We start from the raw sequence: 57,671 nt of genomic DNA on the forward strand, positions 1-57,671 counted from the left end.
TGGGGAGAATGGCATATATTCAAATAACCGGAAAAGCGAACGGCGAAGTGCTTGCGACAAAAGCGACAGAGCAGCATGAAAAGAAACGGACCATCGAAGCGAGCCGCGGCTCGATTTTAGACCGAAAAGGAAAAGTCATTGCAGAGGACACAGCGACGTATAAACTGATTGCGATTCTCGATAAAAAAATGACCACTGATGTCAAGCATCCTCAGCATGTTGTAAACAAAGAAAAAACGGCAGAAGCATTGTCTAAAGTGATAAACTTGGACAAGGCCGACATCCTTGATATCTTAAATAAAGATGCAAAACAAGTCGAGTTTGGCTCAGCTGGCCGGGATATTACGTATTCGCAAAAGCAAAAAATCGAAAAGCTGAAACTCCCGGGCATTTCATTTTTGCGGGATACAAAACGCTACTATCCAAATGGTATTTTCGCATCCAATTTAATCGGCTATGCCGAGGTTGATCAAGACACAAATGAAATTTCCGGCGCGATGGGGTTAGAAAAAGTGCTGGATAAGTATTTGAAGGAGCGCGACGGATATGTGACATATGAAAGCGACAAATCCGGCTGGGAGCTTCCGAACAGCAAAAATAAAATTAAAGCGCCAAAAAATGGTGACAATGTATATTTAACCATTGACCAGAAAATTCAAACCTTTTTGGAAGACAGCATGACAAAAGTAGCGCAAAAGTATAATCCGAAAAAAATCATGGCCGCAGTTGTCGATCCGAAAACGGGCAAAGTCCTTGCTATGGGACAGCGCCCAAGCTTTGATCCGAACAAGCGCGATGTGACAAACTACTATAATGATTTGATTTCATATGCGTATGAACCCGGATCAACGATGAAGATTTTCACACTCGCTGCTGCAATGCAGGAAAATGTGTTTAATGCGAACGAACAATATAAATCAGGAACATTTGAAGTTGGCGGAGCACCTGTTAAGGATCACAATAACGGTGTAGGCTGGGGTCCGACAACATATCATGACGGCGTCCTAAGGTCGTCGAATGTCGCTTTTGCGAAACTGGCGAAAGAAAAGCTGGGATATGACCGCCTCAATCAATATTTGCACAAATTCAATTTTTACCAGAAAACAGGTATTGATTTACCAGGAGAAGTCTCCAGTAAAATCAACTTTAAATATGAATTTGATAAGGCGTCAACTGCATACGGCCAAGCGTCTGCGGTCACACCAATTCAGCAGCTTCAGGCTGCGACGGCAATTGCGAATGACGGTAAAATGATGAAACCTTATGTGATTGACCATATCGTTGACCCAGATAAAGATAAAACTATATATCAAAATAAGCCGGAATCAGCCGGAACTCCGATTTCTGCAAGCACTGCGAAAAAGGTGCGGGATATATTGGGAGAAGTCGTTACATCGAAGATCGGAACAGGGCAAGCTTATAAAATCGAAGGTTTTGATGTTGCTGGGAAAACAGGTACTGCGCAAATAGCCGGTAAAGGCGGATATTTAGACGGCACAGATAACTATATCTTTTCGTTTATGGGTATGGCACCAAAAGATGATCCTGAGCTTTTAATTTATGTTGCTGTACAGCAGCCGCAGTTAAAAGCAGGACAGAGCAGTTCAGAACCAGTATCTGAAATCTTCAACCCAACAATGAAAAACAGCCTGCACTACCTAAACATTGAACCAACTGAAAAATCTGACTCAGATAAGGAAGAAACAAAAGCACAGACAATGCCTGATTTAACAGATCAAACGGTAGCTGCTGCTCAAAAGAAAGCAAAAGAGGAGAATCTCACACCAATTGTCATCGGCAGTGAAGTCGCTGTAAAAGAACAGTATCCGAAAGCGGATGAGGAAGTTCTCACCAATCAAAAGGTCTTCCTGAAAACGGGCGGCAAAATCAAAATGCCTGATATGACAGGGTGGTCGAGAAGAGAGGTTCTGCAGTACGGCGAGCTCGCGGGAATTCATATTGAAGTAAACGGGCAAGGCTACGCTGTCAGCCAAAGTGTTAAGAAAGACAAAGAAATCAAAGACAAAACCGTAATCAAGGTTAAGTTTAAAAATCCTGATTAAAAAGAAAGCTTGCGTTATGCAGGCTTTCTTTTTTTATGCCTTCAGAGGAGCGTCGTTCTACCTGTCCAATTTCAGGCATAAAATGAAACAAGCCTAAATAAGGAGTGAACGGTCTCTTGCGCGTCTCGAATGTAACGGTTAGAAAACGTTTATTATTTGTTTTGCTTTTTGGCGTGATCGTGTTTCTGATCATTGATACAAGGCTGGGGTATGTTCAGTTTGTGATGGGCGAAAAACTGACTTCGCTGGCGAAAGATTCCTGGAGCCGGAACTTGCCGTTTGAGCCGGAGAGAGGCGAGATTCTGGATCGGAATGGTGTGAAGCTCGCAACAAATAAAAGTGCGCCGACCGTATTCGTCGTGCCGCGCCAAGTTCAGAATCCGATGAAAACGAGCAAGCAGCTTGCGGCGGTGCTCAACATGTCAGAAGAAAAAGTATATAAACATGTGACTAAAAAAGCGTCAATCGAAAAGATCACTCCTGAAGGGAGAAAAATTTCAAATGAGAAGGCGAAGGAAATCAAAGCGCTTGATTTAAAAGGTGTGTATGTTGCGGAGGACAGTATCCGTCATTACCCGTTCGGCAGCTTTTTATCTCATGTGCTTGGATTTGCAGGAATTGACAACCAAGGACTCCTTGGACTGGAAGCCTATTACGACGATGATTTAAAAGGGGAAAAAGGTTCTGTTAAGTTTTATACAGATGCCAAGGGGAAGAAGATGCCTGATGAAGCGGATGACTATACGCCGCCTAAGGATGGGCTTGATATGAAGCTGACGGTTGATTCAAAGGTCCAGACGATAATGGAAAGAGAGCTTGATAACGCTGAGGCCAAATATCATCCGGACGGCATGATTGCCGTAGCCATGAATCCGAAAAACGGAGAAATCTTGGGGATGTCTAGCAGGCCTGACTTCGACCCTGCTGATTACCAATCTGTTGATCCGTCCGTCTACAATCGAAATCTGCCAGTATGGAGCACGTATGAACCGGGATCTACCTTTAAAATTATTACACTTGCAGCAGCCCTTGAAGAGCAAAAAGTAAATTTGAAACGGGATCAATTTTATGATAAAGGGCATGCGGAAGTGGACGGAGCGAGACTGCGCTGCTGGAAAAGAGGCGGGCACGGGCTGCAGACGTATCTGGAAGTTGTGCAGAACTCCTGCAACCCGGGGTTTGTTGAATTAGGCGAGCGCTTAGGAAAGGAAAAGCTTTTCAAATATATCAAAGACTTTGGTTTTGGACAAAAAACGGGGATTGATCTCCAAGGCGAGGGAACAGGCATCTTATTCCCGCTTGAGAGAGTGGGCCCTGTGGAGCAAGCAACTACGGCTTTCGGACAGGGAGTATCCGTCACACCGATTCAGCAGGTTTCAGCAGTATCCGCCGCTGTAAACGGAGGAACGCTCTACACACCTTATATTGCAAAGGAATGGATCGATCCTGTTACGAAGAAAACGGTCAAAAAACAATCACCAATCGCAAAGAAACAAGTCATTTCTGAGGAAACATCCAAACAAATCCGCTATGCTCTAGAAAGCGTCGTCGCAGAAGGCACCGGCCGCAATGCATTTGTAGAAGGATATCGTGTCGGAGGAAAAACGGGAACTGCACAAAAGGTTAAAGATGGAAAATACCTTGAGAACAACCATATTGTATCATTTATCGGTTTCGCGCCAGCTGATGATCCGAGTCTAGTCGTCTACGTTGCGGTGGATAACCCGAAAGGCACGATTCAGTTTGGCGGAACGGTTGCAGCGCCTATTGTCGGAAATATTATGAGAGACAGTCTGCCGGAACTTGGTGTGAAGCCCCGGAAAAATCAAATCGAGAAAAAATACCAATGGAACGACACAAAAACAATAGAAGTTCCGAATGTTGTAGGGATGTCTGTCTCAGATCTTGAGTCACTATTGGTGAATCTCAATGTGGATGCTTCCGGGAAAGGGAGCAAAATCGTTAAACAATCGCCAGCTGCCGGAACGAAAGTAAAAGAAGGCTCAAAGATACGCGTGTATTTGACTGAAGAAGATGAAAAGGAGGCAGCCGATTGATTCGGGCTGCCTATTCTTTTATTGCAGAAAAAATGCTGATATCTTTCAAGATTAGCTGGATGTATCCTTTTATTTACGCTAAAATATGAACTGTATGCTTAAAATCATTACCACATCATTTGATGTGACTTCAATGATAAAAAGAACGAATTAGAATGTTGAGAGGTTTGATACGATGAAACTTACAAAGCTGCTTACATACTTAACAACCGAACCTTCTGTAAACGACTCACAAGACCCTGAAATAACTTCAATTGAGATGGACTCCAGAGAAGTAAAGAAAGGGAGTCTTTTTGTATGTGTAAAAGGGTATACGGTGGATGGCCACGATTTTGCGCAAAAAGCAGTAGAAAACGGCGCAGCGGCTATTGTGGCAGAAAGAGAGGTCGATGTGAATGTTCCTGTTATTATTGTCCGGCAGTCACTTCGCGCGCTCAGCGTTTTGTCTGATGCGTTTTACGGACAGCCGACGAAGAAGCTTCAGCTGATTGGGATAACAGGGACAAACGGCAAAACATCAACGACCCACATGGTCGATGAGATTCTGAAAAAAGCGGGAAAACGCACAGGCTTGATCGGTACAATGTACATGAAAATCGGAGACGAAACACTTCCTGTTAAAAACACGACTCCGGAAAGCGTCACGCTGCAGAAAACGTTTAAGAAAATGAATGACAAGCACGTTGACACTGCTATCATGGAGGTTTCTTCCCACGCTTTGTCTTTAGGGCGCGTCCATGGCTGTGATTATGATATTGCCGTGTTTACGAATTTAACACAGGACCATCTGGACTATCATAAAACGATGGATGAGTACCGGCATGCAAAAAGCTTGCTCTTTTCCCAGCTTGGCGGGGCTTTCAACCATGAACATCCAAAGCGTGCCGTCCTGAATGCTGACGATGAGGCGAGCGCTTATTTTGAAAAGGTAACAGCTGCGCATATCTCTACATACGGAATTAAAAACGATGCTGATGTGATGGCGAAGAACATCAGTATCACTGCACAGGGCACAAGCTTTGATCTCGTGACAAACAAAGGCACGAAGCACATCACGATGTCTCTCGTCGGACAATTTAATGTGTATAACGTGCTGGCCGCTGTTGCGACATGTATTGCAGCAGGCATACCGTTTGAAATCATCACTGAGGCTGTTGAAGAATTGCATGGTGTAAGAGGACGTTTTGAATTGGTCAATCAGCAGCAGGAGTTTCCTGTCATTGTAGACTACGCGCACACACCGGACAGCCTTGAAAATGTGCTGGAGACATGCAGAGATATGACGGAAGGAAAGCTATTTGTCGTTGTCGGCTGCGGAGGAGACAGAGATAAGACGAAGCGCCCGAAAATGGCTAAAATTGCTGTGAAGCTGGCTGACGAGCCGATTTTCACGTCAGATAACCCGAGAAGCGAAGATCCCCGCGCGATTTTAAGAGATATGGAAGCCGGAGTAGAGAACGCATACTATCACAGTATTGCAAACCGCGAGCAGGCGATCTTTTTCGCAATTGCCAATGCCAAAAAAGGCGACGTTGTCCTCATTGCCGGAAAAGGACATGAAACCTATCAGCAGATCGGAAATGAAACTTTCGATTTTGATGATGCTGAAGTAGCGGCGAGAGCCATTGTTGAACTCAATAAGAATAAGACGAATTCATAGGAAAGAGATGTTACTGAATAATGGAGCTTGAAAAGATTTTTCATATGGAAAAAAATCATGAATATGATAACTACGTATGTCGTTTGAAAGAAACAGGAGGAGAAAAGGACAATGCTTGAGCAAGTCATTCTGTTTACAATTTTAATGGGGTTTTTAATTAGTGTTCTGCTCTCTCCGATTCTTATTCCGTTTTTAAGAAGATTAAAATTCGGCCAGAGTATTAGAGAAGAAGGACCGAAATCACATCAGAAAAAATCAGGGACACCGACAATGGGCGGGGTCATGATCATACTTTCTATCATAGTGACAACAATTGTTATGACACAGAAGTTTTCAGAAATAAGCCCCGAAATGGTGCTGCTTCTGTTTGTTACGCTAGGCTACGGTTTGCTTGGCTTTTTAGATGATTACATCAAGGTTGTCATGAAGCGCAATCTTGGATTGACATCAAAGCAAAAGCTGATCGGACAAATTATTATTGCAGTTGTATTCTACGCCGTGTATCATTACTACAATTTTGCGACGGATATTCGCATTCCTGGAACTGACTTATCATTTGATCTTGGCTGGGCTTACTTTATCCTTGTGCTCTTTATGCTAGTCGGCGGATCAAACGCAGTTAACCTGACTGACGGCCTCGACGGGTTATTATCCGGTACTGCGGCGATTGCCTTTGGCGCCTTTGCCATTCTGGCATGGAATCAGTCTCAATATGACGTAGCGATTTTCTCAGTTGCCGTTGTCGGTGCAGTTCTGGGCTTCCTTGTATTTAATGCTCATCCGGCCAAAGTTTTTATGGGAGATACGGGATCGCTTGCATTGGGAGGAGCCATCGTTACCATTGCCATTTTAACGAAATTAGAGATCCTGCTGGTTATCATCGGCGGTGTATTCGTTATCGAGACATTATCTGTTATTTTGCAGGTCATCAGCTTTAAAACGACAGGTAAACGAATCTTTAAAATGAGTCCGCTTCATCACCATTATGAGCTTGTCGGCTGGTCTGAATGGAGAGTAGTCGTGACGTTTTGGGCTGCGGGACTTTTGCTTGCCGTTTTAGGAATTTACATCGAGGTGTGGTTATAAGTGGAAAATGATCAATTTTTACAGAAACAGCATTTTTTAATCCTTGGGCTTGCGAAAAGCGGATATGCGGCGGCCTCCATTCTTCATGAAAAAGGCATTTATGTTGCAGTCAATGATCAAAAGCCTTTTGAAGAAAATGAACCGGCACAAAAGCTTTCTGAAAAAGGAATCGAAGTTGTTTGCGGAGAGCATCCAGTTTCTCTGTTCGATCAGCATCAAATCACGATTCTGATCAAAAACCCGGGAATTCCTTATGAAAATATTATGGTTCAGGAAGCGGAGAAACGAGGCATTCCGGTTTGGACGGAAATTGAGCTCGCTTACTACCTGACCAGCGCCAAGTTTATCGGGATTACCGGATCGAACGGTAAAACGACCACGACAACGCTAATTTACGAAATGCTCAAAGCTGACTCGCAAAAAGCACTGATTGCCGGAAACATCGGCACAGTCGCAAGTGAGGTTGCCTATCATGCTGATGGAGATGAATGGATCGTTACTGAACTGTCTTCGTTTCAGCTGATGGGAACACACGCTTTCAGACCGGAAATCAGCCTGATTTTAAATGTATTTGACGCCCATCTGGATTATCACCATACGCGCGAAAACTATGAAAAAGCGAAACAGAAAGTATACCTTCATCAGACTGCTTCAGATAAAGCTATTGTCAACCAGGATGATGAAACCGTCGTGCGTCTTGCTGAAGCCGGAAAAGCCGAAATCGTCCCGTTTTCAGTCAGCAAAACGCTTGAACAGGGCGCATATGTAAAAGACAGTATGATTATGTTTAACGGCGAAGCCATTCTTCCTCTGGAAGAGGTTGTGCTGCCCGGTGCTCATAACCTGGAGAACATTTTAGCAGCTATTGCAGTTGTGAAAACGGCAGGAGCATCCAATGAGGCGGTTAAAAAGGTGCTGACAAGCTTTACTGGTGTGAAACACCGCCTCCAATATGTCACAACTGTGAATGGCCGCAAATTTTATAACGACAGTAAAGCAACAAACATTCTGGCGACAAGCAAGGCGCTTTCAGCTTTTGATAAGCCGGTCATTCTGCTTGCGGGCGGACTGGATCGCGGAAATGGTTTTGATGACTTGAAACCTTATATGAAGCATGTCAAAGCAGTGCTTACATTTGGCCAGACGGCGCCAAAACTCGAGAAACTCGGCAATGAACTGGGAATACAACATGTCAAACGTGTCGATAATGTTGAACAAGCAGTATCTGCGGCGTTTGCGATCTCAAATGAAGGAGATGTCATCCTGCTGTCACCCGCGTGTGCGAGCTGGGATCAATTCAAAACATTTGAAGAACGCGGTGACATGTTTATAGATGCCGTGCATATGCTTAAGTAAGGGCTTGTCTTGAAGTAAATCGGCAGCCCTAATGACTTTAAGCTTGGGGTGTCGATTGCTTTGACTACTAAAAAAACATCGCCTGATTTGTTATTGGTCATCATTACGTTATTATTATTAACAATCGGATTAATTATGGTGTACAGTGCGAGTGCGGTATGGGCGGATTATAAATTTGACGACTCATTCTTTTTCGCGAAACGGCAGCTTTTGTTTGCGGGAATCGGTGTCATTGCTATGTTTTTTATCATGAATGTTGATTATTGGACTTGGAGGACATGGTCCAAATTGCTGATGGTTATCTGCTTTTTCCTTCTGGTGCTTGTTTTGATACCGGGCGTCGGAATGGTGCGGAATGGTTCAAGAAGCTGGATCGGAGTCGGAGCATTCAGCATACAGCCTTCAGAGTTTATGAAGCTTGCGATGATTGCATTCCTTGCTAAATTTCTCTCTGAAAAACAAAAAAACATCACATCGTTCAGACGGGGGTTCGTCCCTGCACTTGGCATCGTGTTTTCAGCATTTTTGATTATCATGTGCCAGCCTGACCTCGGAACGGGGACAGTTATGGTCGGAACTTGTATTGTCATGATTTTTGTAGCCGGCGCGCGGATCGCCCATTTCGTCTTTCTCGGGCTGATCGGCCTCAGCGGATTTGTCGGGCTCGTGTTATCGGCTCCATATCGAATTAAGCGGATTACCTCATACTTAAATCCATGGGAAGACCCGCTCGGAAGCGGATTTCAGATCATTCAATCGCTTTATGCAGTGGGGCCCGGCGGGTTGTTCGGAATGGGGCTCGGACAAAGCAGACAGAAGTTCTTTTATCTGCCTGAGCCGCAAACAGACTTTATTTTCGCCATCTTGTCAGAGGAGCTGGGCTTTATCGGGGGAACACTTATTTTGCTCCTCTTTAGCGTCCTGCTGTGGAGAGGAATCAGAATTGCGCTTGGTGCCCCTGATCTGTACGGAAGCTTTGTCGCAGTCGGCATTATTTCAATGATTGCCATTCAAGTCATGATAAATATCGGCGTAGTCACGGGCCTGATTCCTGTAACAGGCATCACGCTCCCGTTTTTGAGCTACGGAGGCTCTTCATTGACTCTAATGCTGATGGCAGTCGGTGTGCTGCTGAATGTAAGCCGCTACTCGAGGTATTAACGAATGTATTTCTAAGCTTCCTGTCTAACATGAAGCTTGGAAACAATTGATGGAATAACCCTGTCCAACAAAACAGGGTTATCGTTATGTTATAGAGAAACTTAGACTGGGGGAAAAGAAATGCGAATTGCAATAAGCGGAGGCGGTACAGGGGGACATATTTATCCTGCGCTTGCTTTTATTAAAGAAGTGCAAAGACGTCATCCTAATGTGGAATTTTTATATATTGGAACAGAAAACGGGCTGGAGAAAAAAATTGTTGAGCGGGAGAATATACCGTTTCGTTCAATTGAAATTACAGGATTTAAAAGAAAATTGTCATTTGAAAATGTCAAGACTGTGATGCGTTTTCTGAAGGGCGTCAAAAAGAGTAAATCGTATTTAGCGGAATTTAAGCCCGATGCCGTAATTGGAACGGGCGGTTATGTATGCGGGCCGGTTGTCTATGCCGCTGCGAAAATGGGAATTCCGACTATTGTCCATGAACAAAACAGCCTGCCGGGCATCACGAATAAGTTTCTTTCAAAATATGTTAATAAAGTAGCGATTTGTTTTGAAGAAGCGAAATCACATTTTCCTAGCGAGAAAGTTGTATTTACGGGAAACCCGAGAGCCTCTGAAGTCGTCTCAATAAAGACGGGACGATCAATGGCTGAATTTGGGCTTTCTGAAGACAAAAAAACGGTCTTAATTTTCGGCGGTAGCCGAGGCGCTGCACCGATTAACCGCGCTGTCATTGACATGCAGGATGCGCTGAAAACAAGAGACTATCAAGTGCTGTATATCACCGGTGAAGTTCACTATGAAAAAGTAATGAATGAGCTGAAAAGCAAGGGTGCCGCTGATAATATGGTCACAAAACCGTTTCTTCATCAAATGCCTGAGTATTTAAAGGCCATTGATGTCATTGTGGCCAGAGCCGGTGCGACAACGATTGCCGAAATTACTGCTCTCGGAATTCCAAGTGTTCTGATCCCGAGTCCATATGTGACAGCGAATCACCAGGAGGTCAATGCGAGATCTCTCGGCCAGCATGATGCGGCGATTGTACTGAAAGAAACAGAGCTCAGCGGGGAGAAGCTGATTGAAGCGCTAGACCGGATTGTACTGAATGAGCAAACGTTAAAGGAAATGAGCGAACGAACAAAGTCACTCGGTGTTCCTGACGCGGCTGCCCGTTTATACAGCGTACTCGAGGAATTAAAAAAATAATAGAAAAGCAAATGGAATGCGGAGGTTTACGATGGAGAAAGTGATACAGGAATTAAAAGAACGCGAAGTCGGCAAGGTTCTTGCAAATGAACCGCTCGCGAATCATACAACGATGAAAATCGGCGGACCTGCGGATGTATTGGTCATTCCAAGCAGTGTAGATGCTGTTAAAGACATCATGGACGTGATTAAAAAATATGATGTGAAGTGGACAGTCATCGGTCGCGGATCAAATCTTCTTGTTTTAGATGAAGGAATTAGAGGCGTAGTAATCAAGCTGGGTGCGGGTCTTGACCACTTGGAGCTTGAAGGGGAGCAAGTAACAGTCGGAGGCGGTTATTCAGTGGTCCGCCTTGCTACATCATTGAGCAAAAAAGGCCTGTCCGGTTTGGAATTTGCTGCCGGCATTCCAGGATCAGTCGGCGGAGCGGTTTATATGAATGCCGGCGCTCACGGTTCTGATATGAGCGAGATCCTCGTCAAAGCCCATATTTTATTTGAAGACGGAACGATTGAGTGGCTGACAAATGAGCAGATGGATTTCAGCTACAGGACATCTGTACTGCAAAAGAAACGCCCGGGCGTTTGCCTTGAAGCTGTTTTGCAGCTGGAGCAGAAGGATAAGGAATCAATCGTTCAGCAAATGCAAAGCAATAAAGACTATAGAAAAAATACACAGCCGTATTCAAGCCCTTGTGCGGGAAGCATATTCAGAAATCCGCTTCCGAATCATGCCGGGAACCTTGTAGAAAAAGCAGGCTTGAAAGGATATCAAATCGGCGGTGCAAAGATATCGGAGATGCACGGAAACTTCATCGTCAATGCGGGGGGAGCATCAGCAAAAGATGTGCTTGATCTCATTGACCATGTGAAAAAGACAATCCGTGAAAAATACGAGATTGATATGCACACAGAGGTTGAAATCATCGGCGGAAATCGCTGATTCAAGTTCTGACTGAAGCTGTTCATATGATATACTGTAAGCAAACGACAAACGGCATCATAGTATGCCGTTTGTTTTGGAATAGACAGACTTTTAACAGCTGTTTCATTTGAATGAGGTGAACAGGCAATGAACCCGGGTCAAGACCGAGAAAAAATCGTTAACATTGAAGAGCGGATCCCTAAAATTAAAGAGCAGAGGAAACAAAAGGCAAACCGCCGTCTCATTTCATTTATTATGCTCTTTTTTATTATGGTGCTGATCATTGTGTACCTGCAAACACCAATCAGTAAAGTATCAACAATCTCTGTTACAGGGAATGAAAATGTATCAAAAAAGGAAATTATCGACCTTTCCGATATTAACAGCGGAGATACTGAGTTTTGGAGTTTGGACAAGCAAAAAACAGAAAAGAAGATTCAGCAAAATAAATTAGTGAAAAAAGCGGAGATCAGCAAATCGCTTCCTAATAAAATCAACATTGCAATCGAAGAATATAAAGCGATTGCTTATTTAGAAAAAGACGATGTGTACTATGAAGTGCTTGAAAACGGCTCAGTTCTGCCAAACGAAGTAACGCCGGATGATGCCGGACCGATTTTAGTGAATTGGACAAACGCGAAGAAGCGGTCTCAAATGGCCAAGCAGCTCGATGTGTTGTCAAATTCGTTAAAACAGTCGATTTCAGAGATTTATTATACGCCTGTAAAAATGGATGAAAACCGTATTAAGTTGTACATGAACGACGGTTATGTTGTCACTGCATCTATTAAAACGTTTGCAGACCGAATGAAGACGTATCCTTCTATCATTTCTCAGCTAAGCAGCAATAAAAAAGGAATCATTCATTTAGAAGTTGCCACCTATTTTGAAGAGTTTGGGAAAAACGATAAAGCTGCTAAAAAGGAAGATGAAAATTGAGGGGCAAATCAGCAGTCCTTCTTTCCTTGATTATGCTTATCGCAGGCTTTTTGATTTCATTTTCTTTTCAAATGACAAAAGAAAACAACAAAAGCGCGGCTGAGACGGAAGAGTGGAAAAAAGAATATGCGCTGAGAGATGAACTTCTGAAACAAGAGAAAGAAAATAAGAAGCTTGAAAAAGAATTATATCAAAAGCAAAACAAAGTCCGCCAGGCGGAAAATAAGCTGAAGAAAGAGAAGTCGGAATACTATAATGTCCTCGAAGATACAGAAAAATACAGGATGTATATTGGGGAAGTCGGTGTGCAGGGAGAAGGCGTTGAGGTGACATTGGAAGATGCGTCATACATACCGGAAGGGGAGAATGTGAATAGTTACATCGTTCACGAAAGCCATATCTTCCAAGTAGTAAACGAACTGTATATCTCAGGAGCGGCAGCTGTCGCCGTTAATGGACAGCGTTTGACGCATGATTCGTATATCAAATGCAATGGTCCTGTGGTAACAGTAGACGGGGTGCAGCATCCCGCTCCGTTTACGGTATCCGCTATTGGAGATCCAGATGTCCTGCTGCCCTCGTTAAATATCGCAGGAGGCCTAATTGGTCAGCTGTCAATGGATCATATTTCTGTGTCGGCAGAAAAAGAGAAAAACGTACAAATGAAACCGATTCTGAAAACGAAGGAATGACTGAAAAAGCGGGTGAAATAGATTGAAAATAAAGCGTTCCTTCATAAGCATCAGTGTGCTTATGGTCATCTTCGGCCTGATGATATCTGTTCAGTTTAATTCGTTAAAGCACCCCAAAGTCCGGGATACAAGAGATATGTGGGATATTAGGGAAGAGCTGACATCAGAGCAGAAGAAGCAGGAAAAGCTGCTGGCTGAAATAAACAAATATGACAAACTGCTGAATAGCTATTCGCAAACGAAAGAAATGACAAAAGAAACCGCGCTACATAATACCTTGCAATCCTTAAAAAAAACAGCCGGCATGACCGATATAACAGGTAGCGGAATTGTCATTACGATTTCCCCGCTTTTTTCTGAAAGCTTAACAGGAGAGCCGATCGAAAATCCGCCTCCGGATTTGCTGAAAAAGCTGATTAATGAACTCAACTCCTACGGTGCAGAGCATATCTCGATTAACGAGCGAAGAGTTGTGAATCATACAGTCATCAGAGATATAAACGGCACTACAAAAATAGACGGATACGCCCTTGACGATTATCCTTTAACAGTAAAAGTGCTTGCCAAAGATCCGGACATGTTACACAGCAGAGTGAAGGGGTCAGGCCTTGAGGATCTTTTTGCATCTGAAAATTTAGCATTAAAAGCCGGTAAATCTGAAAGCAAACTAACATTAAAAGCATATGACAGACCACTGGACGTACAACAGCTGAAACTGCTTAAAGACTGAAAAGGAGGAGAATTGTCATGTGGCTGCCCGTGTTGGGACTGGTGCTCGGAATAGCGATTGGACTAATGACAAACTTAACGATACCGAGTGAATACTCAAACTATTTATCGCTTGCGGTGCTTGCCGCACTTGATACATTAATCGGCGGAATCAGGGCGCATTTACAAGGTACATATGATGAAATGGTATTTGTTTCCGGTTTCTTTTTTAATATTATATTGGCAATAAGTTTAGCTTTTCTGGGAGTCCATCTTGGTGTAGACTTGTATTTAGCAGGTATATTCGCATTTGGAGTCAGATTATTTCAGAATATAGCCGTTATCAGAAGAAATCTACTAACAAAGTGGACTCTTTCTAAAAAAAATAAAAAAAATGTGATATAAAAGAGGATATACATAGGATATAACGAATATTTTCAATAAACATAAAATGCGAAAAGCACATAAAAATATTCTGTTGTTATTTTTTGTTACACACTTGTAAAGCCACATTCATTGTATTGTTGTTCCGCAAATAATAGAATAGAAATGATCGAAATGTGAGGAGGTGCCATAGAATGAACAACAATGAACTTTACGTCAGTCTTGACATCGGTACGTCCAATACAAAAGTGATCGTCGGAGAAATGACAGATGATTCCCTTAATATTATCGGTGTGGGAAATGTACCGTCTGAAGGGTTGAAAAAAGGCTCAATCGTTGATATAGATGAGACCGTTCATTCTATAAGAAAAGCGTTTGACCAAGCTGAAAGAATGGTAGGTTTTCCGCTTAGAAAAGCTATTGTCGGCGTTAATGGAAATTATATCAATATTCAAGATACAAACGGTGTTGTAGCAGTTTCCAGTGAAAATAAAGAAATTCAGGTTGAAGATGTACGCCGTGTCATGGAGGCGGCACAGGTTGTTTCCGTACCGCATGAACAGCTGATTGTTGACGTCATTCCTAAACAGTTTATCGTAGATGGAAGAGATGAAATCACCGACCCGAAAAAAATGCTGGGTGTGCGTTTAGAAGTAGAGGGCACCTTGATCACCGGTTCAAAAACAATCTTACATAACTTACTCCGCTGCGTTGAAAGAGCTGGTATTGAAATAACTGATATATGCCTTCAGCCGCTGGCAGCCGGTTCTGCTGCATTATCAAAGGACGAGAAAAACCTTGGTGTGGCTCTCATTGATATAGGGGGAGGGTCAACAACCATTGCCGTATTCCAGAACGGACATCTCACTTCTACCCGTGTCATTCCTCTCGGAGGCGAAAATATCACCAAAGATATCTCCATCGGATTGAGAACGTCAACAGAAGAAGCAGAACGCGTGAAAAAGCAATTTGGACATGCCTACTATGACGAAGCCTCGGAAGATGAAATATTTGAGGTAACCGTTATAGGCACCAATCAAAAACAAACATTTACACAGCAAGAAGCAGCGAATATCATTGAAGCGAGAGTAGAAGAAATTCTTGAAATTGTTTCAGAAGAGCTTCGCAGTATGGGAATTACCGATCTGCCGGGAGGCTTCGTGCTGACAGGAGGACAAGCAGCTATGCCGGGTGTCATGTCTTTGGCACAGGATGTGCTGCAAAACAATGTCAGAGTGGCAAGCCCGAATTATATCGGTGTAAGAGATCCTCAATATATGACGGGAGTGGGCCTGATCCAATTCGCCTGCCGGAATGCAAGAATCCAAGGCAGAAAAATAGGCTTTAAGATGCCTGAAGAAGCGATACAGGAAATCGCAGTCTCATCATCTGAGGAACAAGAGCAGCATCATCACCAAAATGAGGTGCAGCAGCGGCCAAAAGGAAAACAAAAAACACAAGCCGAACATAATAAACAGAGCAAAATGAAAAAACTATTAAGCATGTTTTGGGAATAGATAGATAGTCATTCGGCAGATTAGGAGGATTTAGCATGTTGGAGTTCGAAACAAACATAGACGGCTTAGCATCAATTAAAGTAATCGGAGTAGGAGGCGGCGGTAACAACGCCGTTAACCGAATGATTGAAAATGAAGTGCAAGGAGTAGAGTATATCGCGGTAAACACGGACGCTCAAGCTCTTAACCTGTCAAAAGCAGAAGTGAAAATGCAAATCGGCGCAAAGCTGACTAGAGGATTGGGAGCAGGTGCGAATCCGGAAGTCGGGAAAAAAGCCGCTGAAGAAAGCAAAGAGCAGATTGAAGAAGCACTTAAAGGCGCTGACATGGTATTCGTGACAGCTGGTATGGGCGGCGGAACAGGAACAGGTGCCGCACCGGTTATCGCACAAATCGCGAAAGACTTAGGCGCATTAACAGTCGGCGTTGTGACAAGACCGTTTACCTTCGAAGGACGCAAAAGACAGCTTCAGGCTGCAGGCGGAATCTCGGCAATGAAAGAAGCGGTGGATACACTGATCGTGATCCCGAACGACCGTATCCTTGAAATTGTTGATAAAAACACACCGATGCTTGAAGCATTCCGTGAAGCGGATAACGTACTTCGCCAAGGGGTTCAAGGTATTTCTGACTTGATTGCTACACCTGGTCTTATCAACCTTGACTTTGCTGATGTGAAAACAATCATGTCAAACAAAGGATCTGCTTTGATGGGTATCGGTATTGCTACTGGGGAAAATCGCGCGGCAGAGGCAGCAAAAAAAGCAATTTCCAGCCCACTTCTTGAAGCGGCCATTGACGGTGCGCAAGGCGTCCTCATGAACATCACTGGAGGAACAAACCTCAGCCTATATGAGGTTCAGGAAGCAGCAGACATTGTCGCTTCGGCGTCTGATCAAGACGTAAACATGATTTTCGGTTCTGTTATTAATGAAAATCTAAAAGATGAGATTGTGGTGACAGTGATTGCAACCGGCTTTATCGAACAAGAGAAGGACGTGACGAAGCCTCAGCGTCCAAGCTTAAATCAAAGCATCAAAACACACAATCAAAGTGTTCCGAAGCGTGAGCAAAAACGTGAGGAGCCTCAGCAGCAGAACACAGTAAGCCGTCATACTTCACAGCCGGCTGATGATACGCTTGACATCCCGACATTCTTAAGAAACCGTAATAAACGCGGCTAATGTAAAGGACAAAATCGTTTTCGATTTTGTCCTTTTTTGTTTTTCTCTTCACACTTTCCTTCTTATAAAGTCTTTTTCCCTATTGCTTCCTTCGCTTAGTAACAAAACAGATAATTAGACCTATTTATTTTTGTGACATTTTTATCATTTTCGTATATATGGAAATTGAATGACATGAAACGACAATATCTGTAATTCAGATTGTCTACAGTTAATATACAGCGATGTTCTGACAAACCATTCATTATTAAAAGGAGGGACGACACTTTTTTTAAAAAGCATGTTGAAAAAGGGGGATGAAAATGAAGAAAAAAACGAAAAACAGACTCATCAGCTCTGTTTTAAGTACAGTTGTCATCAGTTCACTGCTTTTTCCGGGAGCAGCCGGGGCAAGCAGTAAAGTCACCTCACCTTCTGTTAAAAAGGAGCTTCAATCTGCGGAATCCATTCAAAACAAGATTTCGAATTCATTAAAGAAAAGCTTTAAAAAGAAAGAAAAAACGACTTTTCTGATTAAATTTAAAGATCAGGCTAACACAGAAAAAGCAGCAAAAGCGGCTGTTAAAAAAGCGAGATCGAAGAAGCTGTCTGCCGCTAAGACGGAATATCAAAAGCGTTCTGCTGTTGTGTCATCTTTAAAAGTCACAGCCGATGAATCCCAGCAAGATGTCCTAAAATACTTGAACACCCAGAAAGATAAAGGAAATGCAGACCAAATTCATTCTTATTATGTGGTGAACGGGATTGCTGTTCATGCCTCAAAAGAGGTTATGGAAAAAGTGGCGCAGTTTCCCGAAGTGGAAAAGGTGCTTCCTAATGAGAAACGGCAGCTTTTTAAGTCATCCTCCCCATTTAATATGAAAAAAGCACAGAAAGCTGTTAAAGCAACTGACGGTGTGGAATGGAATGTAGACCAAATCGATGCCCCAAAAGCTTGGGCACTTGGATATGATGGAACTGGCACGGTTGTTGCGTCCATTGATACAGGTGTGGAATGGAATCATCCGGCATTAAAAGAGAAATATCGCGGATATAATCCGGAAAATCCTAATGAGCCTGAAAATGAAATGAACTGGTATGATGCCGTAGCAGGCGAGGCAAGTCCTTATGATGATTTGGCTCATGGAACCCATGTGACAGGCACGATGGTGGGCTCTGAACCTGATGGAACAAATCAAATCGGTGTAGCGCCTGGCGCAAAATGGATTGCTGTTAAAGCGTTCTCTGAAGATGGCGGCACTGATGCTGACATTTTGGAAGCTGGTGAATGGGTTTTAGCACCAAAGGACGCGGAAGGAAATCCCCACCCGGAAATGGCTCCTGATGTTGTCAATAACTCATGGGGAGGGGGCTCTGGACTTGATGAATGGTACAGAGACATGGTCAATGCCTGGCGTGCGGCCGATATTTTCCCTGAGTTTTCAGCGGGGAATACGGATCTCTTTATTCCCGGCGGGCCTGGTTCTATCGCAAATCCGGCAAACTATCCGGAATCGTTTGCAACTGGAGCGACTGATATCAATAAAAAGCTCGCTGACTTTTCTCTTCAAGGGCCATCTCCATACGATGAAATAAAGCCGGAAATATCTGCACCGGGTGTTAATATTCGTTCATCCGTTCCCGGTCAGACATATGAGGATGGATGGGACGGCACATCAATGGCAGGGCCGCATGTATCCGCTGTTGCTGTACTGCTGAAACAGGCGAATGCCTCACTTTCTGTTGATGAGATGGAGGATATATTAACCAGCACGGCTGAACCGCTCACGGATTCAACATTTCCTGATTCACCGAATAACGGATATGGCCATGGTCTGGTGAATGCTTTTGATGCTGTATCCGCTGTTACAGATGGTTTAGGGAAAGCGGAAGGACAAGTTTCTGTAGAGGGGGATGACCAAGAGCCTCCTGTCTATCAGCATGAGAAAGTAACTGAAGCTTATGAAGGTGGCAGCCTGCCATTGACTTTGACAGCTGAAGACAATGTGAGTGTGACATCTGTAAAGCTGTCCTACAAGCTTGATCAAGGTGAATGGACAGAAATAACGGCTAAACGAATCAGCGGTGATCATCTAAAAGGAACGTATCAGGCAGAGATCCCAGACATAAAAGGAACTAAACTAAGCTATAAGTGGATGATTCACGATTTTGGCGGTCATGTCGTTTCGTCTGACGTATACGATGTAACAGTGAAACCAAGCATCACGGTGGGATATAAGCAGGACTTTGAAACTGCACCCGGCGGCTGGGTTGCGAGCGGAACAAATAATAACTGGGAATGGGGAGTTCCGTCAACTGGCCCAAATACAGCAGCATCCGGAGAAAAAGTATATGGAACGAATTTGACAGGAAATTATGCCAACTCAGCAAACATGAACCTTGTTATGCCTCCTGTTAAAGTACCAGATTCAGGAAGTCTGTTCCTTCAATTTAAAAGCTGGCACAATTTAGAGGATGATTTTGATTACGGCTACGTTTTTGTTTTGCCTGAGGGTGAAAAGAATTGGGAGCAGGCTGGTGTCTATAATGGAAAGACATCAAGCTGGACGGACGAAGAAATTGATTTATCGGCTTATAAAGGTCAAAACATTCAAGTGATGTTTAACCTTCAATCAGATGAAAGTATTAACAAAGAGGGCTGGTACATTGATGATGTAGTGCTTTCTGACAAATCAGCCGGAAAAACAGTCAAAAAGAATAAGCTAGGCGTCGAAAAGCCGTCTGGAAAGCAAAAGAAAAAGCCAGTGAATCCGAAAAAAGCTAAGCCATCTCTAAATACAGCTGTAAAAATGGAGAGTAAAGATATACAGCCTCAAGTTTTGCCGCTCAGGGCACAAGTCAGTGTAGTGGAAACAGGAAAATCAACATATTCAGATCAATCCACAGGGCAGTACACGCTGAAGCACAAAGCGGGAGACTATACGCTTATGGCAGAAGCATATGGTTATCAGTCGAAAACACAAAAAGTATCTTTAAAGACGGATCAGACGACACAAGCTAATTTTACGTTAGAAGAGATGAAGAAGGGCACATTAAAAGGCACGGTCATCAATAAAACGACAGGAGAGCCGGTAAAAGGCGCTTCCGTTTATGTTGTAGAGGATGCTGCGGTGGAACCGGCTATGACAAACGACAAAGGTGAATATACGCTGGAGGCCTATGAAGGCGCTTATACGATTAAAGTCGCTGCACCGGGTTATTACAGTGATGAATTTTCCGTTGAGTTAAAAGGTGATGTGACAAAAGAAACTGTACTGAAGCCTTTCGTCGGTTATCCGGGTGAAATTGCATATGATGACGGAACGGCGGAGAATGCCAATTCCTATTTTGCTGCCGGTAACGGATGGGCGGTCAAAATGACGCTCGCTGACGGCAAGGACAAAGGCATGCTTACAGGAGGGCTGTTCAGATTCTGGGATACAGAGTTCCCTGATCCCGGCGGCACAGAGTTTAAGGTTGAGGTATACGATGCTACAGGAAAAGACGGAGCACCGGGCAAGAAAATTGCAGGGCCATTTAACGCGGAAGCACTTCGCAATGGCGAGTGGACTAAGGTAGATCTCAGTTCAAAAGGGATTATGGTCGATAGAGACTTTTATCTCGTGTATATCCAGTCGAAACCTGATCCGTATTCACCTGGACTGGCAATGGATGAAACCGGCAAGAATTCCGGCCGCAACTGGCAGTATATAGGTGGACAATGGGAGCCGGGTGACGAAGCAGACGGCAACTATATGATTCGCGCATTAGTTAATTATGAAGCTGCTGTACCTGAGATTACTTCACCGACAGACAAATCATACACAAATAAGGATAGCGTCACTGTAAAAGGAAAAGCTTCTCCTGGTACAACGGTACACATTTATAATGGAGAGAAAGAAGCAGGAGAAACGAAAGCTGCTGCGGATGGCACGTTCCATGCAGGCATCACACTCAACAAGGGTGAAAATGAGCTGACGGCAACTGCATCAACAGATAACGGAATAACGGATGCCTCCAGCCCGATCACGGTCACGCTTGATCAAGAAAAGCCTGAATTAACGCTGGACACTCCAAAGGATGGCGGGAAAACAAATAAAGAAACGCTGACTGTCAAAGGGGCTGTATCCGATGACAATCTGAAAGACGTCAAGGTGAATGGCAAAAAAGCAACAATAACTGATGGTTCATACTCAGCCCGTATTCTTTTGGAGAATGGAAGCAATGAAATCAAGGTGATTGCTACAGACTTAGCAGGCAACAAAACGACGAAAAAGGCTGTCATTGATGTCAACTTTGACAAGCCTATCATTTCCGGCCTAATTCCGGGAGAGGATAAAAACTTAAAAGCCGGTGAATCTGTGAAAATCGCTTTCTCAAGTGCTGAGGATTTAGATGCAACGTTTATCATTCGTATGCCGCTGACAAATGCAAGAGCGAGTGTGCAAAACGCCACCGAACTCCCGTTAAGAGAAATTTCTCCGGGAAGATATGAAGGCTATTGGACAGCCACTTCTTCTATTAAAGCAAAAGGAGCAAAAGTAGAAGTGATCGTACGAGATGATTATGGAAATGAAACAAGAAAAACTGCGAATGGAAAACTTAATATCAACACAGAAAGTTAAGTGGAAAAAAGCTGCCGTCATTGGCAGCTTTTTTATATATCCTCTCATTACAATTCCTCGACAAATTAAGCAGATTTCCCTGAAAAATTGTATTTTCCTCTCAACATTAATTGACAGACTTTCCCACAGAGCTTGCTTTATACTTATGAAGCAAGAAGGGGAACAGCGTGAGGCAAGAAAGAAAGGAGTCAGATGTGAAAATCTATTTAGATGTCATTTGGCTGTTAAACTTTTGTTTTGATGCACTTTTGCTTTTGCTCACGGCATTTATTTTAAAACGGCATGTGAAAAAAAGAAGACTGGTAGGCGGAGCGTTCATCGGTTCCAGTATTGTCCTTTTGATGTTTACTCCTTTTTCGCCGATTGTTGAACATCCGGCTGGGAAGCTAGCTTTTTCAGTTGTGATTGTGGTGGTGACATTTGGCTTTAAAAGATTTCGGTTTTTCTTTCAAAATTTGTTTTCCTTTTATTTTGCCACTTTTTTAATGGGGGGAGGAATTATCGGAGCCCATTCTTTGCTGCAGTCAAATTCTATTGTTCAAAACGGTGTCATGATTACCAATCAAACAGGGTTTGGAGACCCGATCAGCTGGTTGTTTATTGTTGCTGGCTTTCCAGCATTATGGTTTTTTTCTAAAAGAAGAATTGAAGATATTGAAACAAAAAACATTCAATATGAGGAACGAGTCAGCGTGCAGGCAGATTTGGGCAGCCAAACACTTCATGTCAGAGGCCTGATTGATTCCGGTAATCAGCTGTACGATCCTCTTACAAAAACGCCGGTAATGATCATTTACATTGATAAACTGGAGCCGATTTTCGGAACAGCCGAAACGATGATCATTCGAAACACAGACCCATTGGAAGCCATCGAACAGCTCGATGATTCCTTTCGCTTTTTAGATAAAATGAGGTTGATTCCATACAGGGGAGTTGGTCAGCAAAACCAATTTTTATTATGCGTTAAACCGGATCACGTAACGATTATGACAAAAGAAGAAATGATTTCTGCAGATAAATGTTTAATCGGCATCAGCACAACAAAGCTGTCGGCAGATGGAGAGTTTGACGCGATTATTCATCCGAAAATGCTTTCGGGCAAGGCTGTCAAACACGTTTCATAATGTTCGCAAATGTCCGTTACTTATCATACTCAAACGGCGTGACATTTAGAAGGGAGAGGAAGATGAAAAAACTGAAATTACGGTTGACGCACCTCTGGTATAAGCTGCTGATGAAACTTGGGCTGAAAAGTGATGAAGTCTATTACATAGGCGGGAGTGAAGCCTTGCCGCCTCCATTATCTAAAGATGAGGAGCAGGTTTTGTTAATGAAGCTCCCAAACGGCGATCAGGCGGCGCGCGCCATTCTAATTGAACGCAATTTGCGTCTGGTCGTATATATCGCCCGTAAATTTGAAAATACGGGAATTAATATAGAGGATTTAATCAGCATCGGTACCATCGGTCTAATCAAAGCTGTGAATACATTCAATCCAGAAAAGAAAATCAAGCTTGCTACCTATGCCTCCCGGTGTATAGAAAATGAAATCCTGATGTATTTAAGAAGAAATAACAAAATCCGTTCAGAGGTTTCCTTTGATGAACCGCTTAATATTGATTGGGACGGCAATGAGCTTTTGCTTTCTGATGTGCTCGGCACTGACGATGACATCATCACTAAAGACATAGAAGCTAACGTCGATAAAAAGCTTTTGAAAAAAGCGCTTGAACAGCTTAATGAGAGAGAAAAGCAAATCATGGAGCTGCGGTTTGGGCTTGTCGGTGAAGAAGAAAAAACCCAAAAGGATGTAGCGGATATGATGGGGATTTCTCAGTCTTATATTTCGCGGCTTGAGAAAAGAATTATAAAAAGATTGAGAAAAGAGTTCAACAAAATGGTGTAAAAAATTTTATGGTTAGAACCCCTTGATTTTACAGGGATTTCCTGATTTCGACAGTTTTTCGGTCTGAGTGCAGTGCATATTTTTCCCACCCAAGGAGATACTTAACGTTGTACAGCAGCTCCTGTAGGGAGGGAAAAAAGTGTCGAGAAATAAAGTCGAAATCTGCGGGGTGGATACCTCCAAATTACCAGTACTCAAGAATGAAGAGATGAGAAAGCTGTTTAGGCAGCTGCAGGATGAAGGCGATGATTCAGCAAGAGAAAAGCTTGTAAACGGGAACTTGCGTCTTGTCTTAAGTGTCATTCAACGATTTAATAACAGAGGGGAGTATGTTGATGACTTATTTCAAGTCGGCTGCATCGGACTAATGAAATCCATTGATAATTTTGACCTAAGCCACAATGTTAAGTTTTCAACATACGCTGTACCTATGATTATCGGAGAGATCCGCAGGTATTTACGCGATAATAACCCGATCCGTGTCTCAAGATCACTCCGGGACATCGCTTACAAGGCGCTTCAGGTAAGAGAGCGGTTAATCAGTGAGACAAGCAAGGAGCCGACTGCAGAAGACATCGCAAAAGTTCTTGAAGTACCGCATGAGGAAATTGTATTTGCGCTTGATGCCATCCAGGATCCGGTTTCTCTATTTGAACCGATCTATAACGACGGCGGAGACCCGATCTATGTGATGGACCAAATCAGTGATGAGCGTAATACAGATTCACAATGGATTGAAGAGCTGGCTTTAAAAGAGGGCATGAGAAGGCTGAACGATAGGGAAAAAATGATTTTGAGAAAGCGATTCTTCCAAGGGAAAACCCAAATGGAAGTCGCCGAGGAAATCGGAATTTCCCAGGCGCAGGTGTCCAGACTTGAAAAAGCGGCTATCAAACAAATGAATAAAAATATTCATCAATAATGAAAAGCCTTTAAAACGATGTTGTTTTAAAGGCTTTTCTATTGATTACGGATGGTTTACGTTTTGGAAAAAGTAAGGTATCCTAGTTCGTACAAAGTTTTATGAAAATTAAAACAATTATAAAAGGCAATAAAGAGGAGGACCACGATGATTTTGCAGCTTGACAATGTCTCACTAAAACGGAATGGGAAATGGATACTGAGAGATATTCATTGGAAGGTGGAAGAAAAGGAAAATTGGGTGCTTTACGGCCTAAATGGCGCCGGGAAGACAGCGCTGTTAAATATGCTTTGCTCTTATTATTTTCCAACATCAGGCGAGATGCAGGTGCTTGGTCATGAATTTGGCAAAACAGAGCTTGGGGAAAAGCTCAGACGTAAAATTGGCCTCGTCTCAGCAGCTCTTCAGCAAAAATTGTATCCAGCAGATTCAGCCTTTGAAATTGCTTTGAGCGGAGCTTACGCTTCGATTGGGTTATATGAAACGCCAAATAAGGAAACCAGGGAAAAAGCGATTGGTTTGTTAGAGGACTTGGGAGCAATTGAATATGCCGATCGCCGCTATGAAACCCTTTCTCAAGGGGAAAAACAAAGAGCGTTGATTGCTAGAGCACTAATGGCCGATCCGGAGTTGCTGATACTGGATGAACCAGTCACAGGGCTGGATTTTATTGCCCGGGAAAAGTTGTTAGATACGATTACATACATTGCAAACAAAGAAAATGCACCCTCTATCCTTTATGTGACTCATCATGCTGAAGAAATTTTGCCTGTCTTTGATAAAGCCCTTTTATTAAAACAGGGAGAGGTCTTTGGATCCGGAGAAATAAAGGAAATGCTTACTGATCAAGTACTTTCCGCTTTTTTTGATACGCCAATCCATGTATTATGGAATCAGGATCGGCCGTTTTTAACAAGAGCTGAGCCGATAACGAATGCCTGACAAACATATATAGATTCATCCTAGGGGTGCTTTGCGAAGCTGAGAGAGACTTTGTCTCAACCCTTTTGACCTGATCTGGATCATGCCAGCGGAGGGAAGCGGTGAAAAGCGGAGTACATCGGACTCCGTTTGTTTTTATTAAGCCGTTTCATCACATTTGAAACGGCTTTTTTGATTTTAAAGAATAGGAGCGGATTTACATTGGATCAACAAATAGACTCTTTGCAAAAAAAAGTGGAAGAACAAAAGGAGGAGCTTATTCAGCTTGCTAAAACACTGATTTCTTATCAAACACCCGCTCCGCCTGCAAGAAATACAGAGGGCATTCAGTCATGGATTGCGGGTTTTTTAAATGAATTGGGATTCTCGATCGACAAATGGGATGTGTACCCTGGAGATCCCAATGTTGTAGGGAAGCTAAAGGGAACAGATTCAGCAGATTATTATAGCCTGATTATCAATGGTCATGTAGATGTGGCAGAGGTAAAAGAGGATGAAGAATGGGAGCACAATCCGTTTCATCCAATTGAAAAAAACGGTCTCTTAATCGGGCGAGGCGCTTCCGATATGAAGGGCGGAATGGCTTGTGTGCTGTTTGCTGTCAAATTAATTCGTGAAGCCGGCATTGAGCTTCCCGGTGATCTGATTCTGCAATCGGTTATTGGGGAGGAAGTTGGAGAAGCCGGCACACTTGAATGCTGCAAGAGGGGCTACCACGCTGATTTTGCAATTGTCGCGGATACGAGCGATATGCATATTCAAGGCCAAGGTGGTGTCATTACAGGCTGGATCGAAATCAAAAGCAGTCAAACATTTCATGATGGAACGAGACGGAATATGATTCACGCAGGCGGAGGAACATTCGGAGCAAGCGCAATTGAAAAAATGGCAAAAATCATTGCGGGGCTCGGTGAACTTGAGCGCCACTGGTCCATTATGAAAAGTTATCCCGGTTTTAAACCAGGCACAAATACGATTAACCCGGCAGTTATAGAAGGCGGCAGACATGCGGCTTTTATAGCGGACGAATGCCGGCTGTGGATCACAGTCCATTTTTATCCGAATGAAACCCATGACCAAGTGGCAGCGGAAATAGAAGATTACGTCAATCGGCTGAGTGACAGTGATATTTGGCTTAGGGAAAACCGCCCTGTATTCAAGTGGGGAGGCTCATCCATGATAGAAGACAGAGGAGAAATTTTTCCGGCATTGGAAGTTGACCCTGGCCACCCAGGCGTCTTAGCGTTAACTGCCTCTCATCAGAAAGTGAAACGGGAGTGTCCAATTATTGACGTTTCTCAATCAGTTACAGATGGCGGATGGCTGTATGATGCCGGTATTCCATGCGTAATATACGGTCCTGGAGATCTGCACAATGCACACTCTGTGAACGAGAAGGTATCGATTGAGCAGCTAGTAGAGTATACAAAAATTATACTCGATTTTATCATCAGCTGGTGCAGCCGGAAAAAAGCAATGACATGAAAATTTCTTCTTGCTGACAAGGTTCAGCCTGCCCGTTCATATACTTGAACAAAAGGACGGAAAAAGGACGTGATGGAATGATCAGCATTTCAGAATTTCAGGTAAAGGATGTCGTCAATGTCTCAAACGGAAAAAAGCTGGGGAGTATTGGTGATATTGATATCAATGTGACTACTGGAAAAATTCAGGCGATCATACTCGGAGGAAATGGGAAAGTTCTCGGATTTTTTGGAAAAGAAGAGGAATTGGTCATTCCATGGCGAAATATAGTAAAAATCGGGGAAGATGTAATCTTGGTCCGATTAAGTGAACCGCATGCATAAACCTGCTTGTCTGCCGCAGATTGGCAAATGCCGGAAGTCTCGATTCTTCCGGCACATTTCATTTAGAAATATGCAAATCGGCGCTCAACGAATGCAGTAAGATGTGGTAAAATAAGTGGGAAATTCCGCTTTTTTAAATGTTTGTCGAAAGGTTGGATCATCATGAATACATATCACCCATTCAGTCTTACCACACCCTCGACACTCATGATACAAGACTGGGCTCAAACGAATCAAAACAACAAAGAGGTCATTGCCGGATTTACGACAAAAAACGGCGGTGTCAGCCAAAAGCCTTTTGAATCGTTAAATACAGGATTGCACGTTCATGACAAAGATGCAGATGTAGTTAAAAATCGTGAATATATTGCCGATATGTTTAATACTGATTTGCAGTCTTGGGTATTCGCTGATCAGACACATGATAATCGCGTTCAGAAAGTGACGCAGAGGGATAGGGGAAAAGGCGCCCGTGAGTATCACACGGCTCTAAAAGCAACGGACGGGCTCTATACAAATGAAAAAAATGTATTTTTAGCATTATGCTTTGCTGATTGTGTGCCTCTTTTCTTTTATGATCCGGTTAAGTCGCTTGTCGGAGTCGCCCATGCCGGGTGGAAAGGCACCGTCAAACAGATTGGCAGAGAAATGGTGAAGCAATGGACTGAGAAGGAAGGTTCAAATCCCTCAGATATTTACGCTGTTATTGGCCCGTCTATCAGCGGTGCATGCTATACGGTAGACGACCGCGTCATGGATGCTGTCCGCGCATTGCCGGTTTCAGCAGACCTTGCCGTTAATCAGACGGCAAAGGCACAATATCAGCTTGATCTGAAAGAGCTGAACCGTCTTATACTGATGGACAGCGGTTTGGCAAGTGAACAAATTTCTGTCAGCGGTTTATGCACGGAAAGCGAGCCGTCTCTTTTCTATTCTCACCGCCGCGATCAGGGGAAAACTGGACGGATGATGTCCTTTATCGGAATGAAGGAGGCATAAAAGATCTTGCGTGTTGTTGATAATTTACGACATATAAACGAACGAATAAACGAAGCATGTAACAGATCGGGCCGCAGCTCCGATGAAGTTACGGTTATTGCAGTCACTAAATATGTATCACCTGAAAGAGCACAGGAGGCAGTAGATGCTGGCATCACCTGCCTCGGAGAGAATCGGGATGCGGAACTGCTCCGCAAACAGGAATTGATGAAAGGGAATCCGGAATGGCATTTTATCGGCAGTTTGCAATCAAGAAAAGCAAAATCTGTCGTCAATGCGGTTTCCTATATCCATTCCCTAGACCGGCTCTCATTAGCGAAAGAAATTGAAAAACGGGCTGAAGGTACTGTACGATGCTTTGTGCAGGTAAATACCTCTCTTGAGCCTTCTAAACACGGCATGAAAAAAGAAGAAGTCATTCCATTCATACAGGAGCTTTCCGGTTTCGAACATATCCTTGTTGCCGGGCTGATGACAATGGCTCCGCTGACTGATGATCAAGATCAGATCAGAAGCTGTTTCAGGTCGCTGAGAGAACTCCGTGACCAGGTTCAGAAGCTGAACCAGCCGAACGCTCCGTGTACTGAACTGTCGATGGGCATGTCAAATGATTTTGAAATTGCAATTGAAGAAGGAGCTACTTATATTAGAATCGGCTCATCGTTAGTCGGAAATGAAACAGGGGGTGTACAGCAATGAGTATGAAAAATAAACTGAAAAACTTTTTCTCAATGGAAGATGAAGAATACGAATATGAATATATTGAGACAGAGCGGGAATCACATGAGGAGCATGAGCAAAAAGAAAAGCCGCCTTACAACGGGAATAAACCAGCGGGCAAACAGAATGTAGTGAGCTTGCAAAGTGTTCAGAAATCCTCTAAAGTGGTGTTGAGTGAGCCGCGCGTTTATGCGGAGGCGCAGGAAATAGCCGACCATTTGAAGAACCGGCGGGCAGTTGTCGTCAATCTTCAGCGGATACAGCATGACCAGGCGAAGCGGATTGTTGACTTTTTAAGCGGAACCGTTTATGCCATTGGCGGCGATATTCAAAGAATCGGCTCAGATATTTTCCTCTGCACGCCTGACAACGTAGATGTATCAGGCACAATTTCTGAGCTCATATCTGAAGACGAACATCAGAGGTGGTAAAGCGAGATGATCCTTTATCAAGTTTTTTCGGTTTTAAACTTATTAATCACAATATACTCATTTGCCCTGATCATATATATTTTTATGTCATGGGTGCCGAGTACGAGGGAAACAGCAGTCGGGCGTTTTTTGGCTTCGATTTGTGAACCATATCTCGAACCATTCAGAAAAATCATTCCTCCGATTGCAATGCTGGATATTTCACCAATCGTAGCAATACTTGTGCTTCGGTTTGCGACAACCGGCTTGTGGGGACTTTATCGCATGATTGCGTTTTAATGTGACAGTTTGATAGGGGCTTGGCAGCAGCCAAGCCTCTTTACATAGAAGGGAAAGACGATGAGCGATATATATCAGCACTTCAGAAAAGACGAGCGGGCCTTTATTGATCAAGCGCTCGAATGGAAAAGAATTGTCCAGGAGCAGTACCGGATGAAGCTGACCGACTTTTTAGATCCCCGAGAGCAGGTCATCCTCTCTGCTGTTACGGGACAGGCAGATGTCGGGCTTGCCTTTTCCGGCGGCTATGACAGAGCGGAGCGGAAACGGGCGATTCTGTATCCAGAGTACATTACTCCGGAAGAATCGGATTTTGAATTGCAGGCGTTTAACGTCCGTTATGCTGACAAGTTTGTCTCAGTAGATCATCGTTCTCTGCTTGGTGCATTAATGGGCATAGGGTTAAAGCGGCAAAAATTCGGTGACATCGTGTTTTCTGAGACAGCAGTGCAATTGATTGTCTCAGCCGATACCGCTGATTTTGTGGCTGCACAGCTGACCCAAGCAGGCAAAGCGGCGGTCAGCCTAGAGAAAATCGACTTGTCAGACCTTAACATTCCAGCAGTGGATGTCGAAATAAGAGATGACACGGTTTCTTCTTTAAGGCTTGACGCCGTCTGCGCCTCTATGAGCAGGCAATCCCGCCAGAAATCACAGACGCTTGTGAAAAACGGCCTTGTGAAAGTGAACTGGAAGGTGGTTGAAGATCCTTCATACATAGTCGCGGAAGGGGACATGCTGTCTATCAGAGGTTTTGGCCGGTGCAGCTTAACAAAAATCGAAGGGAAAACCAAAAAAGACAAATGGAGAGTTACGTTTGAACGACAAAAATAGTCGGTTTTTCAGTTTTTTTCTCCATCTGTGCGAAATTTGTTTTATAATGTGAACTAGATAACCGTACTGAAATGTAAAAATGGAGGTGGCATCATGCCATTAACGCCAAATGATATTCACAACAAGACGTTTACAAAAAGTTTTCGCGGATATGATGAAGATGAAGTAAATGAATTCCTAGCCCAAGTCAGAAAAGATTACGAAATTGTTCTCCGCAAGAAAACTGAGCTTGAAGCGAAAGTCAATGAGCTAGATGAAAGAATCGGACACTTTGCCAATATTGAGGAAACATTGAATAAATCCATTTTAGTTGCTCAAGAAGCGGCTGAAGACGTAAAACGCAATTCTCAAAAAGAGGCAAAGCTGATTGTTCGGGAAGCGGAGAAAAACGCTGATCGCATTATCAACGAATCGTTATCAAAATCAAGAAAAATTGCAATGGAAATTGAAGAGCTGAAAAAACAGTCTAAAGTGTTCAGAACACGTTTCCAAATGCTGATTGAAGCTCAGCTTGATCTTCTGAAAAATGACGATTGGGATCATCTCCTTGAGTATGAAGTCGACGCTGTATTTGAGGAAAAGGAATAAATTCTCTGATTATCTTGACATTTTCTTAGCTTGTCGAATATAATACGTTCATAAATTCAGATGAAAAAACGGTTGAAAGGGACAGTCATGTTTCCTTCAGGCCTTCATAGCGACCCGGAGATGGTGAGAGTCCGGGATGGCCGGAATCATGTAGATCAGCCCTTTAGTTTCCTTGCTGAACTCACAGTAGGTTAGGACGTTCATCACGTTACGATGCTCAAGAGGAAAAAGTGTATGCTTGCTTTTTCTAAAAGGGTGGTACCGCGAGATAAGCTTTCTCGTCCCTTATGGGATGAGAGGGCTTTTTTTATTTTCTGAAAAAATGCAGTGGAGGAATGAAAATGGATTTTAAAGACACGCTCTTAATGCCGAAAACAGATTTCCCGATGCGTGGAAATTTGCCAAACCGTGAGCCTGACATTCAAAAAAAATGGGAGGAAGAGGATATCTATCGTCTTGTTCAGGAACGGACGAAAGACCGCCCGAAATTTGTTTTACATGACGGACCTCCGTATGCAAACGGCGACATCCATATGGGCCATGCGCTTAACAAGATTTTGAAAGACTTCATTGTCCGTTATAAATCAATGAGCGGCTACAACGCACCGTATGTGCCGGGCTGGGATACACACGGATTGCCAATTGAAACAGCTCTGACAAAAAACAAAAAGGTCAACCGCAAAGAAATGTCAGTAGCGGAATTCCGCAAACTATGCGAAGAGTACGCTTGGAAGCAAATCGAGGGACAGCGTGAGCAATTCAAACGTCTGGGTGTCCGCGGTGACTGGGAAAACCCATATGTGACATTAAAACCGGAATACGAAGCGCAGCAAATCCGCGTATTTGGTGAAATGGCAAAACGAGGCTACATTTACAAAGGCCTTAAACCGGTTAACTGGTCACCTTCAAGTGAGTCTGCTCTGGCTGAAGCCGAGATCGAATATCAAGACAAACGTTCAGCATCTATTTACGTCGCTTTTGGTGTAAAAGACGGAAAAGGCGTTCTTGAAAACGGTGAGCGCATCATCATTTGGACAACAACGCCTTGGACAATTCCGGCGAACCTCGGAATCTCAGTGCACCCTGATCTTGAGTACAGCGTGATTGCAGTAGGTGAAGACCGCTTTGTCGTAGCAAGTGCCTTAGTCGAAAATGTTGCATCGGCATGCGGATTTGATCAGTATGAAGTGACAAGAACGGTCAAAGGGAAAGACCTTGAGAACATTATCGCTGAACACCCGCTATATGGCAGAGACTCTCTCGTTATGCTTGGTGAACACGTAACAACTGATGCCGGAACAGGCTGTGTTCATACAGCTCCAGGACATGGGGAAGATGACTTTATCATCGGCCAAAAATACGGTTTAGATGTGCTTTGCCCGGTCGATGAAAAAGGTGTAATGACAAGCGAAGCTCCTGGCTTTGAAGGCATGTTCTATGATGATGCAAACAAAGCGATCACACAGCAGCTTGATGAAAAAGGCGCACTTGTGAAGCTTGAATTCATTACTCACTCTTATCCGCATGATTGGAGAACAAAAAAACCAACCATTTTCAGAGCGACAGCGCAATGGTTTGCGTCTATTAAAGATTTCAGATCAGACCTGCTGGATGCCATTAAAGAAACCAAATGGGTTCCTGAATGGGGCGAGCAGCGTTTGCACAACATGGTTCGGGACCGCGGAGACTGGTGTATTTCCAGACAGCGTGCGTGGGGTGTGCCGATTCCGGTATTTTACGCTGAAAATGGAGAACCGATTATTACAGATGAAACCATTGAACATGTTTCTGAATTGTTCAGACAGCATGGATCAAACATTTGGTTTGAAAAAGAAGCAAAGGATCTTCTTCCGGAAGGCTTTACGCATCCTGGCAGCCCGAACGGCACATTTACAAAAGAACAGGATATCATGGATGTTTGGTTTGATTCAGGATCTTCACATCAAGCAGTGCTTGAAGAACGTGATGACCTCGTTCGTCCGGCTGATTTATACCTAGAGGGATCTGACCAATATCGCGGCTGGTTTAACTCTTCTCTTTCTACAGCAGTAGCCGTAACAGGGAAAGCGCCGTATAAAGGTGTGCTCAGCCATGGGTTCGCACTGGATGGAGAAGGACGCAAGATGAGTAAATCAATCGGTAACGTTGTTGTTCCGGCTAAAGTCATGAAACAGCTTGGTGCCGACATCTTAAGATTATGGGTATCTTCAGTGGATTATCAGGCGGACGTTCGCGTGTCTGACGCCATTCTAAAGCAGGTTGCGGAAGTATATCGTAAAATCCGCAACACGTTCCGTTTCCTACACGGCAACCTTTTCGATTTTGATCCAAAAACAAATGCGGTGGCTGTCGAAGATCTTCGTGAAGTCGATCAGTATATGCTGATTAAGCTGAACAAGCTGATTGATAAAGTGAAAAAAGCGTATGATGAGTACGAATTTGCGGTTGTGTATCATAGCATTCATAATTTCTGCACAATCGAATTGAGCTCATTCTACCTTGATTTTGCAAAAGATATTGTCTACATCGAGCATGCGGATCATCCGGATAGACGCAGCATGCAGACAGTATTCTACGAAACGCTTCTTGCATTAGTGAAGCTTTCAGCGCCTATCCTTCCACATACGGCAGACGAATTGTGGTCTCATTTAACATTTGTTGAAGAGCAGAGCGTTCAGCTGACCGATATGCCGGAAACAATCGCGGTTCCAAACAGTGAAGCGACTGAAGAAAAATTTGACCGCTTTATGGCTCTTCGTGATGACGTGTTAAAAGCATTAGAAACTGCGCGAAATGAAAAAATTATCGGTAAATCTTTGGAAGCAAAACTGAAATTGTATCCAAACAAAGAAAACAAGGAGCTCTTGGCTTCCATAAAAGAAAACCTTTCTCAGCTGTTTATTGTGTCTGAACTGACAATCAGCGAAGAAAATGAAGCGCCGAACGATGCGCAAAGCTTTGCGACAGGTAAAATCGCTGTCGAGAAAGCGGAAGGCGAAATGTGTGAGAGATCTCGTGTGATTTCAAAAGATGTAGGGGCAAATCCGAAATATCCTACACTTTCATTACGCAACGCTGAAATCGTTGAAAAATACTATCAAAAATAATGCAAAAGAGCCTGGCGTAAAAGCCGGGCTTTTTTTGTGCCAAGAGTGACATCCTTTAGAACGACAGGAAAAATCTTATGGGCTTTAGATCATCATTCACAGGCAACAATAAAGATACTACGTTAAGAGCAGGAGTTGTGAAGAATGAATGATCAACTGACCGCAATTTATACGGAACTTCTTCTGATGAAAGAAGAATTACAGTCGAGATTATTTGAGTATTCTTGCTTTCAGGTTTCTACAAGCCCGCAAGCAGCAATCAATCAAAAACAAAAAGCAACTCTGATTTATCATATTAAAGAAGAACTTCAAGACGTTCTCCTTGCATTGTCCAAAATCGAAAACGGCACATTCGGATACTGTGAAGAAACCGGGGCTCCCATTCCTCTTGCAAAGCTGGCAGTGCTGCCGACGGCCCGAACAGCAAACGATTTTCTTTATTCTGTCCAATTTGAGAAAAAAACGCTTCCGATATGGAAATCAACGGATATCGAATATGGTCAGGCACTGTATGAATAACAGTGTCTGGCCGGTTAATATGCCTGATATTTCTTTACTCCAGTGCTTTTTATTGATAAAATGCATAATGGATTAAAGTAACCGTAAACTGGAGGAACGTTTGTGCTGTATTATATGATTGCACTACTTATTATTGCAGCCGATCAATTGACAAAATGGCTAGTTGTTAAGAACATGGAACTTGGCCAAAGCATTCCGATCATTGATCAGGTATTCTATATCACCTCCCATCGCAATACGGGTGCTGCATGGGGGATATTAGCGGGTCAGATGTGGTTTTTCTACCTCATTACAACCGCTGTTATTATTGGTATTGTTTATTACATACAGCGTTATACAAAAGGACAAAGGCTTCTTGGCGTTGCCCTCGGACTTATGCTTGGCGGTGCCATCGGCAACTTTATCGATCGGGCTGTCAGACAGGAAGTTGTGGATTTTATCCATGTTATTATTGTCAATTACAATTACCCGATATTTAACATCGCGGACTCTTCACTATGTGTCGGCGTAATGCTTTTATTTATACAAATGCTGTTGGACAGCGGGAAAAAGAAAAAGGAGCAATAGCATGAATCAAATTGATATAACCGCTTCAGAAGAACAAAAAAGTGAGCGGATTGATAAATTTTTGGCATCGACTGAGAATGATTGGTCAAGAACCCAGGTTCAGCAATGGGTAAAAGACGGACAGGTTGTCGTGAACGGAAGCGCGGTGAAAGCGAATTATAAAATTCAGCCGGGTGATCAGGTGACCGTCACTGTACCCGAACCGGAAGCGCTCGACGTCTTGGCAGAGCCTATGGATCTGGATATTTATTATGAGGACCAGGATGTGCTGGTCGTCAACAAACCTCGCGGAATGGTTGTTCACCCAGCACCTGGGCATCTTACGGGCACACTTGTAAACGGCCTTATGGCTCATTGCACAGACCTTTCCGGTATAAATGGCGTGATGCGTCCGGGTATTGTTCACAGAATCGATAAGGACACGTCCGGGTTATTAATGGTGGCGAAAAATGATATGGCACACGAGTCACTCGTAAACCAATTGGTCAACAAAACGGTCACCCGAAAATATACGGCCGTTGTCCACGGGCTTATTTCTCACGATGACGGAACAATTGATGCGCCGATCGGACGAGATAAGAAAGACCGTCAAAGCATGACTGTGACACGTGATGGCAAAAACGCTGTCACTCATTTTCATGTACTAGAGCGTTTTCAGGATTTTACGTTAGTGGAATGCCAGCTTGAAACAGGGAGAACCCATCAAATTCGTGTTCATATGAAATATATCGGATTCCCATTAGCAGGCGATCCGAAATACGGCCCAAGAAAAACAATCGACTTTAATGGCCAAGCGCTTCACGCGGGAGTTTTAGGTTTTGACCATCCGCGAACAGGAGAATATGTCGAATTTGAAGCGCCGCTTCCTGAGGATATGGCAGAATTAATCGAAAACCTCAGAAAAAACGGTTGACAGATGGTTTCTTTTCTGAAATAATAAACGAAGCTGAATAGATTCTTTAAAACAGTCCAGAGAGGCTGAGAAGGATAACGGATAGACGGGATGCGTGTATATGCGCGCACCTTGTCCTAAAACCCCTCTATGCTCTGGCAGGAGGGGTTTTTTCTTCTATATGAACTGTGAGGTGTCACACATTGAATCAAAAAGCTGTCATTCTCGACGAACAGGCAATCAGACGGGCGCTGACCAGGATTGCTCACGAAATGATCGAACGCAATAAAGGAATGAATAACTGCATTCTTGTCGGCATTAAGACAAGAGGGATTTACCTGGCAAAACGCCTTGCGGAACGCATTGAACAGATTGAGGGAAATCCTGTTACAGTCGGTGAAATTGATATTACTCTTTACAGAGACGATCTTTCTAAAAAAACGAGCAACGATGAACCGCTTGTAAAAGGTGCAGATATTCCGGTAGATATTACAGATCAAAAAGTCATTCTTGTTGATGATGTCCTGTATACCGGAAGAACAGTCAGAGCAGGTATGGATGCGCTTGTTGATGTAGGCAGACCTTCCTCCATTCAGCTTGCAGTGCTTGTGGACAGAGGACACCGGGAGCTGCCGATCCGAGCGGATTATATCGGGAAAAACATCCCGACATCAAAGTCTGAAAAGGTTATGGTTCAGCTTGATGAGGTAGACCAAAACGATCTCGTCGCCATTTATGAAAACGAATAATAGATCACCTTTTTAAGGGCAATCCAGAGAGGTTGCAAAGAGGTGCACAACAAAGGCCCAAAAAGGATTAGGCAGGTCTTTGTATGCCTCTTTGCGTAAAAAAGCAAAGAGGTTTTTTTATACAGTCATTGAGTCATCCTAAAATGAAAGTCAACAATCAGGGGGAAATCATCATGAGTAAGAAAAAAGTAAATTTAGGGGTCAGGGATGTCCCGACACCTTTCTCTTGGGTTTCATTCAGCCTTCAGCATTTGTTTGCCATGTTTGGCTCAACCATTTTGGTTCCGAAGCTCGTCGGAATGAGTCCTGCTGTGGCGTTGGTGACAAGCGGCATCGGAACACTGGCGTACCTTCTTATTACAAAAGGGCAAATTCCGGCGTATCTCGGTTCGTCCTTCGCCTTTATTTCTCCGATCATTCTGGTAAAAGCGACCGGCGGGCCGGGAGCGGCAATGGTTGGAGCGTTTCTTGCAGGGCTGGTGTACGGGCTGATTGCCTTATTGATCAGGCAGCTTGGAACAGGATGGCTGATGAAGATTCTCCCGCCTGTAGTCGTAGGGCCTGTTATTATCGTCATCGGGCTGGGACTGGCAAGCACTGCGGTAAACATGGCGATGTATGCTGATCCGAACGCGAGTGAGTTGGTCTACAGCTTAAAGCACTTTAGTGTCGCAGGAGTTACGCTGGCAATCACGATCATTTGTGCGATTTTCTTACGAGGATTTTTAAGCCTGATTCCGGTTCTGATCGGAATCATCGGCGGATACCTGTTCGCCCTTACTCAAGGGATTGTTAACTTCCAGCCGGTGCTTGACGCGAAATGGTTCGCAGTGCCTGAATTTATTATTCCGTTCAAAGATTATTCACCGTCAGTTACACTCGGCATCGCAGCCGCAATGGTTCCTGTCGCATTTGTCACAATGTCAGAGCATATCGGCCACCAAATGGTGCTGAGCAAGGTTGTCGGACAAGATTTCATTAAAAAGCCAGGTCTTCATCGCTCTATTATGGGTGACAGTGTGGCGACAATCCTCGCTTCCCTGATCGGCGGTCCGCCGACAACGACTTACGGAGAAAACATTGGCGTGCTGGCCATCACAAGAGTATTCAGCGTCTTTGTCATCGGAGGAGCGGCAGTGATTGCTTGTTGCTTCGGCTTTATCGGCAAAATTTCAGCGCTGATCAGTTCAGTGCCGTCAGCGGTCATGGGAGGCGTCTCCTTCCTGCTGTTCGGAATCATTGCTTCAAGCGGCCTGCGAATGCTGATTGACAACAAAATTGATTATGAAAACAACAGAAACCTCATTATTACATCAGTTATCCTTGTCATCGGTGTAGGAGGCGCTTTTATCCAAGTGTCTCAAGGCGGATTCCAAGTGTCAGGAATGGCGCTTGCCGCAATTGTCGGTGTCATCTTAAACCTGATTCTTCCGCAGGCGAAGGAAGAGCAGGCAGACACATCTGAACAACATCATATCTAAAACCTTTTAATGAAAGTCCAGAGAGGCTTGGAAGGGTTATGAAGAGAAGGAAGCTTCAATGCTGCCCTCTATTTAACCATACCCCGAGTCTACCTTAGACCGGGGTTTTTTTCAGCCTTAAGTTGAAAAGAGAGGGGAAAGAACATGAAGCATTTAACGACGATGAGTGAACTCAGCACTGAGGAAATCAAAGATTTGCTTCAAACAGCACAAGACCTTAAAAGCGGAAAAACAGACAATCAGCTTACAGGAAAGTTTGCAGCAAACCTGTTTTTCGAACCGAGCACGAGAACGCGGTTCAGCTTTGAGGTCGCAGAAAAAAAGCTGGGCATGAATGTGCTCAACCTTGATGGAACAAGCACAAGCGTGCAAAAAGGCGAAACCTTATATGACACGATCCGGACGCTCGAATCAATCGGTGTGGACGTCTGCGTCATCAGGCACAGTGAGGATGAGTATTATGAAGAGCTTGTCAGCCAGGTGAACATTCCGATTCTGAATGCGGGAGACGGGTGCGGCCAGCATCCAACACAATCACTGCTTGATTTAATGACGATTTATGAAGAGTTCAATACGTTCAAAGGGCTTACCGTCTCCATTCACGGCGACATCAAGCATAGCAGAGTGGCAAGGTCAAATGCGGAAGTGTTGACAAGATTGGGTGCCCGGGTCCTATTTTCCGGCCCTTCGGAATGGCAGGATGAAGAAAATACATTCGGCACGTATGTCTCAATGGATGAAGCAGTTGAGTCTTCCGATGTTGTCATGCTGCTGCGCATTCAAAATGAACGACATCAGTCAGCTGTCAGCCAGGAAGGCTATTTAAACAAATACGGCTTGACTGTAGAACGGGCTGAGCGTATGAAGCGGCATGCGATCATCATGCATCCTGCTCCGGTAAACAGAGGAGTGGAGATTGATGACAGCTTAGTAGAAAGCAAAAAATCAAGAATCTTCAAGCAAATGCAAAATGGCGTATTTATCAGAATGGCAGTGATACAGCGTGCCTTACAAACCAATGTGAAAAGAGGAGAAGCAGCGTATGTCATATCTCATTAAAAACGGCTGGATACTAAACGAAAATGGTGAAAAAACACAAGCGGATATCCGAGTGACTGGAGAAACCATCACCGCAATCGGCAAGCTTGATGCAACGGATAATGAAACGGTAATTGATGCAAAAGGTTTGCTCGTTTCACCTGGGTTTGTTGATCTCCACGTGCATTTCAGAGAGCCTGGCGGAGAGAAAAAAGAAACTATTGAAACCGGGGCCAAAGCGGCGGCACGCGGCGGCTATACTACAGTAGCAGCAATGCCGAATACGCGGCCGGTTCCTGATACAAAGGAGCAGATGGAATGGGTGCAAAACAGAATTAAAGAAACATCATGCGTCAGAGTTCTTCCATATGCATCCATTACGATCAGACAAATCGGCGATGAAATGACAAACTTTGAAGCGTTAAAAGAAGCCGGGGCATTTGCTTTTACAGATGACGGCGTTGGTATACAGACAGCAGGAATGATGTATGAAGCGATGAAACGGGCAGCCGCAATTGGCAAAGCGATTGTTGCACATTGCGAGGACAACTCCTTAATTTACGGAGGAAGCGTACATGAGGGGACATTCTCCAAAGCGAACGGGCTAAACGGCATTCCTTCTGTTTGTGAATCGGTTCATATTGCCCGCGATGTGCTGCTGGCTGAGGCGGCAAACTGCCATTATCATGTATGCCATATCAGCACGAAAGAATCTGTCAGAGTTGTACGCGATGCGAAAAAAGCGGGAATCAGAGTGACAGCAGAAGTGTCGCCGCATCATTTGCTGCTTTGTGATGAGGACATCCCGGGGCTGGACACAAACTATAAAATGAATCCTCCGCTCCGCAGCGCAGAAGACAGAGCTGCTTTAATTGAAGGTCTTTTAGACGGAACAATTGATTTTATCGCAACAGACCATGCACCGCATGCGGAAGAAGAGAAAAACACAGAAATGAAACTGGCGCCATTCGGAATTGTCGGCTTAGAAACAGCATTCCCGCTTCTTTACACACACTTTGTCAAAAATGGCAGCTGGTCACTGAAGCAGCTGATTGACTACATGACAATTAAGCCATGCGAAGCGTTCGGTCTCCCATATGGAACATTACAAACGGGACAAGCTGCTGACATTACATTAATTGATTTAGAAAAAGAAGCAGTTATAGACAAAGAGACATTTTTATCAAAAGGAAAAAATACACCATTTAACGGCATCAGCTGCACCGGCTGGCCGGTCGCTACAATTGCGGCAGGGAAGCTTGCTTATGAAGAGGGGAGACTTGTCAAATGAAGAGACGATTAGTACTGGAAAACGGAGCGGTATTCGAGGGAGAAGCCTTCGGAAGCTTAGAACACAACATGGGAGAAGTCGTTTTTAATACTGGGATGACAGGCTATCAGGAAATTTTATCTGATCCTTCTTACTGCGGACAGATCGTAACATTAACATACCCGCTTATCGGAAATTACGGCATTAACCGTGATGATTTTGAATCCATTACCCCTTTTGTCAAAGGGCTGATCATCAAAGAATTATGTGAGCTGCCTTCCAACTGGCGTTCAGCATACACCTTAGACGAGTATTTAAAAATGAAAAATATTCCCGGACTCCAGGGGATTGATACAAGGAAGCTGACAAGAATGATCCGCACGGCAGGCGCGCTAAAAGGAACATTCGCTTCATCTGATGAAGATATCGAAGCAGTGCTGAAAAGACTGAACGAAACGGAATTGCCAAGAAATCAAGTATCCCAAGTATCAGCAAAAACAGCATATCCGAGCCCGGGAAGAGGCAAACGCATCGTCTTGGTTGACTTCGGCATGAAACACGGGATTCTAAGAGAGCTGAACAAACGGAAATGTGACGTCATCGTTGTGCCTTACAACATTACAGCGGAAGAGGTGCTTCAGCTGAAACCGGACGGTATCATGCTTTCTAACGGACCTGGAGACCCAAAGGATGTGCCTGAAGCGATTGAAATGATTAAAGGTGTTCTTGGAAAAGTGCCATTATTCGGAATATGTCTCGGCCACCAATTATTCGCGCTGGCGTGCGGGGCGAATACCGAAAAAATGAAATTCGGCCACAGGGGCTCAAACCACCCGGTAAAAGAGCTGGCTACAGGAAAAGTTGCCTTAACATCTCAAAACCATGGATATACAGTTTCGTCTATCAGTAAAACAGAACTGGAAGTGACGCATATCGCAATTAACGACGATACGATTGAAGGGCTGAAGCATAAAACATTGCCGGCATTTACGGTTCAATATCATCCCGAAGCCTCACCTGGTCCTGAGGATGCCAACCACCTATTTGACAGATTCATCGAAATGATCGAAACAACAGAGAAAGAAGGGGAAGCGGTATGCCAAAACGCGTAGACATTAACAAAATTTTAGTAATCGGATCTGGACCGATCATCATCGGCCAAGCAGCAGAATTTGACTATGCGGGAACACAAGCCTGTCTTGCTTTGAAAGAAGAAGGTTATGAAGTCATCCTTGTCAACTCAAACCCTGCCACGATCATGACAGATACAGAAATGGCTGACCGGGTTTATATCGAACCGCTCACACCTGAATTCCTGACAAGAATCATCAGAAAAGAGCGACCAGATGCCATTCTTCCTACACTCGGAGGCCAAACCGGTTTGAATCTTGCGGTTGAGCTTTCTGAAAGAGGTGTTCTGGCAGAATGCGGCGTCGAAGTGCTTGGCACAAAACTGTCTGCAATTCAGCAAGCTGAAGACCGTGACTTGTTCAGAACATTAATGAATGAACTGAATGAACCGGTGCCTGAAAGTGAGATTATCCACTCCCTTGAAGAAGCAGAAAAATTCGTCAGTCAAATTGGATTCCCTGTCATTGTCCGCCCGGCATATACATTAGGCGGAACAGGCGGAGGCATCTGCTCGAATGAGACAGAGTTAAAAGAAATCGTTGAGAACGGCTTGAAATTAAGCCCGGTACACCAATGTCTGCTTGAAAAAAGCATCGCCGGCTATAAAGAAATCGAGTATGAAGTCATGAGAGACAGCCAGGATCACGCCATTGTCGTTTGTAACATGGAAAACATTGATCCGGTTGGAATCCATACTGGAGACAGTATTGTTGTCGCGCCGAGCCAAACGCTCAGCGATCGCGAATATCAGCTCTTGCGGAATGTATCGTTAAAACTGATTCGCGCGCTTGGAATCGAAGGCGGATGTAACGTGCAGCTCGCTTTAGACCCAGACAGCTTCCAATATTACATTATTGAAGTAAATCCGCGTGTCAGCCGTTCATCTGCCCTTGCATCAAAAGCAACGGGATACCCGATTGCAAAGCTCGCTGCTAAAATTGCAGTTGGACTTTCATTAGATGAAATGATGAACCCGGTGACAGGAAAAACATATGCAGCATTTGAACCTGCTCTTGACTATGTCGTATCCAAAATTCCGCGCTGGCCGTTTGATAAGTTTGAATCAGCAAACAGAAAGCTTGGCACGCAAATGAAAGCGACAGGTGAGGTCATGGCAATCGGCCGCACGCTTGAAGAGTCATTGCTGAAGGCAGTGCGATCACTGGAAGCGGATGTGTATCATCTTGAATTGAAGGACGCCGCTGACATTTCAGATGAGCTTCTTGAAAAGCGAATTAAAAAGGCCGGTGATGAACGCTTATTCTACTTAGCTGAAGCGTACAGAAGAGGATACACGGTAGAAGACCTCCATGAATTTTCCGCTATCGATGTTTTCTTCTTGCATAAGCTGTTCGGAATCGTACAGTTTGAAAAAGAATTGAAGGCGAATGCGGGCGATACAGATGTGCTGAGACGGGCAAAAGAACTCGGCTTCTCTGATCAGTACATTAGCCGCGAGTGGAAAATGAAAGAATCCGAGCTTTACAGCTTGAGAAAACAAGCGGGGATTGCGCCGGTATTCAAAATGGTAGATACATGTGCGGCGGAATTCGAGTCAGAAACGCCATACTTCTATAGCACATACGAAGAAGAAAATGAATCTGTCGTTACGGATAAGAAAAGTGTGATGGTGCTTGGTTCGGGTCCGATTCGAATCGGTCAGGGTGTCGAGTTCGACTATGCGACGGTTCACTCTGTATGGGCAATTAAACAAGCAGGCTATGAAGCCATTATTGTCAATAACAACCCGGAAACCGTTTCAACAGACTTCAGCATCTCAGACAAGCTGTATTTTGAACCGCTTACGATTGAAGATGTTATGCACATCATTGACCTCGAACAGCCAATGGGCGTTGTCGTACAATTTGGCGGACAAACTGCGATTAACCTTGCTGACGAGCTTTCTGCACGCGGAGTGAAAATCCTTGGAACTTCATTAGAAGATTTAGACCGTGCAGAAGACCGGGATAAATTTGAACAAGCGCTTGGAGAACTTGGTGTTCCGCAGCCGCTTGGCAAAACAGCGACATCAGTTGATCAGGCGGTAAGCATCGCAAGTGATATCGGTTACCCGGTATTGGTACGCCCTTCCTATGTACTTGGCGGCCGGGCGATGGAGATTGTGTATCATGAAGAAGAGCTGCTTCATTACATGAAAAACGCAGTTAAAATCAATCCACAGCACCCTGTATTAATTGATAGATACTTGACTGGAAAAGAAATTGAAGTCGATGCAGTATCGGATGGTGAAACAGTCGTCATTCCGGGAATTATGGAGCACATTGAACGTGCGGGCGTTCACTCCGGAGACTCAATCGCTGTTTATCCGCCTCAGTCTCTCACAGAGGACATTAAGAAAAAAATTGAACAATACACGATCGCATTGGCTAAAGGGCTGAATATTGTCGGTTTGCTCAATATTCAATTCGTCTTGTCGCAAGGCGAGGTGTACGTGCTAGAAGTGAATCCGAGATCAAGCAGAACCGTACCGTTTTTAAGCAAAATTACGGGTATCCCAATGGCAAATCTCGCAACTAAAATCATTCTTGGTCAAAAGCTGGCTGCGTTTGGCTATACAGAGGGCCTTCAGCCTGAACAGCAAGGTGTATTTGTAAAAGCGCCGGTCTTCTCCTTTGCCAAGCTGAGAAGAGTGGACATTACGTTAGGGCCTGAAATGAAATCAACAGGTGAAGTCATGGGGAAAGATTCGACACTTGAAAAGGCGCTCTACAAAGCCTTGATTGCTTCAGGTATTCAAATCCCGAACTACGGTTCCGTGCTTTTAACAGTAGCTGATAAGGACAAAGAAGAAGGGCTTGCCATTGCTAAGCGGTTCCACGCGATCGGCTACAACATTTTAGCGACGGAAGGAACGGCAGGCTACTTGAAAGAAGCTTCCATTCCAGCGAAGGTCGTCGGAAAAATCGGTCAGGATGGCCCGAACCTGCTTGACGTCATCAGAAACGGAGAAGCGCAGTTTGTCATCAATACGCTGACAAAAGGAAAGCAGCCGGCAAGAGACGGTTTTAGAATCAGACGTGAATCAGTAGAAAATGGTGTTGCCTGCCTAACATCTTTAGATACGGCAGAGGCGATATTGCGAGTGCTGGAAAGCATGACATTCCGTGCTGATCAAATGCCGGCAGTCAACACAAATCAGGAGGCGGCAGTCACTATATGAAAAAAGCGTATTTGACAGTATGTTCTAACCAGCAAATTGCAGACCGGGTGTATCAAATGGTTCTGAAAGGGGAGCTTGTCCAAGGGTTTACAACCCCTGGACAGTTCCTTCATCTTAAAGTGAGCGAAGCGGTTACGCCTCTTTTGAGAAGACCAATCAGCATCGCAGACGTCAACTTTGAAAAAAATGAAGTCACCATCATTTATCGGGTAGATGGGGAAGGGACAAGACTCTTGTCACTGAAGCAGCAGGGAGAACTTGTGGATGTCCTCGGGCCTTTGGGAAATGGCTTTCCTGTTAATGAAGTTCAACCCGGAAAGACGGCTTTGCTGGTAGGGGGCGGAGTAGGTGTGCCGCCTCTCCAAGAGCTGTCGAAACGCTTGAATGAAAAAGGGGTAAATGTCATCCACGTTTTAGGATTCCAATCGGCAAAGGATGTTTTTTACGAGGAAGAATGCCGGCAGTACGGAGACACGTATGTGGCAACAGCTGACGGAAGCTACGGGGAAACCGGATTTGTCACAGATGTGATTAAACGGAAAAATCTAGAGTTTGATATCCTCCTCAGCTGCGGGCCGACACCGATGCTCAAGGCGTTAAAACAGGAATATGCCCATAAAGAAGTATATCTGTCCATGGAGGAACGAATGGGCTGCGGAATCGGCGCATGCTTCGCGTGTGTGTGCCATACAAACGAAAGTGAGACATCCTATGTAAAAGTATGTCTCGACGGGCCTGTATTTAAAGCTCAGGAGGTGGCGCTGTAATGCTAGAGGTGAAATTGCCGGGACTTGATTTGAAAAACCCAATCATTCCTGCATCAGGCTGCTTCGGTTTTGGAAAAGAATTTTCACGTTTTTATGATTTGTCTTGTCTTGGAGCCATCATGATTAAGGCTACGACAAAGGAGCCGCGCTTTGGGAATCCGACGCCGCGGGTAGCTGAGACTGGTGCTGGAATGCTCAATGCGATCGGTCTCCAAAATCCGGGGCTGGATAGCGTGTTGCATAATGAGCTGCCGTGGCTTGAGCAGTTTGATACGCCGATCATTGCCAATGTCGCAGGTTCTCAAGTCGAGGATTATGTTGAAGTCGCAGAGCATATCAGCAAAGCGCCTAATGTTCATGCTCTTGAATTAAATATTTCCTGCCCGAATGTGAAAACAGGCGGAATCGCTTTTGGCACGAATCCTGAGATGGCTGCCGATTTGACAAAAGCGGTGAAAGAGGTTTCGGATGTACCCGTTTATGTGAAGCTTTCCCCGAACGTGGCTAATATCACAGAAATTGCATTAGCGATCGAGGAAGCGGGAGCGGACGGTCTTACGATGATCAACACACTAATCGGCATGAGACTCGATTTAAAAACTGGCAAACCGATATTAGCGAATAAAACAGGGGGACTTTCAGGCCCTGCTGTGAAGCCGGTTGCCATTCGCATGGTGTATGAAGTCAGCCAGGTGGTCAACATCCCGATTATCGGAATGGGAGGCGTGCAAACGGCTGAAGATGCCCTGGAATTTCTTCTCGCGGGAGCAAGCGCAGTCGCTGTCGGAACAGCAAACTTCGTGAATCCTTTTGCATGTCCAGAGATTATTGAACAGCTCCCATCTATTTTGCGCCAATACGGCTATCAATCAATTGAAGAATGCATCGGAAGGAGCTGGAATCATGAAAAACAACCTGCCCATCATCGCGCTTGATTTTGCATCAGGTGAAGAAACACTTGCGTTCTTAGCGCCTTTTCAGCAAGAACCGTTATTTGTAAAGGTTGGAATGGAGCTTTTTTATCAAGAAGGGCCATCGATCGTGAAACAACTAAAAGAAAGAAACTGCGAGCTGTTTTTAGATCTAAAGCTTCATGACATCCCGACTACTGTAAACAAAGCGATGAAGCGCCTTGCCAGTCTCGGAGTAGACCTCGTCAATGTTCATGCGGCCGGGGGCAAAAAAATGATGCAGGCAGCACTCGAAGGCTTAGAAGAAGGTACGCCGGCCGGAAAAAAACGTCCGTCACTTATCGCGGTAACCCAGTTGACAAGCATATCTGAACAAATCATGAAAGATGAACTGCTGATCGAAAAATCTCTGATTGATACGGTTGTGCACTACAGCAAACAGGCGGAAGAAAGCGGACTGGATGGAGTGGTCTGCTCTGTTCATGAAGCAAAAGCCATTTACCAAGCGGTGTCGCCTTCATTTCTGACTGTCACTCCGGGGATCAGAATGACAGAGGACGCTGCGAATGACCAAGTCCGCGTAGCGACGCCTGCCATTGCAAGAGAGAAAGGTTCATCAGCGATTGTAGTAGGACGCTCGATTACAAAAGCGGAAGACCCGGTAAAAGCCTATAAGGCTGTCAGACTTGAATGGGAGGGAATCAAATCTTGAAACAAATCATCGCAAAACATCTTTTAGACATCCAAGCTGTATTTTTACGCCCGAACGAGCCGTTCACATGGGCAAGCGGCATTTTATCACCAATCTACTGTGACAACCGCCTTACGCTATCTTTCCCAGAGGTCAGAAACGATGTCGCCTCAGGTATCAGCAAGCTTGTCAAAGAGCATTTTCCTGAAGCTGAAATGATTGCGGGAACAGCAACTGCCGGTATTCCTCATGCTGCTCTTGCGGCTGACCGTTTGAATCTTCCGATGTGTTATGTGAGGAGCAAGCCGAAGGCGCACGGAAAAGGCAATCAGATTGAGGGAGCTGTGCAAGAAGGGCAAAAAACAGTCGTCATTGAAGACTTAATTTCCACAGGAGGCAGCGTGCTTGAAGCTTGTGCAGCTCTACAAGCGGCCGGCTGTGAAGTGCTTGGTGTCGTCTCAATCTTTACGTACGGACTTCCAAAAGCGGAGGAAGCCTTCGCAAAGGCAGAACTGCCATACTACTCATTATCTGATTATGATACGCTCACAGAGGTCGCACTTGAAAACGGAAATATTCATTCAGATGATCTAAAAAAGCTGCAAACATGGAAACGAAATCCCGAGTCAAAAGATTGGTTTAAAAAATAAAAAATAAATTCAAATGATGTAAAGAGGCTTCAAAGCCTTGCTGTACTTGAAAACAGGCTATGAGGCCTGTTTTTTTTATTAATCCTATAAAAAAAGTCGGGTTGACTTATGTTAGAATTGTGCTAAAATTTACTACAAATCTAAAAACTTATCAAGAGCGGCTGAGGGACTGGACCTATGAAGCCCGGCAACCTGCATAGTTTGTAAGGTGCTACTTCCAGCAAAATGAATTCCATTTTGAAAGATAAGGGCTGCATGCTGTTCCTGTCTTTCTTTCCGCCGGATTGAAAGTTTTTTATTTTAAGAGGTAAAAAGGCTATCTGTATATCAGCAGCCGCGAATCACATTACATGGGAAAAGACAACCGGCAGAAAGCTACTGTTTGTTTGTCTCCGAAAGGAGGAAAGAAGAAATGTTAACGTATGATAATTGGGAAGAACCAACGATTACATTTCCGGAAGACGATCCTTATAAAGGAGCGCTGTCAGTTTTAAAATGGGCATACGGCCATTACGGCAATCAGCTTGTTTATGCCTGCAGTTTCGGAATTGAGGGAATCGTTCTGATTGACTTAATTTATAAAGTGAAAAAAGACGCAGAGATTGTGTTTCTTGATACAGGACTTCATTTTAAAGAAACCTATGAAACAATTGAACGAGTGAAAGAGCGTTATCCGGGTCTTAATATCATCCTGAAAAAACCAGACCTCACCCTTGAGGAACAAGCCGAAGAACATGGTGACAAGCTGTGGGAAAGAGAGCCGAATCAGTGTTGCTATCTTAGAAAGGTCGTTCCTTTAAGAGAGGCGCTTTCAGGACATCCAGCCTGGCTTTCCGGCCTGCGCCGTGATCAAGGGCCAAGCCGTGCCAATACGAATTTCTTAAACAAAGATGAAAAATTCAAGTCAGTAAAAGTTTGCCCGCTTATCCATTGGACTTGGAAAGACATTTGGAGATACACATCCCGGAATGAACTGGACTACAATCCGCTTCATGACCAAGGATATCCAAGTATTGGCTGTGCGCCTTGCACTGCTCCCGCTTTTACAGCAGATGATTTGCGCTCAGGCAGATGGAATGGTATGGCGAAAACAGAATGCGGACTGCATGAATAAGGAGCTGCAAAATGGAATTAGCCGCTATTTTATTTAGCTTGTTTTTCGCGATGAATATTGGTGCAAGCGGCGCTGCAGCTTCGATGGGGGTTGCTTACGGCTCCGGAGCCATCAAAAAGAAAACCTACGCTTTGATCCTATGTGCAGTCGGTGTCTTTGCCGGGGCGGTCATTGGCGGAGGCGAGGTTGTAAAAACAATCAGCTCCGGCATTATTCCTGAGCAGACGATTACACTGACGATTGTTTGCATCATTATTGGAGCTGCTGCCCTGTCGCTCTTTACTGCTAATCTGCTCGGCATTCCTTTGTCGACAAGTGAAGTAACAGTCGGGGCGGTTGTCGGCGTGGGAGTGGCTTATAAAGTATTGTTTGTGAACAATCTTCTGATCATTGTGTCATTTTGGGTTTTTGTCCCGCTGTTCGCTTTCGGCTTCACCTATTTCGTATCTAAGCTGTTTCGTTATTTTAAGATTGAAGTAAAATCTTCTAAAAAACAAAAAATCCTCGGCATTGTTTTGTTAGTTGCCGGATTTTTCGAAGCATTCTCTGCCGGCATGAATAACGTGGCGAATGCTGTTGGCCCGTTAGTAGCTGCCGGTGTGCTTGATGTCGGAAAAGGAACCTTGTATGGAGGAGCTTTTGTTGCTCTTGGCGCACTGTTATTAGGCCGGCGTGTGTTAGAAACAAATGGGAAGAAAATTACGAGATTCTCCAAAGGGGAAGGCATTCTCTTATCCGGTACAGGAGCAGGACTTGTGATCATCAGTTCTGTATTTGGGATGCCGGTGCCCTTGGCGCAAGTCACGTCATCGTCTATTATCGGAATAGGCATGGCAAAAAACGGTCCGAACGTGTTCCATAAACAAGTTGTTCAAACGATGCTGAAGGTATGGATCGCATCGCCGTTTTTATCTTTATCGATTTCTTATCTGCTTGTATCCTTGTTTTTAAAAGCAGATTATTATTCGATCTTTATCATGGTAAGTGTGCTTTTAGCGGCGGGCGGTGCCGTCAGCCTGACAAAGGCCATTCGTAAAGAGAGACGCTCAGTCCACGAACAAGGCGGGGGAATCTGATCATTAATCTGAGTAATTTTATAAGTTAACTAGGAGGAGATGGATATTATGAGCTTAGCACCACACGGAGGAACATTAGTAAACAGGGTAGATGGATCATATGATGTGAGCGGCATTCAAAAAGAAATTGAACTAGATTTAATTTCTTTCGCGGATTTGGAATTGATCGGTATCGGTGCATACAGCCCGATTGAAGGTTTCTTTAATGAAAAAGATTACGTATCTGTAGTCGAAAACATGCGTCTTTCTTCCGGCGTTGTCTGGTCTCTTCCAATCACGCTTCCGGTCGATGCGCAAAAAGCAGCGGAACTGTCACTTGGTGAAACGGTAAAGTTAACGTATGAAGGAGAAACATACGGCGTTATCCAAATCGAAGACCTGTACGTGCCTGACAAACAAAAAGAAGCTGTCAATGTGTACAAAACAGATGAACAGGAGCATCCTGGTGTTAAAAAGCTGTTCAGCCGCGGCAATACATATGTCGGCGGACCGATTACGTTGATTAAAAAAGCTTCAAAACAGTTCCCTGAATTTACATTTGAACCGTCAGAAACGAGACGCCAGTTTGCGGAAAAAGGCTGGGAAACCATTGTCGGTTTCCAAACAAGAAACCCTGTTCACAGAGCGCATGAATACATTCAAAAAACGGCTCTTGAAACAGTAGACGGCTTGTTCTTGAATCCGTTAGTAGGCGAAACAAAATCTGATGACATTCCAGCTGATGTACGGATGGAAAGCTACCAAGTGCTTCTTGATCATTATTACCCGAAAGATCGCGTTTTCCTTGGTGTCTTTTTAGCGGCGATGCGTTATGCAGGCCCGAGAGAAGCAATTTTCCACGCGATTGTCAGAAAGAACTACGGCTGCACACATTTCATCGTCGGCCGTGATCATGCAGGTGTAGGTGACTATTACGGAACATACGAAGCACAGGAGCTGTTTGACACATTTAAACCTGAAGAACTCGGGATTACGCCGCTGAAATTCGAGCACAGCTTCTTCTGTAAAAAATGCGGAAATATGGGAACAGCGAAAACATGCCCTCATGGCAGAGAGCATCACGTCATTTTATCAGGCACTAAGGTAAGAGGCATGCTGAGAGACGGTGTGCTGCCGCCTGCTGAATTCAGTCGAAAAGAAGTCGTAGAAGTGTTAATCAAAGGGATGAAGAAAAAAGAAGAAGTAGGCGTATCTTAAGGAGGACTGGCAGTGACAAATCGCGATATTGTATGGCATGAAGCCTCTATCACAAAAGAAGAGTACCAGCAAAAAAACAAGCATAAAAGCTCCATTCTCTGGCTGACAGGGTTAAGCGGCTCAGGCAAATCAACGATTGCCAACGCCGCTGCGAGAGAATTGTTTGAGCAAGGCTATCAAGTGATTGTGCTTGACGGGGATAATATCCGTCACGGCTTAAATAAGGATCTTGGTTTTTCTGATGAAGACCGAAAAGAAAACATCCGCCGAATCGGAGAGGTGGCGAAGCTTTTTGTTCAGCAGGGAACCATTGTGATTACTGCTTTTATCTCTCCTTTCCGCGAGGACAGACAACAGGTTCGCGAGCTTGTGGAAGCGGGCGAATTTAATGAAGTCTACATTAAATGCGACCTTGATATTTGTGAACAAAGAGATCCGAAAGGGCTTTACAAAAAAGCAAGAAACGGCGAGATTCCGTTCTTTACAGGAATTGATTCTCCTTATGAAGAACCGGAAGCTCCAGAGCTCGTTCTTGATTCAGGACAGCATGACCGTGAAGCGTGTAAAAATCAGCTGATCGAGTTTGTTAAACAAAAATTGAGCTGAATATGATCTGCTGCGTTCTTCTCAGGTGCCGGAATGCAAGCGAGAACATCATCACAGCGAATGCTCTGGAAGAACTCGAATAGATCGGGGGAAATACGATGGGGAAAGTATATATTGTAGGAGCGGGTCCCGGTGACCCTGATCTGCTGACAATTAAAGCGCTGAAAGCCATTGAAAAAGCTGATGTCATCTTATATGACAGATTAGTAAATAAAGAGATTTTACAATATGCCAAAGAGCAAGCAGACCTGATCTACTGCGGGAAGCTTCCGGATTTTCATACGATGAAGCAGGAAACCATCAATCGATTTCTTGTGAAGTATGCGCAAAAAGGGAAAATGGTTGTCAGACTGAAAGGCGGAGACCCTTTTGTGTTCGGCAGAGGAGGGGAAGAAGCGGAATGCCTCTCTGAAAATGGAATTCCGTTTGAAATCATCCCCGGCATTACGTCTGGAATCGCGGCAGCCGCTTATGCCGGGATTCCTGTTACTCATCGGGAGGCGGGCTCTAACGTCGCTTTTGTAACGGGTCATTATAAAAAAGAAGAAGATTTTGAGGAAAAGTGGAAAGCGCTGGCTACAGGAATTGATACACTTGTCATCTATATGGGTATCAAAAACGTGCAGCAGATTGAAAGAAAACTCCTTGAAAACGGCCGGGACGGTTCTACGCCGGCAGCCTTTATTCATTGGGGAACAACGGACAAGCAAAAATCTGTTTTTTGTACAGTTGACACCCTTTCAGAAACGGTGATAAAAGAAAACATTACAAATCCGAGTTTAATTGTCATTGGAAATGTTGTAAATTATCACTATAAGCTGGAATGGTTTGAATCTGAACTGAAAAAACAAGATTTAAGCGAGGCGTTGTAAAAATGAAACAAGCAATTTTATATGTCGGCCACGGCAGTCGGGTCAAAAAAGCGCAGCAAGAAGCCGCAGCCTTTTTGGAAGGATGCAAGGCCCACATCTCTGTGCCAGTACAAGAAATCAGCTTTTTAGAGCTTCAGGAGCCGACAATTGAGACAGGATTTGAAGCATGTGTGAAGCAAGGCGCCACTCATATCGCAGTGGTGCCTCTGCTTCTTTTAACAGCTGCGCATGCAAAACATGATATTCCGGAAGAAATTGCCCGTGCTGCATCCCGATATCCGTCAGTCCGCATTTCATACGGAAAGCCGATCGGGATTGACGAAGAAGTAGTCAAGGCTGTATATCACAGAATGAAAGACATAGGTGTTCCATATGAAAATGCCAGAGTGGTACTCATCGGAAGGGGAAGTTCAGATCCAGATGTCAAAAGAGACGTAACCGGTATTGCTAATCTTCTTCAGGAAATGATTCCAGTCAAGGAAGTCATTCCGTGCTTTTTGACAGCATGCGGCCCGAATTACAAAGAGGTTTTTTCAGAACTTAAAAAAGATGACGGCATAACAACCTTTATCGTTCCATATTTGCTTTTTACGGGTATGCTGATGAATGAAATCGAACGAGAGGTTCAGAAATTAAAAGCTCATAATCCGAACGTCTACCTCTCTTCCTATATCGGTTTTCATCCTCATGTGAAAAACGCATTTTTGAACCGTGTAAGAGAAACTGCGGCAAATTCTGAGGGACAATTTGATTTTGATGGAGGTTCATATGCTTCCGCTGCACATTAGCCTGGAAAAGAAGAAGGTTGTCATTGCGGGGGGCGGCAGCATCGCTCTCAGAAGGCTGAAAACGGTGATTTCTGAGGGAGCTGATATAACGCTCGTCAGTCCGGATGTTGAACCGGAAATCAAGCAAATGGCAGAAGAGCGACGTATCAAATGGGAAAAACGGACAATTGAAAAAGAAGATTATCTCAATGCTTTTTTCATTATTGCCGCGACGGATGATGCGGCAGTGAACAAAGAAATTGCCCAATCCGCTTCGCCTTTTCAGCTTGTTAATTGTGTCAGTGACGCTGAGCTTGGCAATGTATATATGCCGAAAATCGTAAAAAGAGGACATGTCACTGTGTCTGTTTCTACAAGCGGAGCCAGTCCAAAGCACACAAAAGAGCTTGCCGAAAACGTGGATAAGCTGATTGACGGCGATTTTGTTGCTGAAGTGAACAGGCTTTATCAGGTGAGGAGAAAGAAATAAGCCAGAGCATTTGTATGCTCTGGCTTTTCTTTATGCGGCTCAGCTTTTTTTCAGCTTGATGACCGTATCAGCATCAGGCGTGACAAAGACGGTATGCTGGCTGTCATAGGTGACGAAACCGGGTTTCGCGCCGTTTGGTTTTTTGACATGCCTGATTTTTGTATAATCTACAGGCACTGAACTTGAATCTTTAGCTTTTGAAAAATAAGCTGCAATTGTCGCGGCTTCCATGATTGTTTGCTCATCCGGTTCACTGCTTCTGATCACAACATGGGAGCCGGGAATGTCCTTCGTGTGAAGCCAGATATCGTCTCTGGCCGCCGCTCTGGTCGTTAAATATTCATTTTGACGATTGTTCTTACCCACTAAAATTGTCAGGCCTGAGGTGGATTCATATGTTTCTAACACCGGATTGTGCGGTTTTTGCTTTTTCTGGCCTTTTTGCTGCTTAGGGCGCAAATATTTGCCCTCAACAAGCTCTTCCCTGATTTCGCTGATATCCCGGGGAGAAGCGGACGAAAGCTGCTGAATCAGCTGATCGAAATATTCGATCTCTTCCTGTGCCAGCCTGATTTGCTCCTCGACAACTGCGACCGAGTTTTTCGCTTTCTGATACTTCGTGAAATAGGCCTGTGCGTTTTCAGAAGGCGTTTTGTTTGGGTTTAAAGGAATCGTGATTGTCGGGCTTTCTTCATCATAATAATTGATGACCTCAGCCTGTTTATCACCTTTTTTCAACATATATAAATTAGCGGTTAAAAGCTCCCCGTAAAGCTGAAATTCCTTCGCGTTTTCCGAATACTCCAGGGTTTTCTCTAATTTTTTGATTTTGTTGGCATTCTTCTTCCGTTCGTTCACAACAAAACGCTCAAGATCCTGAGCCTGCTGTTTGACTCGGTCTCGTTCAGCTTTTCCGAAATAAAAACGGTCGAGCAGTTCGCTTAATGAATCAAAACGGCGCGCTTCGCCCTTTAGATGAGTCAGCTCCAGCAGATAAAAATATTCCTTTCCGTTTACAGTCGTAATGTTGGGAATGAAACGGTGCTCTTTCACTTCGGCAAACAGTGCCAGCAACGCTTTTGGCAGTGTGACTTTGTTGGCAAGGCCTGCTCTGTGAACCGCTTCTTTGGCGAAAAGCGGAGACACGCCTGAAAAGTGGTCGACAATTTGTTTATCAAGCCTTCCTTCTTGAAAACTGAGGTGACGCAAAATATCATCTTCTGACGCCTCAAGAGGCGATATTTTGTCCTGAGCAGGCGGAAGCTTATAATCTTGGCCGGGCAGTACTGTACGGTAGCTGTTCATTGACGGCGATAAATGCTTAAGTCCGTCGATAATCACATTTTCTGCTGCGTCAGTCAAAATGATATTGCTGTGGCGGCCCATAATTTCTACATAAAGCTTTCGTACGGTTTCATCGCCAATTTCGTTTCGGCTTTTGATATGAAAAATCATAATGCGGTCTAAGCCCGCTTGTTCAATTTTCTCAATGAATCCGCCTTCGATATGCTTTCTCAGCAACATGCAAAACATTGGCGGTTCGCTTGGATTTTCATAAGCTTGTGTCGTGATATGCACCCGTGAATAGCTCGGATGTGCCGATAATAATAGTTTTTGGTTTTTTCCCTTGGCACGGATGTGGAAAATCACATCGTGCTTATATGGCTGATGGACTTTTGTAATTCGTCCGCCCATTATTTTCTCGTTAAGTTCGTGTGTCATTCCGTATGTAAACATGCCATCAAACGACATATGCAATACACCCTCTCATTCTTCCTGCATTCGATAATTATAGCATGAAATGGGACGAGTCAGAATAAGCATGCTTATAGAGTGATATCTCTATAAGAGAGCAGGGGAGTGGACGAGCGGAATGAAGTTTCATGAAATGGGACAAACAGATTTACTAGAGGCAACCAATACGTCCATGAAACAAGGATTAACAGAAAAAGAAGTAAAAAAACGCCTTGACAAGCATGGGCCAAACGAGCTGCAAGAAGGGAAAAAAACTTCAGCGCTTCTCTTGTTTTTCGCGCAGTTCAAAGATTTTATGGTGCTTGTGCTTCTGGCGGCAACGTTAATCTCAGGATTTCTTGGTGAATATGTAGATGCGGTTGCGATTATTGCGATTGTGTTTGTGAATGGCATACTCGGTTTCTTTCAAGAAAGGCGTGCCGAGCAATCTCTTCAGGCTTTAAAAGAGCTTTCAACACCGCATGTCATGGCACTCAGGGAAGGGAGCTGGACAAAGATTCCTTCTAAGGAACTTGTGCCGGGGGATATTGTGAAATTTACGAGCGGGGACAGAATTGGCGCAGACGTTCGAATTGTTGAAGCGAGAAGCCTTGAAATAGAAGAATCAGCGCTGACCGGGGAATCAATCCCGGTTGTGAAGCATGCTGATAAATTGAAAAAACCGGATGTTTCGCTCGGCGATATTACCAATATGGCATTTATGGGTACGATTGTGACCCGCGGCAGCGGTGTCGGGGTTGTCGTCGGGACAGGAATGAATACGGCTATGGGGAAAATTGCCGACATGCTTGAATCGGCAGGGACATTGTCAACCCCGCTGCAAAGAAGACTGGAGCAGCTCGGGAAGATTTTGATTGTTGTTGCATTGCTTCTGACCGTACTTGTCGTTGCTGTCGGTGTTATTCAGGGGCATGATCTGTACAGTATGTTTTTAGCAGGTGTCTCATTAGCGGTAGCAGCTATTCCGGAGGGACTGCCAGCGATTGTGACAGTGGCGCTTTCGCTTGGTGTACAGCGGATGATTAAACAAAAATCCATTGTTAGAAAGCTTCCTGCTGTTGAAACGCTTGGGTGTGCGTCTATCATTTGTTCAGATAAAACAGGGACAATGACCCAAAACAAAATGACGGTGACACATGTCTGGTCCGGAGGGAAAACATGGAGAGTGGCGGGGGCCGGCTATGAACCGAAAGGAAGCTTCACACTGAACGAAAAAGAGATCAGTGTCAATGAACATAAGCCGCTTCAGCAGATGCTTCTGTTCGGAGCGCTTTGTAACAACTCCAATATTGAGAAAAGAGACGGCGAATATGTGCTTGACGGAGATCCGACAGAGGGAGCGCTGCTCACCGCGGCAAGAAAAGGCGGTTTTTCAAAGGAGTTTGTTGAATCAAATTACCGGGTGATCGAAGAATTTCCGTTTGATTCTGCACGGAAAATGATGACTGTCATCGTAGAGGATCAAGACAGAAAGCGCTATATCATTACAAAAGGTGCACCGGATGTACTGATGCAGCGATCTTCCCGTATTTATTATGACGGCTCAGCGGCTCTTTTTTCAAATGAAAGAAAAGCAGAAACAGAGGCGGTATTAAGACATTTGGCATCACAGGCGCTCAGAACGATAGCGGTCGCCTACAGGCCGATAAAAGCAGGCGAAACACCGTCAATGGAGCAGGCGGAAAAAGATCTGACCATGCTTGGCCTTTCAGGTATCATTGATCCCCCGCGGCCGGAAGTCAGACAGGCGATAAAAGAATGCCGTGAAGCAGGAATTAAGACCGTTATGATAACAGGTGATCATGTAGAAACCGCTAAAGCGATAGCGAAAGACTTGCGCCTCCTTCCGAAAAGCGGCAAAAT

Annotated in this window: 50 protein-coding genes, 2 riboswitches and 1 other annotated feature (2 of these 53 running past the window's edge); of the genes, 49 read left to right on the top strand and 1 reads right to left on the bottom strand. The window is 44.3% G+C overall.

What is annotated here, in order from left to right:
• The 48 genes from pbpB to sirC all read left to right on the top strand — a co-directional run.
• Positions 1-2,063, top strand: partial view of a penicillin-binding protein 2B gene (gene pbpB / locus MHH79_RS08190; protein ID WP_080467317.1) — the 3' portion only. Its footprint begins 88 nt before the window's first position; the window shows 2,063 of its 2,151 coding nt (coding positions 89-2,151); its start codon lies beyond the left edge, outside the window; the stop codon is at positions 2,061-2,063.
• Between the two features lie 116 nt (positions 2,064-2,179).
• Positions 2,180-4,120 carry a stage V sporulation protein D gene (locus MHH79_RS08195; RefSeq protein ID WP_015483201.1) on the top strand — a complete coding sequence of 647 codons (1,941 nt, stop codon included), beginning with the start codon at positions 2,180-2,182 and terminating at the stop codon, positions 4,118-4,120.
• A gap of 175 nt (positions 4,121-4,295) precedes the next feature.
• Entirely contained in the window at positions 4,296-5,780 is a 1,485-nt protein-coding gene (locus MHH79_RS08200; protein ID WP_015483202.1) for a UDP-N-acetylmuramoyl-L-alanyl-D-glutamate--2,6-diaminopimelate ligase, read from the top strand.
• Between the two features lie 111 nt (positions 5,781-5,891).
• The gene (gene mraY, locus MHH79_RS08205; RefSeq protein WP_003232192.1) at positions 5,892-6,866 is read left to right on the top strand and encodes a phospho-N-acetylmuramoyl-pentapeptide-transferase; all 975 of its coding nucleotides are present in this window, start codon (positions 5,892-5,894) and stop codon (positions 6,864-6,866) included.
• Complete coding sequence (gene murD, locus MHH79_RS08210; RefSeq protein ID WP_015383601.1) at positions 6,867-8,222, top strand: UDP-N-acetylmuramoyl-L-alanine--D-glutamate ligase; 1,356 nt, start codon at positions 6,867-6,869, stop codon at positions 8,220-8,222.
• Positions 8,223-8,282: 60 nt separating this feature from the next.
• Entirely contained in the window at positions 8,283-9,383 is a 1,101-nt protein-coding gene (spoVE, locus tag MHH79_RS08215) for a stage V sporulation protein E (protein WP_003244810.1), read from the top strand.
• 120 nt (positions 9,384-9,503) lie between these two features.
• Entirely contained in the window at positions 9,504-10,595 is a 1,092-nt protein-coding gene (gene murG / locus MHH79_RS08220) for an undecaprenyldiphospho-muramoylpentapeptide beta-N-acetylglucosaminyltransferase (protein ID WP_015383602.1), read from the top strand.
• Positions 10,596-10,626: 31 nt separating this feature from the next.
• Entirely contained in the window at positions 10,627-11,538 is a 912-nt protein-coding gene (gene murB / locus MHH79_RS08225; RefSeq protein WP_003232182.1) for a UDP-N-acetylmuramate dehydrogenase, read from the top strand.
• Positions 11,539-11,667: 129 nt separating this feature from the next.
• On the top strand, positions 11,668-12,459 hold the full coding sequence (gene divIB, locus MHH79_RS08230) for a cell division protein DivIB (protein ID WP_063335321.1): 792 nt from the start codon (positions 11,668-11,670) through the stop codon (positions 12,457-12,459).
• Entirely contained in the window at positions 12,456-13,151 is a 696-nt protein-coding gene (locus MHH79_RS08235) for a DUF881 domain-containing protein (RefSeq protein WP_251217884.1), read from the top strand. The genes divIB and MHH79_RS08235 overlap by 4 nt, the downstream gene beginning before the upstream one ends.
• Before the next feature lie 22 nt (positions 13,152-13,173).
• Positions 13,174-13,881, top strand: a complete 708-nt coding sequence (locus tag MHH79_RS08240) for a DUF881 domain-containing protein (protein ID WP_251217885.1) — start codon at positions 13,174-13,176, stop codon at positions 13,879-13,881.
• 17 nt (positions 13,882-13,898) lie between these two features.
• Positions 13,899-14,264, top strand: a complete 366-nt coding sequence (locus MHH79_RS08245; RefSeq protein ID WP_003238683.1) for a small basic family protein — start codon at positions 13,899-13,901, stop codon at positions 14,262-14,264.
• 173 nt (positions 14,265-14,437) lie between these two features.
• Positions 14,438-15,760: a cell division protein FtsA gene (gene ftsA / locus MHH79_RS08250; RefSeq protein WP_003232169.1), complete on the top strand. Its 1,323-nt coding sequence runs from the start codon at positions 14,438-14,440 to the stop codon at positions 15,758-15,760.
• Positions 15,761-15,795: 35 nt separating this feature from the next.
• Positions 15,796-16,944 (top strand): cell division protein FtsZ, encoded by a 1,149-nt coding sequence (gene ftsZ / locus MHH79_RS08255; RefSeq protein ID WP_021479331.1) that lies wholly within the window; start codon positions 15,796-15,798, stop codon positions 16,942-16,944.
• Between the two features lie 302 nt (positions 16,945-17,246).
• Positions 17,247-21,548, top strand: coding sequence for a bacillopeptidase F (locus MHH79_RS08260; RefSeq protein ID WP_340035082.1), 4,302 nt, complete (start codon positions 17,247-17,249; stop codon positions 21,546-21,548).
• Between the two features lie 194 nt (positions 21,549-21,742).
• Entirely contained in the window at positions 21,743-22,672 is a 930-nt protein-coding gene (gene spoIIGA / locus MHH79_RS08265) for a sigma-E processing peptidase SpoIIGA (protein WP_014479729.1), read from the top strand.
• A 62-nt stretch (positions 22,673-22,734) separates the two neighbouring features.
• Positions 22,735-23,454, top strand: coding sequence for an RNA polymerase sporulation sigma factor SigE (sigE, locus tag MHH79_RS08270; RefSeq protein WP_003221446.1), 720 nt, complete (start codon positions 22,735-22,737; stop codon positions 23,452-23,454).
• 139 nt (positions 23,455-23,593) lie between these two features.
• On the top strand, positions 23,594-24,376 hold the full coding sequence (gene sigG / locus MHH79_RS08275) for an RNA polymerase sporulation sigma factor SigG (protein ID WP_009967190.1): 783 nt from the start codon (positions 23,594-23,596) through the stop codon (positions 24,374-24,376).
• A 147-nt stretch (positions 24,377-24,523) separates the two neighbouring features.
• Positions 24,524-25,318, top strand: coding sequence for an ABC transporter ATP-binding protein (locus tag MHH79_RS08280; protein ID WP_251217887.1), 795 nt, complete (start codon positions 24,524-24,526; stop codon positions 25,316-25,318).
• A 12-nt stretch (positions 25,319-25,330) separates the two neighbouring features.
• Positions 25,331-25,432, top strand: a riboswitch (TPP riboswitch).
• A gap of 87 nt (positions 25,433-25,519) precedes the next feature.
• Positions 25,520-26,803 carry an N-formyl-4-amino-5-aminomethyl-2-methylpyrimidine deformylase gene (gene ylmB / locus MHH79_RS08285; protein ID WP_340035083.1) on the top strand — a complete coding sequence of 428 codons (1,284 nt, stop codon included), beginning with the start codon at positions 25,520-25,522 and terminating at the stop codon, positions 26,801-26,803.
• Positions 26,804-26,880: 77 nt separating this feature from the next.
• Positions 26,881-27,126, top strand: a complete 246-nt coding sequence (locus MHH79_RS08290; RefSeq protein WP_003232153.1) for a YlmC/YmxH family sporulation protein — start codon at positions 26,881-26,883, stop codon at positions 27,124-27,126.
• Between the two features lie 162 nt (positions 27,127-27,288).
• The gene (gene pgeF / locus MHH79_RS08295; protein WP_015483207.1) at positions 27,289-28,125 is read left to right on the top strand and encodes a peptidoglycan editing factor PgeF; all 837 of its coding nucleotides are present in this window, start codon (positions 27,289-27,291) and stop codon (positions 28,123-28,125) included.
• 6 nt (positions 28,126-28,131) lie between these two features.
• Positions 28,132-28,824, top strand: coding sequence for a YggS family pyridoxal phosphate-dependent enzyme (locus MHH79_RS08300; protein ID WP_014479734.1), 693 nt, complete (start codon positions 28,132-28,134; stop codon positions 28,822-28,824).
• Positions 28,821-29,276: a cell division protein SepF gene (gene sepF / locus MHH79_RS08305; protein WP_015483208.1), complete on the top strand. Its 456-nt coding sequence runs from the start codon at positions 28,821-28,823 to the stop codon at positions 29,274-29,276. Before MHH79_RS08300 ends, sepF begins: the two co-directional genes overlap by 4 nt.
• A 6-nt stretch (positions 29,277-29,282) precedes the next feature.
• Positions 29,283-29,555, top strand: a complete 273-nt coding sequence (locus MHH79_RS08310) for a YggT family protein (RefSeq protein ID WP_014479736.1) — start codon at positions 29,283-29,285, stop codon at positions 29,553-29,555.
• Positions 29,556-29,615: 60 nt separating this feature from the next.
• Positions 29,616-30,389 (top strand): RNA-binding protein, encoded by a 774-nt coding sequence (locus MHH79_RS08315; protein ID WP_015383612.1) that lies wholly within the window; start codon positions 29,616-29,618, stop codon positions 30,387-30,389.
• 93 nt (positions 30,390-30,482) lie between these two features.
• A complete protein-coding gene (divIVA, locus tag MHH79_RS08320) occupies positions 30,483-30,977 on the top strand; it encodes a septum site-determining protein DivIVA (protein WP_003221468.1) in 495 nt (164 codons plus the stop codon).
• A gap of 62 nt (positions 30,978-31,039) precedes the next feature.
• Positions 31,040-31,266 (top strand) — a binding site (T-box leader).
• Between the two features lie 52 nt (positions 31,267-31,318).
• Positions 31,319-34,084 carry an isoleucine--tRNA ligase gene (gene ileS, locus MHH79_RS08325; RefSeq protein ID WP_100506554.1) on the top strand — a complete coding sequence of 922 codons (2,766 nt, stop codon included), beginning with the start codon at positions 31,319-31,321 and terminating at the stop codon, positions 34,082-34,084.
• Between the two features lie 144 nt (positions 34,085-34,228).
• Positions 34,229-34,603 carry a sporulation-related RNA polymerase-binding protein YlyA gene (gene ylyA / locus MHH79_RS08330; RefSeq protein ID WP_003245479.1) on the top strand — a complete coding sequence of 125 codons (375 nt, stop codon included), beginning with the start codon at positions 34,229-34,231 and terminating at the stop codon, positions 34,601-34,603.
• Positions 34,604-34,705: 102 nt separating this feature from the next.
• Positions 34,706-35,170, top strand: coding sequence for a signal peptidase II (gene lspA / locus MHH79_RS08335; RefSeq protein WP_003245047.1), 465 nt, complete (start codon positions 34,706-34,708; stop codon positions 35,168-35,170).
• 1 nt (position 35,171) lies between these two features.
• Positions 35,172-36,083 carry an RluA family pseudouridine synthase gene (locus MHH79_RS08340; RefSeq protein WP_003245307.1) on the top strand — a complete coding sequence of 304 codons (912 nt, stop codon included), beginning with the start codon at positions 35,172-35,174 and terminating at the stop codon, positions 36,081-36,083.
• A gap of 182 nt (positions 36,084-36,265) precedes the next feature.
• Complete coding sequence (gene pyrR / locus MHH79_RS08345; RefSeq protein ID WP_003232127.1) at positions 36,266-36,811, top strand: bifunctional pyrimidine operon transcriptional regulator/uracil phosphoribosyltransferase; 546 nt, start codon at positions 36,266-36,268, stop codon at positions 36,809-36,811.
• A 173-nt stretch (positions 36,812-36,984) separates the two neighbouring features.
• Positions 36,985-38,292, top strand: a complete 1,308-nt coding sequence (pyrP, locus tag MHH79_RS08350; protein ID WP_015483210.1) for a uracil permease PyrP — start codon at positions 36,985-36,987, stop codon at positions 38,290-38,292.
• Between the two features lie 144 nt (positions 38,293-38,436).
• Positions 38,437-39,351, top strand: coding sequence for an aspartate carbamoyltransferase catalytic subunit (locus MHH79_RS08355; RefSeq protein ID WP_181219116.1), 915 nt, complete (start codon positions 38,437-38,439; stop codon positions 39,349-39,351).
• Positions 39,335-40,621 carry a dihydroorotase gene (locus MHH79_RS08360; RefSeq protein WP_340035084.1) on the top strand — a complete coding sequence of 429 codons (1,287 nt, stop codon included), beginning with the start codon at positions 39,335-39,337 and terminating at the stop codon, positions 40,619-40,621. The genes MHH79_RS08355 and MHH79_RS08360 overlap by 17 nt, the downstream gene beginning before the upstream one ends.
• On the top strand, positions 40,618-41,712 hold the full coding sequence (locus MHH79_RS08365) for a carbamoyl phosphate synthase small subunit (RefSeq protein ID WP_003232115.1): 1,095 nt from the start codon (positions 40,618-40,620) through the stop codon (positions 41,710-41,712). The genes MHH79_RS08360 and MHH79_RS08365 overlap by 4 nt, the downstream gene beginning before the upstream one ends.
• Positions 41,697-44,912 carry a carbamoyl-phosphate synthase (glutamine-hydrolyzing) large subunit gene (carB, locus tag MHH79_RS08370; protein WP_015252124.1) on the top strand — a complete coding sequence of 1,072 codons (3,216 nt, stop codon included), beginning with the start codon at positions 41,697-41,699 and terminating at the stop codon, positions 44,910-44,912. The genes MHH79_RS08365 and carB overlap by 16 nt, the downstream gene beginning before the upstream one ends.
• Positions 44,909-45,679: a dihydroorotate oxidase B electron transfer subunit gene (pyrK, locus tag MHH79_RS08375; protein WP_017694839.1), complete on the top strand. Its 771-nt coding sequence runs from the start codon at positions 44,909-44,911 to the stop codon at positions 45,677-45,679. The genes carB and pyrK overlap by 4 nt, the downstream gene beginning before the upstream one ends.
• Positions 45,679-46,614 (top strand): dihydroorotate dehydrogenase, encoded by a 936-nt coding sequence (locus MHH79_RS08380; protein WP_063335330.1) that lies wholly within the window; start codon positions 45,679-45,681, stop codon positions 46,612-46,614. Before pyrK ends, MHH79_RS08380 begins: the two co-directional genes overlap by 1 nt.
• Positions 46,583-47,302 (top strand): orotidine-5'-phosphate decarboxylase, encoded by a 720-nt coding sequence (pyrF, locus tag MHH79_RS08385; protein WP_063335331.1) that lies wholly within the window; start codon positions 46,583-46,585, stop codon positions 47,300-47,302. The genes MHH79_RS08380 and pyrF overlap by 32 nt, the downstream gene beginning before the upstream one ends.
• The gene (gene pyrE / locus MHH79_RS08390; protein WP_063335332.1) at positions 47,299-47,931 is read left to right on the top strand and encodes an orotate phosphoribosyltransferase; all 633 of its coding nucleotides are present in this window, start codon (positions 47,299-47,301) and stop codon (positions 47,929-47,931) included. The genes pyrF and pyrE overlap by 4 nt, the downstream gene beginning before the upstream one ends.
• Positions 47,932-48,076: 145 nt before the next feature.
• Positions 48,077-48,182, top strand: a riboswitch (SAM riboswitch).
• 161 nt (positions 48,183-48,343) lie between these two features.
• Entirely contained in the window at positions 48,344-49,045 is a 702-nt protein-coding gene (locus MHH79_RS08395; RefSeq protein ID WP_340035085.1) for a phosphoadenylyl-sulfate reductase, read from the top strand.
• A gap of 11 nt (positions 49,046-49,056) precedes the next feature.
• The gene (gene cysP / locus MHH79_RS08400) at positions 49,057-50,121 is read left to right on the top strand and encodes a sulfate permease (RefSeq protein WP_047182589.1); all 1,065 of its coding nucleotides are present in this window, start codon (positions 49,057-49,059) and stop codon (positions 50,119-50,121) included.
• 48 nt (positions 50,122-50,169) lie between these two features.
• On the top strand, positions 50,170-51,318 hold the full coding sequence (sat, locus tag MHH79_RS08405; protein WP_340035086.1) for a sulfate adenylyltransferase: 1,149 nt from the start codon (positions 50,170-50,172) through the stop codon (positions 51,316-51,318).
• Positions 51,319-51,330: 12 nt separating this feature from the next.
• A complete protein-coding gene (gene cysC, locus MHH79_RS08410) occupies positions 51,331-51,924 on the top strand; it encodes an adenylyl-sulfate kinase (RefSeq protein WP_015252120.1) in 594 nt (197 codons plus the stop codon).
• Positions 51,925-52,022: 98 nt separating this feature from the next.
• Complete coding sequence (gene cobA, locus MHH79_RS08415) at positions 52,023-52,796, top strand: uroporphyrinogen-III C-methyltransferase (RefSeq protein ID WP_029946173.1); 774 nt, start codon at positions 52,023-52,025, stop codon at positions 52,794-52,796.
• Positions 52,797-52,798: 2 nt separating this feature from the next.
• On the top strand, positions 52,799-53,584 hold the full coding sequence (gene sirB / locus MHH79_RS08420; RefSeq protein ID WP_047182591.1) for a sirohydrochlorin chelatase: 786 nt from the start codon (positions 52,799-52,801) through the stop codon (positions 53,582-53,584).
• Complete coding sequence (gene sirC / locus MHH79_RS08425) at positions 53,565-54,053, top strand: precorrin-2 dehydrogenase (protein WP_015383625.1); 489 nt, start codon at positions 53,565-53,567, stop codon at positions 54,051-54,053. Before sirB ends, sirC begins: the two co-directional genes overlap by 20 nt.
• A gap of 39 nt (positions 54,054-54,092) precedes the next feature.
• Here sirC and rqcH read toward each other — a convergent pair whose 3' ends face one another.
• Complete coding sequence (rqcH, locus tag MHH79_RS08430) at positions 54,093-55,805, bottom strand: tRNA modification protein RqcH (protein ID WP_015383626.1); 1,713 nt, start codon at positions 55,803-55,805, stop codon at positions 54,093-54,095.
• Positions 55,806-55,926: 121 nt separating this feature from the next.
• Here rqcH and MHH79_RS08435 point away from each other — a divergent pair, with 121 nt between their 5' ends.
• Positions 55,927-57,671 carry the 5' portion of a calcium-translocating P-type ATPase, SERCA-type gene (locus MHH79_RS08435; RefSeq protein ID WP_014476772.1) on the top strand. 928 nt of this gene lie beyond the right edge of the window, so only the first 1,745 of its 2,673 coding nucleotides appear in the window; its start codon is at positions 55,927-55,929; the stop codon falls past the right edge of the window.

Source organism: Bacillus sp. FSL K6-0993 (assembly GCF_037977205.1).
Taxonomy (GTDB): Bacteria; Bacillota; Bacilli; order Bacillales; family Bacillaceae; genus Bacillus; species Bacillus subtilis.

Excerpts from the sequence above, each read along its gene's own strand:
- MHH79_RS08200 (WP_015483202.1), top strand. The coding sequence starts at position 4,296 with ATGAAACTTACAAAGCTGCTTACATACTTAACAACCGAACCTTCTGTA.
- mraY (WP_003232192.1), top strand. The coding sequence starts at position 5,892 with ATGCTTGAGCAAGTCATTCTGTTTACAATTTTAATGGGGTTTTTAATT.
- murG (WP_015383602.1), top strand. The coding sequence starts at position 9,504 with ATGCGAATTGCAATAAGCGGAGGCGGTACAGGGGGACATATTTATCCT.
- murB (WP_003232182.1), top strand. The coding sequence starts at position 10,627 with ATGGAGAAAGTGATACAGGAATTAAAAGAACGCGAAGTCGGCAAGGTT.
- divIB (WP_063335321.1), top strand. The coding sequence starts at position 11,668 with ATGAACCCGGGTCAAGACCGAGAAAAAATCGTTAACATTGAAGAGCGG.
- MHH79_RS08245 (WP_003238683.1), top strand. The coding sequence starts at position 13,899 with ATGTGGCTGCCCGTGTTGGGACTGGTGCTCGGAATAGCGATTGGACTA.
- ftsA (WP_003232169.1), top strand. The coding sequence starts at position 14,438 with ATGAACAACAATGAACTTTACGTCAGTCTTGACATCGGTACGTCCAAT.
- ftsZ (WP_021479331.1), top strand. The coding sequence starts at position 15,796 with ATGTTGGAGTTCGAAACAAACATAGACGGCTTAGCATCAATTAAAGTA.
- MHH79_RS08260 (WP_340035082.1), top strand. The coding sequence starts at position 17,247 with ATGAAGAAAAAAACGAAAAACAGACTCATCAGCTCTGTTTTAAGTACA.
- sigE (WP_003221446.1), top strand. The coding sequence starts at position 22,735 with ATGAAAAAACTGAAATTACGGTTGACGCACCTCTGGTATAAGCTGCTG.
- MHH79_RS08280 (WP_251217887.1), top strand. The coding sequence starts at position 24,524 with ATGATTTTGCAGCTTGACAATGTCTCACTAAAACGGAATGGGAAATGG.
- MHH79_RS08290 (WP_003232153.1), top strand. The coding sequence starts at position 26,881 with ATGATCAGCATTTCAGAATTTCAGGTAAAGGATGTCGTCAATGTCTCA.
- pgeF (WP_015483207.1), top strand. The coding sequence starts at position 27,289 with ATGAATACATATCACCCATTCAGTCTTACCACACCCTCGACACTCATG.
- sepF (WP_015483208.1), top strand. The coding sequence starts at position 28,821 with ATGAGTATGAAAAATAAACTGAAAAACTTTTTCTCAATGGAAGATGAA.
- MHH79_RS08310 (WP_014479736.1), top strand. The coding sequence starts at position 29,283 with ATGATCCTTTATCAAGTTTTTTCGGTTTTAAACTTATTAATCACAATA.
- MHH79_RS08315 (WP_015383612.1), top strand. The coding sequence starts at position 29,616 with ATGAGCGATATATATCAGCACTTCAGAAAAGACGAGCGGGCCTTTATT.
- divIVA (WP_003221468.1), top strand. The coding sequence starts at position 30,483 with ATGCCATTAACGCCAAATGATATTCACAACAAGACGTTTACAAAAAGT.
- ileS (WP_100506554.1), top strand. The coding sequence starts at position 31,319 with ATGGATTTTAAAGACACGCTCTTAATGCCGAAAACAGATTTCCCGATG.
- ylyA (WP_003245479.1), top strand. The coding sequence starts at position 34,229 with ATGAATGATCAACTGACCGCAATTTATACGGAACTTCTTCTGATGAAA.
- MHH79_RS08340 (WP_003245307.1), top strand. The coding sequence starts at position 35,172 with ATGAATCAAATTGATATAACCGCTTCAGAAGAACAAAAAAGTGAGCGG.
- pyrP (WP_015483210.1), top strand. The coding sequence starts at position 36,985 with ATGAGTAAGAAAAAAGTAAATTTAGGGGTCAGGGATGTCCCGACACCT.
- MHH79_RS08355 (WP_181219116.1), top strand. The coding sequence starts at position 38,437 with ATGAAGCATTTAACGACGATGAGTGAACTCAGCACTGAGGAAATCAAA.
- MHH79_RS08360 (WP_340035084.1), top strand. The coding sequence starts at position 39,335 with ATGTCATATCTCATTAAAAACGGCTGGATACTAAACGAAAATGGTGAA.
- MHH79_RS08365 (WP_003232115.1), top strand. The coding sequence starts at position 40,618 with ATGAAGAGACGATTAGTACTGGAAAACGGAGCGGTATTCGAGGGAGAA.
- carB (WP_015252124.1), top strand. The coding sequence starts at position 41,697 with ATGCCAAAACGCGTAGACATTAACAAAATTTTAGTAATCGGATCTGGA.
- pyrK (WP_017694839.1), top strand. The coding sequence starts at position 44,909 with ATGAAAAAAGCGTATTTGACAGTATGTTCTAACCAGCAAATTGCAGAC.
- MHH79_RS08380 (WP_063335330.1), top strand. The coding sequence starts at position 45,679 with ATGCTAGAGGTGAAATTGCCGGGACTTGATTTGAAAAACCCAATCATT.
- pyrF (WP_063335331.1), top strand. The coding sequence starts at position 46,583 with ATGAAAAACAACCTGCCCATCATCGCGCTTGATTTTGCATCAGGTGAA.
- MHH79_RS08395 (WP_340035085.1), top strand. The coding sequence starts at position 48,344 with ATGTTAACGTATGATAATTGGGAAGAACCAACGATTACATTTCCGGAA.
- cysP (WP_047182589.1), top strand. The coding sequence starts at position 49,057 with ATGGAATTAGCCGCTATTTTATTTAGCTTGTTTTTCGCGATGAATATT.
- sat (WP_340035086.1), top strand. The coding sequence starts at position 50,170 with ATGAGCTTAGCACCACACGGAGGAACATTAGTAAACAGGGTAGATGGA.
- cobA (WP_029946173.1), top strand. The coding sequence starts at position 52,023 with ATGGGGAAAGTATATATTGTAGGAGCGGGTCCCGGTGACCCTGATCTG.
- sirB (WP_047182591.1), top strand. The coding sequence starts at position 52,799 with ATGAAACAAGCAATTTTATATGTCGGCCACGGCAGTCGGGTCAAAAAA.
- sirC (WP_015383625.1), top strand. The coding sequence starts at position 53,565 with ATGCTTCCGCTGCACATTAGCCTGGAAAAGAAGAAGGTTGTCATTGCG.
- rqcH (WP_015383626.1), bottom strand. The coding sequence starts at position 55,805 with ATGTCGTTTGATGGCATGTTTACATACGGAATGACACACGAACTTAAC.